The sequence below is a fragment of the Paenibacillus sp. strain BS8-2 genome, assembly GCF_054483835.1.
This window is the reverse complement of record NZ_CM137010.1, coordinates 995,001-1,050,503: the sequence shown is the minus strand read 5'-3', so window position 1 is coordinate 1,050,503 and position 55,503 is coordinate 995,001. Positions and strand designations below refer to the sequence as shown.

The following is a 55,503-nucleotide window of genomic DNA, read 5'->3' as shown; positions in this document are numbered from 1 at the left end:
AACGATGGAAGTGCTGGTGACGAGCGTATTGCAGACATCAGCGGGAAGAATGATTTTTGCCAAGCCGAAGCTGTTGGAAAAAGCGTTGTAACAAGGTATGATAGTATGCAAGGCGCAAAGCCTTGTTGTACATAACGCTTAAGGCAGGTTGAAGGCATGGCGGAGAAGTGGGGCGTTGTCGTTGTAGCGGCCGGTCGCGGTACGCGCATGGGAACGAAAGAAAGCAAGCAATACTTGCGGCTTGCGGACAAGCCGATTCTGGTCCATACGCTGGAGCTGTTCCAGCGGATGGACCTTATTCGCGAGATTGCGCTTGTCGTAGGCAGCGAGGATATCGATAGATGCCGCGACTGGGTAAGCGAGCACGGGCTGACCAAGGTGGCGCATGTGCTCGAAGGCGGAGCGGAGCGCCAGCATTCTGTGCTGCGTGGACTGCGTTCATTGTCTGAGCATGAATGGGTAATGGTCCATGATGGCGTGAGGCCGTTGGTCAGCGAGTCGGCGGTCGAGGCATGCTGCGAAGCTGCGCTTGCTGTTGGAGCATCCGTGCTTGCTGTGCCCGTCAAGGATACAATCAAGCAGGTAGACGGCGAAGGGATCATCGTTGCGACGCCCGACCGCCGTAGCTTGTGGGCAATCCAGACACCGCAGGCATTCCGGCGGGAGCTCTTGCTGGAGGCGCATGAGCGCGCGCAATCGGACGGATTCCTTGGCACGGACGACGCGATGGTCGTGGAGAGGTTAGGGCATCCCGTTAAGGTGGCCGAAGGAGAATATACGAATATCAAAATAACGACGCCCGAGGACCTGCCGTATGCGGAATTTCTGCTGGCTCAGCGTGGCGGCTTGGATAGCAGACATCTGTCTGGCGAATCGAAGTCTGCCGGCTCCGGGTTATCGCATAGGGGAGAGATTAGATGATACGGGTAGGGCAAGGATTCGACGTGCATCAATTAGTAGAAGGAAGACCGTGTATTATCGGGGGCGTTACGATTCCTTACGAGAAGGGCTTGCTGGGACACTCCGATGCGGATGTACTGCTGCATGCGATTAGCGACGCGATATTAGGTGCGCTAGGGCTTGGCGACATCGGCAAACATTTTCCGGATACGGATGAAGCGTACAAGGATGCGGACAGCGTAGTGCTGCTCGAGCGGGTATGGCAGCTGGCCACCGAGCGAGGCTACAAGCTGGGTAATATTGATTCAACAATCATCGCCCAGCGTCCGAAGATGCTGCCTTACATTCCGCAGATGGCCGAAGTCATCGCGCGTGTGCTTCAGGCGGAGGTTTCGCAGGTAAACGTGAAGGCGACAACGACAGAGCAGCTAGGTTTCGCTGGACGCGGCGAAGGGATTGCGGCGCAATCGGTCGTATGTTTGGTAGCGGTATAGGACGAGCCTAACGCTCGGCGTTCAATGGAAATTAATTATATTTGTTGCGAGGGAGTGGCATCATGACAACAGAAGTTCGCGTGCGCTATGCGCCGTCACCGACGGGGCATCTGCATATCGGCAATGCAAGAACGGCCTTATTCAACTATTTATTCGCAAGAAACTTAGGCGGCAAATTTATTATCCGGATTGAGGACACGGACATTAAGCGTAACGTGGCCGGCGGTGAGGAAAATCAGCTAACGTATCTGAAGTGGCTCGGTATCGATTGGGACGAGAGCATTGACGTAGGCGGAGGTTATGGTCCTTACCGTCAGACGGAGCGTCTCGATATTTACAGGGAATATTGGCAGGGTCTCCTGGACCGCGGACAGGCATATCGCTGCTATTGCACAGAAGAAGAGCTTGAGCAGGAGCGCGAGGAGCAGCAGGCTCGCGGCGAGACGCCTCGTTACTCGGGACGCCATCGCAATCTGACTGCTGAGCAGCAAGCGGCTTTTGAAGCTGAGGGCCGCGTAGCGAGCATTCGATTCCGTGTGCCTGAGGGCGCGTCGTATACGTTTGACGACATGGTCAAGGGATCGATCACGTTCGACACGGCGGAGATGGGTGACTTCGTTATCGTCAAGAAGGATGGCATCCCAACTTACAACTTCGCGGTCGTGCTCGACGATCATTTGATGAAGATCAGCCATGTGCTGCGCGGAGAAGATCATATCTCCAATACGCCGCGTCAGCTCATGATCTATGAGGCTTTCGGCTGGGAGCCGCCGGTTTTTGCGCATATGACCTTGATCGTGAACGAAAATCGCAAGAAGCTAAGCAAGCGCGATGAGTCGATTATTCAATTTATCGAGCAATATGACGGGCTTGGCTATTTGCCAGAGGCGATGTTCAACTTTATCTCGCTGCTTGGCTGGTCGCCGGAAGGCGAACAAGAGATGTTCACGCGCGAGGAGCTGGTGAATGTCTTTAATGCGGAGCGTCTGAGCAAGAGTCCGGCCGTGTTCGACACACAGAAGCTGAGCTGGATGAATAATGAATATATGAAGAAAGCGGATCTGAATCGCGTAGTGGACTTGTGTCTGCCGCATCTGCAGAAGGCGGGCTGCATTCCGGATACGCTGGATGGCGCTGGACGCGAATGGGTGACGGCGCTTGTTGCGCTGCATCAAGATAAGCTGCGTTATGCAGCTGACATCGTAGAGGTGACGGAGCTCTTCTTCCGTGAAGGTGTGGCGGATGAGGAGGAGGCGGCGACAGTGCTGTCCGAAGAGCAAGTGCCGACCGTATTGTCTGCTTTCTTGCAGCTTGTGGAGAACGATGCGGCTCCGTTATCGGCAGATGGAATTAAAGACATGATTAAGAGTGTGCAGAAGGAAACAGGTCATAAAGGAAAAGCGTTGTTTATGCCGATTCGCGCTGCGCTTACGGGACAAACGCATGGTCCTGACCTGAACCAATCCATCGTGCTGCTAGGTAAGCCCAAAGTGTTGGCGCGTTTACGCGAGCGGCTCGCGGTTCAATAACTTTACTTGCACTTTCCTGCCGATTCGGTATACTATGACTATTATCAATCATATTTATCGGCCATGAACAGGAAAAGTACGTTATATCGTGGATTCGCAGAGAGGGCAACCGTCATTCGAATTCGTCGGCAGCATTGAGTTTGTTGCGTGCGGATTAGGAGAGTCGGCTGTAAGTTGCCTAGTCCGCCAGAACGGAACATGCACCTGGGAGCCTTGCTCCGAGCTGACGCTATCCTCGTATGTATACAGGAGTAGGGCGGGCAGTGTAGGCGGCAACGTATTGTCCTCGTTACGGGCATTGAGATGAATGAACAGCCATTCGTGTATGGTGCATGTTCGTTCAGGCAGAGTGGGACCGCGATATTGACGCCTCTGCAGCATAATATGCTGCAGAGGTTTTTTGATTTTTATAAGAGCTGGTTCGCCGTATGCGCGATTCAGGGTCTTTTGCATAATGACATGAGAGAGAAAGCTTATGCCGGGCAGTTGGGCGCAGTCAGTCATCCCGTCAGTATAACACCGCTGCCGCGTGCAGGTTAGTTGGAAGGGGAGAGGTCCGTTATGTTTCGCCATATTCGTTCGGATATTCAGACGGTATTCGAGAATGATCCTGCAGCTCACAGCAGGTTTGAGGTTGTTTTCACATATTCCGGTGTGCACGCCATTTGGGCGCATCGGGTAGCCCACTGGCTATATCGGAGAAATTGGCTCACAACTGCGCGAGTCATTTCGCAAGTCAGCCGATTCTTTACGGGCATTGAGATTCACCCAGGCGCGAAGATCGGCAACCGACTCTTTATCGACCATGGCATGGGCGTCGTCATAGGGGAAACCTGCGAAATCGGGGATAACGTTGTGATCTATCAAGGCGTCACGCTTGGCGGCACGGGGAAGGAAAAAGGGAAGAGGCATCCGACGGTAGGGAACAATGTGGTCATTGGCTCCGGCGCCAAAGTATTGGGATCGTTCAAGGTGGGCGATAATTCCAATATAGGATCTAATGCGGTCGTGCTGCGCGAGGTGCCTGACAATTGTACAGTCGTTGGCAATCCAGGGCGCGTCGTCAAACGTAACGGTGAGCGGGTTGGCGATCGTCTGGATCATACACAACTGCCTGACCCGGTTATTGAGATGTTCAGAGCGATGCAGAACGAATTGAATCATCTGCGAACCGAGCTTGAACAGTGCAAGGAATTACAAGAAGGGGGAAAGAGTAAAGTATGACAGTCTCTATATACAATACACTGACGAGGACCAAGGATTCGTTCACTCCGCAAGAGGCGGGCAAGGTGAAGATGTACGTGTGCGGACCGACGGTTTATGACTATATCCATATTGGCAATGCGAGACCGGTTATTTTCTTCGACGTTGTTCGTCGTTACTTGGAGGATGCCGGTTATGATGTCAATTATGTTAGTAATTTCACGGATGTGGACGACAAGCTCATTCGAAAAGCGGAGCAGCTCGGAACGGATGTGCCGGCAGTAGCGGAGAAATTCATCGAGGCATTCTACGCGGATATTGACTCGCTCGGCGTGCGCAAGGCGACGCGTAACCCGCGTGTAATGGATCATATCCCGGAAATTATCGCTTTTATCGATGAGTTGGTTGCCAAAGATTATGCCTACCCGAGTGAAGGAGATGTGTACTTCCGCACCTCCAAGTTCGAGGAATACGGCAAGCTGTCGCATCAGAAGATCGATGAGCTGCAATTCGGTATCCGTGTCGAGATTGGCGATCGCAAGGAGGATCAGGGCGACTTTGTGCTCTGGAAAGGAGCCAAGCCGGGAGAGATCAAGTGGGATAGTCCATGGGGGCCGGGCCGTCCGGGCTGGCATATCGAATGCTCCGCAATGGCTCGCAAATATTTGGGGGATACGCTCGACATTCACGGAGGCGGCCAAGACTTGCAGTTCCCACATCACGAATGCGAAGTGGCGCAATCGGAGTCATTAACGGGCAAATCGTTCGCGAACTACTGGATGCATAATGGCTATATTCACATTAATAATGAGAAGATGTCCAAGTCGCTAGGCAACGGTATTACGGTTAATGAGCTCGTCAAACGAGTGAAGCCGGAGGTTATTCGTTACTTTATGTTGTCTACACATTATCGCAGCCCGCTCAACTTCAGTGATGAAACGATCGCGCAGGCAACGGGTGGCGTAGAGCGTATCACAAACAGCTATGCTAATCTCAAGCATCGTCTTGCCGCCGAAGGGATGATCGGCACGGTCGATAATCAATTGCGCCAGACTCTTGCCAAGATTACAGACCAATTCACCGCCAAGATGGGCGACGATTTTAACACGCCGGATGCGATTACGGCTTGGTTCGAGCTGGTGACCGAAACCAATCTCTACATGGTGCGCAGGGATGCTAATGCATCCGGGCTGCAGGCGTTGCTCGCGTTGATGGAAAGGTTCGACAACGTGCTTGGATTGCTTCCTCGCGCTGCAGCATCCGATCCATTGGCAGAAGAAGTTGAAGCCCTGATCGTTGAACGTACAGAAGCACGCAAGGCGAAGAACTGGGCGCGTGCCGATGAAATTCGGGATCGACTGAACGAAATGGATATCGTGCTGGAAGATACGCCGCAAGGTATTAGATGGCGGCGCAAATGACGGACAGACGCGAAGATATACATGATCAAGAAGAACTGAGCGATGTGCGGGAAACAGCGGCAGTTGCTGATGTGGAGCGGGCGGCTCCGCTGTCCCGCAATCCGCTTGCCTTGCACACGCCGGACAAGAAAACGGGATTAATGAACCCGGTCGTGCTAGCCTATATGGGCGATGCGGTGTTCGAGCTGCTGGTGCGACAATATCTGATCTCGCTTCCCAACAACAAATCGCATCATCTGCATAGCGAAGCAACAAAACGAGTATCAGCCAAGGCGCAACGATTGTTGCTGGAACGGCTTCAGCCGCTTCTGACCGAAGAGGAAGCCGACATCGCTCGTCGGGGGCGCAATACGAAGTCGGGAGCGCCTCCGAAGAATGCGAACCCTGCCGACTACCGCCAAGCGACGGCGCTAGAATGCCTCTTTGGATATTTGTATTTCGAAGGACGCATGGAGCGAATCGGCGAGCTGATGCGCGTCGCCTTGGAACCAGTGACAGGTAAGAATGAAGGAGGGCAACCATGACTGAACAAGTGGGGCAAGAAGAAGAGATTATTGCCGGTAAACATCCCGTATTAGAAGCGCTTCGCTCAGGACGCGAGATTAATAAAATCTGGATCGCCGAAGGATCGCAAAAGAGTATGACGGCTCCGATAACGGCGGAAGCCAAGAAGCTTGGCATTGTCGTGCAATTCGTCGACAAACGCAAGCTGGACGCGATGGCGGCTGGCGTCGCGCATCAAGGCGTCATTGCGCAGGCAGCGGCGTTCGACTACGTGGAAGTGGAGGACATTTTGGCCATTGCACAGGAGCGGGGAGAAATACCGTTTATCCTTGTGCTCGACGAGATCGAGGATCCGCATAATTTAGGTTCGATTCTGCGGACGTCCGAATGCACCGGCGTGCACGGCGTCATTATTCCGAAACGGCGCTCCGCCAGCTTGACAGCGACCGTACTCAAAACGTCGGCGGGGGCAGCGGAGCATGTCGCTGTCGCGCGTGTGACCAATCTCGCGCAAACGATCGAGAAGCTGAAAGAATCGGGCGTATGGGTGGCGGGAACGGATGTTTCGGCCGCACAGGATGTGTACAAGTCCAAATTCGATATGCCTTTGGCCATTGTTATTGGCAATGAGAGCAAAGGCATGGGGCGGTTGATTAAGGAAAAATGTGATTTTCTCGTGAAACTTCCGATGCTCGGCAAGCTAAACTCGCTTAACGCCTCGGTTGCCGCAGGGGTGCTGATGTACGAGGTTGTCAGGCAGAGACGGAGCGTGTAGCGATGAATCGGCCGAATGATGTGCTCCTCGTCGACGGCTATAACATGATAGGAGCGTGGCCGGTTCTGGAGAAGCTGAAGGAAGCGGATCTGGAGGATGCACGGGACAAGCTCCTGGATATGCTGGCCGACTATCAGGGGTTCTCAGGCATGCAAGTCTACGTCGTCTTTGATGCGCATCAAGTACCTGGACTGGGCGCAACGTACAAGCAGCATAAGCTCACTGTCGTGTACACGAAGGAGAAGGAGACGGCGGATGAGTGCATCGAACGATTATGCAGCGAGCTTATGATCCGAAGACGAAGCATCTATGTGGCGACTTCGGATCTGGTCGAGCAGCATGTCGCTTTCGGCAAGGGCGCGCTCCGCTTGTCGGCGCGCGAGCTGCTGATCGACATCAACCAGAACCGTAAGCTTATCGAGCAGAACATCCGTGAACGTGAGCAGAAGCCAATACGCCGCAATTCGGTCGATGAGAACGTAAGCCTGGATGTGTGGAGTAAGCTTGAACGTCTTCGACGCGGAGAGAAGGAATAGATCCAATAGCAGGATCCTTTTTGAAGGGATTTATTCTAATTTTTCCCTATTGGAATGCTGCCTGCTTTCGTGTCATAAAGTTACAAATTTACTAGAAATACGATAACTTTCGAAGGTCCGTTCTGTTGACGGTGTAAGGTTACATAATGTATACTGACTCTATATTTCTAGCTAAAGAATCTAGCGCGGTGTACGCCTTGCAGGCCGGAGGGATAGTGTGGGTTACGACCTCAAAGAATGGAGTACGCTCGAATATGAAAGCAGTACGGACGAGGATATCGTAGAAGCTGTCCGTAACGGCGACAGCATGGCGCTGGAATATTTGATCAATAAATATAAGAACTTCGTACGCGCGAAGGCTCGTTCATACTTCTTGATCGGAGCTGACCGCGAGGACATCGTCCAAGAAGGGATGATCGGCTTGTATAAGGCGATCCGGGACTTCAAGGGCGACAAGTTAGCGAGCTTTAAGGCATTTGCCGAGCTTTGTATTACTAGGCAGATTATTACCGCAATCAAGACGGCTACTAGACAGAAGCATATTCCCCTCAATTCCTACGTTTCACTGGACAAGCCAATCTATGACGAGGATTCCGACCGAACCCTGCTGGATGTCATATGCGGCACCCGCGTATCCGATCCTGAAGAGTTGATTATTAATCAGGAAGAATTTATCGGTCTGGAAGACAAGATGGCTGAGATACTCAGTGATCTGGAGCGCAAGGTATTGATGTTGTATCTGGACGGGCGATCTTATCAGGAAATCGCTGTTGATCTGGATCGTCATGTGAAATCCATTGATAACGCCTTACAACGAGTAAAGCGCAAGCTGGAGAAGTATTTGGAGATTCGAGATTTCGGCGGTCTTTAGCCCCTCTTGCTACATTTGTGACGACTATAGGTTCATCATGGGTGATGCTTGGAAGGATCATCCGGACAATGGATTGTCTTTACCGTCTGAATTCATATTCAGTGGGTAAAGACAGTCCATTGGTTTATGTCCGAATAAATGGGCTATACTTGTCGTAGGAAGTTCATGAGTTGATAGAATTCAGAGGGCGATGCCAATATTTCGCAGGGATGATTGCGGACGTGATGCGTTGACACGGAATATGCCATGTGATAAAGTGTTTAGGTAGGCCTGAGAACGGGTTTTTTTTGTTTGGCCTAGGTAATGAGCGTGGAATCAATAAACTTTACCATAGAGTTTCGCGATTCGTATTTTTTAGCAGTTCGGGAGGTGTAATTCAATGCGGGTAATCATCACGTTGGCATGCACAAACTGCAAACAAAGAAACTATGCGACAACCAAGAACAAGCGTAATCACCCCGACCGCATCGAGTTGAAGAAGTTTTGCAAGTTCTGTAACGAGCAGACTCCTCATCGCGAGACGAGATAGTCCATTGGAGGTGTAACCGTGACATTTTTGGCCAAACTGAAGCAAGGCTTTGGGACGACGTTTAGTTTTTTTGCCGACAGCTGGGCGGAACTGAAGAAGGTTCGCTGGCCAAGTCGTAAGGAGTTGACGAGCTATTCCATCGTCGTCCTGCTGACAGTTGTCGCTGTGACGATTTACTTCTGGCTTCTTGACATCGGAATCTCTGAATTGGTTCAACTCATTGTCTAATAAGGGACCAAAGGTGGATTTGTGATGGAAAAAAGATGGTATGTCGTACACACTTACTCCGGTTATGAGAACAAAGTGAAAGCCAACTTGGAGCGCCGGGTTGAATCGATGGGCATGGAAGATAAGATCTTCCGCGTTCTCGTTCCTATGGAAGATGAAGTGGTAGAGAAGGACGGTAAGAAAAAGACCGTTCAGCGTAAAGTCTACCCTGGATACGTTCTTGTGGAAATGGTTCAAACCGACGATTCGTGGTACGTTGTTCGTAATACACCGGGCGTAACAGGATTTGTAGGCTCGACGGGATCGGGTTCCAAGCCGACTCCTCTATTGCCTGATGAAGTGGAGCAGATTCTGAAACACATGGGCATGGAAGAGCCGAAGCCGAAGATCGAATTCGATCTCAAGGAAACGGTACGCGTCAAGGTTGGTCCTTTCGCAGACTTTGTCGGATCGGTAGAAGAGATTCTGCTCGATAAAGCGAAGCTTAAGGTTCACGTCAACATGTTTGGCAGGGAAACCCCTCTTGAGTTGGATTACACTCAAGTGGAGAAGATTTAATATCCGGTTTCCAGAGCAAGCGCGCATTCGCACGTTTGTAAATCAGGGCAAGGAGGTGTGAATCATGGCAAAAAAGGTCATCAAGATGGTCAAACTGCAAGTTCCTGCAGGTAAAGCGAATCCAGCTCCTCCAATTGGTCCAGCACTGGGTCAAGCGGGCGTCAACATCATGGCGTTCTGTAAAGAGTTCAATGCGCGTACTGCGGATCAAGCAGGTCTGATTATTCCAGTCGTGATCACGGTATTCGAGGACCGTTCCTTCACATTCGAAACAAAGACTCCGCCGGCAGCAGTATTGCTCCGCGTAGCAGCTGGTATCGAGAAGGGTTCTGGCGAACCGAACAAGAAAAAAGTAGCAACTGTGAAACGCGATAAAGTTCGCGAGATCGCAGAATCCAAAATGCAGGACCTGAACGCAGCTTCCGTTGAGGCAGCAATGCGTATGGTTGAAGGTACTGCTCGCAGCATGGGTATCACTATCGCTGACTAATGACCGTATCGTCCATCGGGGCGAGAACGTCTAGATGTCTTCGTGACATCGCGCTTAGCGAAGCTTAGGCTTCGCGAGGTGGGAGGATCAGTCCTAGGAGGCTGTTCCGTTATAACCACAAAGGAGGACAATTTCAATGGCTAAACACGGTAAGAAATATGTAGAAGCAGCAAAGCTGATCAATAGCGAAGCCACTTATGAACCGGCTGAAGCGATCGAGCTTGTCAAGAAAGCAGCGACAGCTAAATTCGACGAATCCGTTGAAGTAGCAGTTCGTCTGGGTGTAGACCCGCGTAAACAAGACCAAGCGGTACGCGGCGTAGTCGTACTTCCGCATGGCACAGGTAAAACAAAACGCGTTCTCGTTTTCGCAAAAGGCGAAAAAGTGAAAGAAGCGGAAGCTGCTGGCGCTGACTTCGTTGGCGACGCAGACATGATCAACAAAATCCAACAAGGCTGGTTCGATTTCGACGTTTGCGTAGCAACGCCGGACATGATGGCTGAAGTTGGTAAACTCGGTCGTATCCTGGGCGGTAAAGGTCTAATGCCTAACCCGAAAGCAGGTACCGTAACATTTGATGTTGCGAAAGCCGTTCAAGAAATCAAAGCAGGTAAGATTGAGTACCGTCTGGACAAAGCGGGTCAAATCCACGCTCCAATCGGCAAAGTATCGTTCGACGCTGAGAAGCTGAACGAGAACATGAAAGCTCTGATCGATGCTCTGGTACGCGCTAAACCAGCTGCTGCCAAAGGTATCTACCTGAAAAACATCGCTGTTTCCTCCACAATGGGCCCTGGCGCTCGTGTTTCGACTGCTAGCTACCGCTAAGTCGAAGGGAAACAACACTAAATTCGAACACGCATACCGTAGACAGTAGGTGCCCATAAGGGCTTAATTCCCTACCGAGGTGTTATGATAATACGTTTATGAGGTTACGGCTTGTCCGTAAGTACTTAATAACGACATCATGGCCTTCGCTTTGTCTGCGAAGGCCTTTCTCATGCACCCATGGAGAAGGAATCGAACGTATTCACGGCATGTATAAAATTAACGGGAGGTGTACAGTTTGGCTAACGCAAAGATCATCCAAGAGAAACAAGAAGCGGTTGCGGTTATCGCGTCGAAGCTCACTTCGAGCTCCAGCACGGTTATCGCTGACTATCGCGGATTGAACGTTGCGCAAGTAACTGAACTGCGTAAGCAACTTCGCGAAGCGGGCGTTGACTTCCAAGTTCTGAAAAACTCGCTCGTTCGCCGTGCTACGGAAGGTACTGACCTGACGTCGCTGAACGACATTCTTACAGGACCTACAGCAGTAGCTTTCAGCGGCGATGACGCTGTTGCTCCAGCTAAGATTCTGAACGACTTCGCTAAGAAGAACGATGCCTTGAAATTGAAAGGCGGCGTTGTAGAAGGTAAAGTTGTTGGCGCTGACGAAATTAAGGCGCTTGCAGAGCTTCCATCCCGCGATGGCTTGCTCTCCATGCTCCTCAGCGTGCTTCAAGCCCCAATGCGCAACTTCGCGCTTGCGGTTAAAGCAGTTGGAGAGAAACAAGAAGCTAGCGCATAAACTAAGCTTTCATAGCAATCACTGGTTTATCGGTTCATTAGAACGGATAGCCGGCTAAAGCATCAAACCAAAAAAACTAAACCATTCGGAGGTATATACCATGTCTAACGAGCAAATTTTGGAAGCCATCAAAGGTATGACTGTTCTTGAACTGAACGATCTTGTAAAAGCAATTGAAGAAGAATTCGGCGTAACAGCTGCAGCTCCAGTTGCAGTAGTAGCTGGCGGCGCTGTTGAAGCGGCTGCACAAACAGAATTCGACGTAATTTTGACAAGCGCTGGCGCTTCCAAAATCAACGTAATCAAAGTTGTTCGCGAAATCACAGGTCTTGGCCTGAAAGAAGCGAAAGAACTGGTTGACAGCGCTCCTAAAGCAATCAAAGAAAAAGTTGGCGAAGAAGAAGCTAACGGCGTGAAAGCTAAGCTTGAAGAAGCTGGCGCTTCCGTAGAAGTTAAGTAATATCTCTTTCAGATAACTTGCAGCAGGATCGTTGCTTAAGGCAGCCTCCGCTGACGAACCCCTTGATACCGTAAGGTAACAAGGGGTTCCTTGTATGTTAACGGCTAATGCGTATAAGGAGGCGACGGAATATGTCGAATCATTATTATTCCAAGACACCGGAGGTCAAGCATAATCGCCAAATTGTAGAGACGCTCCTAAGAGGTCGACAATTGAAATTTATGACGGATGCAGGCGTGTTCTCGAAAGCGAGTGTCGATTTTGGGAGCAAGGTGTTGATCGAGGCAATGGAACTGCGAGTGGATGACCGTGTTCTGGACGTAGGCTGCGGTTATGGGCCGATTGGGCTCAGTGCAGCGTCACTTGCATCGCAGGGGATGGTCACGATGATTGATATTAATGGAAGAGCGATTGAGCTCGCCAAAGAAAATGCCGCACTTAATGGCATCAGTAATGTGAAGATTATGCAAAGCGATCTTTATGAGTCAGTCACAGATGAAGAATATGACGTTATTCTGACAAATCCGCCTATACGGGCGGGCAAAGCGGTCGTTCATCAGATATTCGAAGAAGGACATACGCTGCTCAAGAAGGGCGGCAGTATGTGGGTCGTCATTCAGAAGAAACAAGGCGCTCCCTCTGCATTAGAGAAGTTGGAGCAAGTCTATGAAGAAGTGGTAGAAGTGACAAAAGACAAGGGATATCGTATATTCCGAGCCAAAAAATAGAAATAACTGATAATACGTAAATTGTCAATCTTTTTTTGCTTAAAATGATGGAAATGAATTGACTTGACAATTTCAATATGGTAATATTATAAAATGTCAGCATAAAATTGCTCGTAAACTCTTTAGTTAACTAAAATGTCAAGTGTGATTTTTCATCAGTAAATGCATACTTTTGGGGCATTTGACGTATAATGTTTACATTTTGGGCAAAATTACTTGATATGAGACCTGCGCGGCGATCCGCGTCAGGACAACTGCCGGAAACATGCTCTTTTTTCGAACCTATTCGATAAGGGCTTTTCTTTATTTATCTGTATAGGCGGCTGCCGCCGCCCAGAGGTAACGCAGTGAGTATCGATGCTGTGAGACAGACACGAGGGGTGAGGTTAAGTTGGCAGGACAACTTGTTCAGTATGGTCGGCGTGCTAGAAGAAGCTACGCTAGGATCAGCGAGGTGCTGGAAGTCCCGAACCTGATTGAAATCCAACAAAAATCGTATGAGAAGTTTTTGGATAGCGATCTAATTGAGCTATTCCAGGACATTTCTCCGATTTCGGACTTTACGGGCAATCTTTCACTGGAGTTTATCGACTATAACTTAGGCGAGCCGAAGTATTCGGTGGATGAGTCGAAGGAACGCGATGTAACGTACGCGGCTCCACTACGCGTGAAGGTAAGGCTGTTCAATAAGGAAACGGGCGAGGTTAAGGAACAGGAAGTATTCATGGGTGATTTCCCGCTTATGACCGAGACCGGCACATTTATTATTAACGGCGCAGAACGTGTTATCGTTAGCCAATTGGTTCGTTCCCCGAGTGTGTACTTCAGCACGAAGGTAGATAAGAACGGTAAGAAGACGTACACGGCAACGGTTATTCCGAACCGTGGCGCTTGGCTGGAGCTTGAAACAGATGCCAAGGACATCATCTACGTTCGTATCGACCGGACCCGGAAAATTCCGGTAACGGTGCTTTTGCGTGCGCTTGGGTTCGGCACTGACGCCGAGATTCTGGATCTGCTCGGACATGACGAGTATATCCGCAACACGTTGGACAAAGATAGCACGGATTCGACAGAGAAAGCGTTGATAGAGATCTATGAGCGTCTTCGTCCGGGCGAGCCTCCTACTTTGGACAACGCGAAGAGCTTGCTTGTAGCACGATTCTTCGATCCAAAACGATATGACCTGGCTAACGTAGGCCGTTACAAAATAAACAAGAAGCTTCATATCAAGAACCGTTTGTTCAATCAGCGTCTTGCCGAGAATCTCGTTGATCCGTCTACGGGCGAAATCATCGCAGAATCGGGACAAATGATTGACCGCCGTCTTCTGGACGAGATTCTCGAGAAGCTTGAGACGAACGTAGGCTTCAAGACTTACCATGTAGCTAACGGCGTTCTAGATGCGGATAGTATTCCACTCCAAGCGATCAGCGTATTCTCTCCGCTCGATGAGAATAAAGTCATCAAGGTTATCGCGAACGGTATTATTGATAAATCCGTCAAGCATATTACGCCTGCGGATATTATCTCTTCGATCAACTATTTCATTAACCTGCTGCACGGCGTAGGCAGCACGGACGATATTGACCATCTGGGCAACCGTCGTCTACGTTCCGTAGGCGAGCTTCTGCAGAACCAATTCCGTATCGGTCTATCCCGTATGGAACGTGTAGTGCGCGAGCGGATGTCGATTCAAGATGCGAATGCGATCACGCCTCAAGCGCTGATCAACATTCGTCCTGTTATCGCATCGATCAAGGAGTTCTTTGGTTCGTCCCAATTGTCTCAGTTCATGGACCAAACGAATCCACTTGCGGAGCTAACGCATAAGCGTCGTCTGTCCGCACTCGGACCAGGCGGTCTGACGCGTGAGCGTGCAGGCTTCGAAGTCCGTGACGTCCATCACTCCCACTATGGGCGGATGTGTCCGATCGAGACGCCAGAGGGACCGAACATCGGTCTGATCAACTCCTTGTCCACTTTTGCCCGCATTAACGAATACGGCTTTATTGAAGCGCCGTACCGTTGGGTAGATCCGAAGACGGGAGTAGTTACGGAACAAATCGCTTATCTGACGGCAGATGAAGAGGACAATTATGTCATCGCGCAAGCGAACGCTTCGTTGACCGCCGATAGCCAATTTGCCGAGAAACAAACAATTGTCCGTTACAATAAACAAGCAGATAACATCCTGACAATGCCAAGTGATCGCGTCGACTACATGGACGTATCGCCGAAGCAAGTCGTATCGGTTGCGACTGCACTCATTCCGTTCCTAGAGAATGATGACTCCAACCGTGCGCTCATGGGATCTAACATGCAACGTCAAGCAGTACCGCTTCTAATTCCGAAAGCTCCGTTCGTCGGAACGGGCATGGAACACAAGGCCGCTAAGGACTCTGGCGTATGTATCGTATCCAAGTATGACGGTGTTATCGAACGCGCTTCGGCCAATGAAATTTGGCTGCGCCGAGTAGAGATGATCGACGGGAAGCCAGTTAATGGCGACTTGGTTAAGCATAAGCTTCATAAGTTCATGCGTTCCAACCAAGGTACGTGCATTAACCAACGTCCGCTGGTTCGCAAGGGCGATATCATCAAGAAAGGTGATATCATGGCAGATGGTCCTTCCACAGAGATGGGCGAACTTGCGCTTGGACGTAACGTAGTCGTTGCGTTTATGACGTGGGAAGGCTACAACTACGAGGATGCTATCTTGCTAAGCGAGAAGCTGGTTAAGGAAGATGTGTACACTTCGATTCATATCGAAGAATACGAATCCGAAGCTCGTGATACGAAGCTGGGACCAGAAGAGATTACACGCGATATCCCGAATGTCGGCGAAGAAGCACTTCGTAATCTCGATGAGCGTGGTATTATCCGTGTCGGCGCTGAGATTGGCGCAGGTGACATTCTTGTCGGTAAAGTAACGCCTAAGGGTGTTACGGAACTGACAGCTGAAGAGAGATTGCTCCATGCAATCTTCGGCGAGAAGGCACGTGAAGTGCGTGATACATCGCTCCGCGTACCACACGGTACTGACGGTATCGTTGTAGACGTGAAGGTCTTCACGCGTGAGAATGGTGATGAACTGCCTCCAGGCGTTAATCAACTCGTTCGTGCGTATATCGCTCAGAAACGTAAAATCTCTGAAGGTGACAAAATGGCTGGACGTCACGGTAACAAGGGCGTTATCGCACGTATCATGCCAGAAGAGGATATGCCATTCCTGCCGGACGGAACGCCTGTTGAAGTCGTTCTTAACCCGCTTGGCGTACCTTCCCGTATGAACATCGGTCAGGCACTCGAAGTCCACCTTGGCATGGCTTGCAAACATCTAGGTATCCATGCTGCTACTCCTGTATTCGACGGCGCTCGTGAGAACGACGTATTCGATACAATGGAAGAGGCTGGCATGCAGCGTAACGGAAAGACCGTTCTGTACGATGGTCGTACAGGCGAATCGTTCGAACGCGAAGTTACAGTTGGCGTCATGTACATGATTAAGCTTGCTCACATGGTCGACGACAAAATCCACGCCCGTTCTACGGGTCCATACTCACTCGTTACACAACAGCCGCTGGGTGGTAAAGCTCAGTTCGGCGGACAACGTTTCGGTGAGATGGAGGTTTGGGCACTCGAGGCTTATGGAGCCGCATATACACTACAAGAAATTCTTACTGTCAAATCCGATGACGTGGTCGGCCGTGTGAAAACATACGAATCGATCGTCAAGGGCGAGAACGTTCCAGAGCCAGGCGTTCCGGAGTCGTTCAAAGTTTTGATCAAAGAGCTTCAAAGCTTGGGCATGGACGTCAAGATCTTGTCCGAGAACGAAGAAGAGATCGAAATGAAAGAGATGGACGACGAGGAAGAGGCTGCTGGTGATAAGCTGAACCTCAACATGGAAGGCTCTGAAGTAGGAGCCGAATAAGCTTTATGGATGTGGTACACGGGACTGAGCTTCAATGCGGGTCCGCCTGCAGGCGGAACGTATTGAAGTTCAATCTCTGAATAGACACCGTCATACATGACGAAGGAGGGTTGCTCCTTGTTGGACGTGAACAATTTCGAGTATATGAAAATTGGTCTGGCTTCGCCGGATAAAATTCGCTCGTGGTCCCGCGGAGAAGTAAAGAAGCCGGAAACCATTAACTACAGAACGCTCAAGCCCGAGAAGGAAGGTCTCTTCTGCGAGAAGATTTTCGGACCAACCAAGGACTGGGAATGCCATTGCGGCAAATACAAGCGCGTACGCTATAAAGGTGTCGTCTGTGATCGTTGCGGCGTTGAAGTAACGCGTGCAAAGGTGCGTCGCGAACGGATGGGTCATATCGAACTGGCTGCTCCTGTATCCCATATCTGGTACTTCAAAGGTATTCCTAGCCGCATGGGTCTTGCTCTCGATATGTCCCCTCGTTCTCTTGAGGAAATTATCTACTTTGCATCCTATGTTGTGACGGATCCCGGTGATACGCCGCTTGAGAAAAAACAACTCTTGTCCGAGAAGGAATACCGCAGCTACCGTGAGAAATACGGCTACGGCTTCCATGCTGGAATGGGCGCCGAAGCGGTGAAGAAGCTGCTTCAAGATATCGATGTTGAGCGCGAGCTGGAGCAGCTTAAAGAAGAGCTGCGCACAGCACAAGGTCAACGCCGTAATCGTGCGATCAAACGTCTCGAGGTTATCGAGGCATTCCGTAATTCCGGCAACCTGCCCGATTGGATGATTCTAGACGTCCTGCCAGTTATCCCGCCGGAGCTTCGTCCGATGGTACAGCTGGATGGCGGACGTTTCGCTACATCCGACTTAAACGATCTGTATCGCCGCGTAATTAATCGTAATAACCGATTAAAGCGTCTGCTTGATCTTGGAGCGCCTGATATCATCGTTCAGAATGAGAAACGTATGCTGCAGGAGGCGGTTGACGCTTTGATCGACAACGGTCGCCGTGGTCGCCCAGTAACGGGCCCAGGCAACCGTCCGCTCAAATCCCTCAGCCATATGCTGAAGGGTAAACAAGGCCGTTTCCGTCAGAACTTGCTCGGCAAACGGGTTGACTACTCCGGTCGTTCCGTTATCGTAGTAGGTCCTAACCTTAAGATGTTCCAGTGCGGTCTTCCTAAGGAGATGGCGCTTGAGCTGTTCAAGCCGTTTGTCATGAAAGAACTTGTGAACAAAGGTTTGGCGCATAACATCAAGAGTGCGAAACGTAAAGTAGAACGTGTCAGCCCTGAAGTATGGGATGTCCTCGAAGAAGTCATTAAAGAACATCCGGTTCTCTTGAACCGTGCCCCGACGCTGCATAGACTCGGTATCCAAGCTTTCGAACCGATTCTTGTTGAAGGACGCGCGATCAAGCTGCATCCGCTCGTATGTACGGCCTACAACGCCGACTTCGACGGTGACCAAATGGCCGTTCACGTTCCATTGTCCGCGGAAGCGCAAGCGGAAGCACGCCTGCTCATGCTGGCGTCCGGCAACATCCTTAACCCTAAGGACGGTAAACCGGTTGTAACACCTTCCCAGGATATGGTTCTCGGCAGTTACTATCTGACGATGGACAACAAGGATGCCAAAGGCTCCGGTTCTGTGTTCGCTACGGTTAACGAAGCGATTTCCGCATACCAACGCGGTATCGTATCGTTACACGCACGTATTTTCATTCCGGTGAAAGTACTGAAGAAAAAGAACTTCACGGCAAAGCAGCAAGCATCCCTGATGGCTACGACCGTCGGTAAAGTCATCTTTAACGAAATCTTCCCTGAAGATTTCCCGTATATCAACGAAGCGACGAAAGTTAACCTTCTGCAAGGAACGCCGGATAAGTACTTCGTGTACGAAAAAGGCGCGGATCTGTCGAAGTTCGTTAACGATGAAGCTATTGCGGGAGGCGTAGGCAAGGATTACCTTGGTACGATCATCGCTGAATGCTTCCGTCAATACCATACGACGCTTACTGCGGTTATACTTGACCGTATCAAGCAGCTCGGTTTCACTTATTCCACCAAAGCGGGTATTACGATCGGCGTAACCGACGTTATTATTCCGAAGGAAAAAGCGGAGATCATGAAAGCATCTGACGAGAAGGTCGCAACCGTTATGAATCAGTACCGTCGCGGTCTGATCACGAACGAGGAGCGTTATGACCGGATCATCAGCATTTGGAGCAAATGTAAGGACGAGATTACAGAAGTCCTTATGAAATCCATGGATCGTTACAATAACATCATGCTTATGGTTGACTCCAAAGCACGGGGTAACAAATCGCAAATTACACAGCTTGGCGGCATGCGTGGTCTGATGGCGAACCCGTCCGGCCGTATCATCGAATTGCCAATCAAATCGAACTTCCGTGAAGGCCTGACAGTCCTCGAGTACTTCATCTCGACGCATGGTGCGCGTAAAGGTCTTGCCGATACAGCACTTCGTACAGCTGACTCGGGTTACCTGACTCGTCGTCTGGTCGACGTAGCACAAGACGTTATCGTTCGCGAAGACGATTGCGGCACGGATAAAGGCTTTACCGTTAGCAAAATTCAAGACGGTAAGGAAGTTATTGAGGATCTATACGACCGTATCGAAGGCCGTTATGCTTTCGAAACGGTGCGTAATCCGAAGACTGGCGAAGTAATCGTTAACCGCAGCGAGTTGATCGACTCCGGCAAAGCCGACGCGATTATTGATGCGGGTGTAGAGAAACTTCAAATTCGTTCCGTACTGAGCTGCCGCGCCCGTCATGGCGTCTGCAAAATTTGTTACGGTCGTAACCTGGCAACTGGCAAGCACGTTGAGATCGGTGAAGCGGTAGGCATTATCGCGGCGCAATCGATCGGCGAGCCGGGAACGCAGCTTACAATGCGTACATTCCATACCGGCGGCGTTGCCGGCGATGACATTACGCAAGGTCTACCGCGTATCCAGGAGCTATTCGAGGCGCGTAATCCGAAAGGTCAAGCGATCATCTCCGAGCTAGACGGCGTTATCAAGGAGATCCGTGAGGCGAAGGATCGTCGTGAAATCGAGGTTCAAGGCGAAGCTGAGACGAAGATTTATGCCGTAACTTACGGTTCACGTATTCGTGTAATCGAAGGACAGCAAATCGAGGCTGGCGACGAGTTGACGGACGGTTCGATCGATCCGAAGGATATGCTTCGTATTAAAGGTATCCGTGGCGTGCAGAACTACATTCTGCAAGAAGTACAACGCGTATATCGTAACCAAGGCGTTGAGATCAATGATAAACACGTCGAGGTTATGATCAAACAAATGCTTCGCAAAATCCGTATTGTCGATGCTGGAGGTACAACGTTGCTTCCAGGCGCATTCGTCGACATTCACGAATACGAAGCAGCTAACCGCGAAGCAATCTTCTCCGACAATGAGCCTGCGGTTGCGAAGCCTGTGCTTCTCGGTATTACCAAGGCGTCCCTTGAGACGGATTCGTTCTTGTCCGCTGCATCGTTCCAGGAGACAACTCGTGTCCTGACAGACGCAGCTATCAAAGGCAAGGTCGACCAATTGCTTGGTCTGAAGGAGAATGTTATTATCGGTAAGCTGATCCCGGCTGGTACGGGTATGCAGCGCTACCGTAACATTCGTTTCGCTGGGCTTGAGGACGAACTTATCGAAGGCGCAGAGCTGGAAGATGCTACTGAGGCTGTTGTAGTCGAATAATAACGTAGTCGCCGCACACGCAGCGACATCGATTGAGACGATACATTTCCTTTGAGGGGATGTATCGTCTCTTTTTAATGGAAGGATTAAAATTTGGCGTATTTCAATGAATTTTCACAACCTTTAATCTCCTGCAAGTGTTTATAGAGAGAAGAAAACAAATAAAGGGGATGGATCTGTGCCGAACAAACAAAATATCGATAATCTGCTTCATGCAATTCGAGAAAGGTTCGGCATCGAAAACGTCGACTCAGAAGTTGAGGCAGAGTTGAGTGGCATACGCTTAGAACTTGAGAAGTTGGCGAGAAAATCGGTAACTATTCAGTCTTATATTAGTTGAGTTCACATCAATTTCGTGAATGTAACCAGTTGGTGTAAACTAATTAATTGTAAAAACGTAAAAACGACAAGATCTACCATGAATCTTGCTTGACATGCGTATAGCCTAAGTGATAATATATCGAAGTGTGCCTGAGACCTAAGGTTATGGAATCCTTTCGTTTCATTATGAACCGCCTGGGTCTGTGGGCTTAAAATTTGGGTGATATGTCTACCATAATAAAGACATGATTTAGGGGAAGGGGGTGGCAACATGCCAACTATTAACCAGCTCGTTCGTAAAGGACGTCAAGCGAAAGTCGTTAAATCGAAATCGCCAGCCTTGCAAAGAGGTTTCAACGCATTGAAACGTGAAGCAACTGAGATCAGTGCTCCACAAAAACGCGGTGTGTGCACTCGTGTAGGTACAATGACTCCGAAAAAACCGAACTCCGCGCTTCGTAAATACGCGCGTGTACGTTTGACTAACCGTGTTGAGGTTACAGCGTACATTCCAGGTATCGGTCATAACCTTCAAGAGCACAGCGTTGTTTTGATCCGTGGCGGTCGTGTAAAAGACCTTCCGGGTGTACGTTACCATATCGTTCGCGGCGCATTGGATACTGCGGGTGTTAACAACCGTAACCAATCCCGTTCCAAATACGGTACGAAACGTCCTAAAGTTAAGAAATAAGTATAACCCAACCGGGTTAATACCATGCTAGTACAAGCCACTATTAGAAGAAAGGGGGACTTTACATGCCACGCAAAGGTCCTGTAACAAAACGCGATGTGCTTCCAGATCCGGTTTACCACAGCAAACTGGTAACTCGTCTGATCAACCGTATCATGATCGACGGTAAGAGAGGCACTGCACAAACACTGTTATACGATGCCTTCAAACTGATTCAAGAGCGTTCCGGTAAAGATCCAATGGAAGTGTTCGAAGCAGCTTTGAAAAACATCATGCCGGTACTTGAGGTTAAGGCTCGCCGTGTAGGCGGCGCTAACTACCAAGTGCCAATCGAGGTTAAACCAGAACGCCGTACGGCTCTTGGTCTTCGTTGGCTCGTGAACTACTCGCGTAACCGCGGTGAGAAAACGATGACAGAACGTCTGGCTGCTGAAATTCTGGATGCTTCCAATAACACTGGTGCATCTGTTAAGAAGCGTGAAGACACGCACAAAATGGCTGAAGCAAACAAAGCGTTTGCTCACTACCGTTGGTAGGATAACCATTAACGAGAGGAGACATATGTATGTCAAGAGAGTTCTCCTTACAAAATACGCGTAATATCGGGATCATGGCGCATATTGATGCTGGTAAAACGACTACTACTGAGCGTATCCTGTTCTTCACAGGACGAGTTCACAAAATCGGTGAGGTGCACGAAGGTGCAGCTACGATGGACTGGATGGAGCAAGAGCAAGAGCGTGGTATCACGATTACGTCTGCCGCTACAACTGCTCAGTGGAATGGTCACCGTATCAATATCATCGACACCCCAGGTCACGTTGACTTCACAGTTGAAGTTGAACGTTCCCTACGCGTATTGGATGGAGCTGTTGGAGTATTCAGTGCTAAGGAAGGCGTTGAGCCACAGTCTGAGACTGTATGGCGTCAAGCTGACCGTTACAACGTACCGCGTATTGCTTACATTAACAAAATGGACATCATCGGTGCCGATTTCCTTAATGTAATCAAAGATATGCGTGAGCGTCTTCAAGCAAATGCAGTAGCGATTCAAATTCCGATCGGCGCAGAGTCTGACTTTGTCGGCGTAATCGATATCGTTGAACGCAAAGCATACAAGTACAAAGACGATACAGGCAAAGACCCAATCGAAGTTGAAATTCCTGCGGAGTACGCTGATCAACTAGAAGAACTTCGCAACGAATTGGTCGAGAAGGTTGCCGAGCTGGATGAAGAATTAACAATGAAATATCTGGAAGGTGAAGAACTCACTGTTCCAGAAATTAAAGCAGCACTCCGTAAAGGTGTTTGCGAAGTTAAAATCTTCCCGGTTATCGTTGGTTCGTCTTACCGTAACAAAGGTGTTCAATTGATGTTGGATGCGGTTGTTGACTATCTTCCATCTCCTCTTGATGTACCAGCTATTAAAGGTACTCTTGAAGACGGCGAAGAAGGTTCAAGACCATCTTCCGACACGGAGCCATTCTCCGCATTGGCTTTCAAAATCATGACGGACCCTTACGTTGGTAGATTGACGTTCTTCCGTGTGTACTCTGGTATACTGAAATCCGGTTCGTATGTTCTTAACTCAACTAAGGGCAAACGTGAGCGTATTGGACGTATTCTACAGATGCATGCGAACTCTCGCCAAGAGATTTCCGAAGTGTACGCAGGCGACATCGCCGCTGCTGTTGGTCTTAAGGATACAACTACAGGTGATACACTTTGCGAAGAGAAGAACATCATCATTCTTGAATCCATGAACTTCCCAGAGCCAGTTATCTCGGTTGCGATCGAACCAAAAACGAAAGCTGACCAAGATAAACTTGGTATCGCGATTTCTAAGCTTGCTGAAGAAGATCCTACTTTCCGCGCTCGTACAGACGAAGAAACGAACCAGACAATCATTTCTGGTATGGGTGAGCTTCACCTTGAGATTCTCGTTGACCGTATGTTCCGTGAATTCAAAGTTGAGACAAACGTTGGTGCACCTCAGGTTGCTTACCGTGAAACGTTCCGTCAAGCTGCGAAGGTTGAAGGTAAGTTCGTTCGTCAATCCGGTGGTAAAGGTCAATTCGGACATTGTTGGGTTGAATTCTCGCCACTTGAGCCAGGATCAGGCTTCGTATTCGAAAACAAAACGGTTGGTGGATCGATTCCTCGTGAATTTATCGCTCCAATCCAAGCTGGTATCGAAGAGTCGATGAAGAACGGCGTAGTTGCTGGCTTCCCGCTCGTTGATGTTAAAGCTGTCGTTGTTGACGGATCCTACCATGATGTTGACTCCTCGGAGATGGCGTTCAAAATTGCAGGATCGATGGCGCTTAAAGCTGCTAAAGATAAATGTAAGCCAGTTCTTCTTGAGCCAATCATGAAAGTTGAAGTTACTGTTCCTGAAGAGTACATGGGCGACGTTATGGGTATGCTTAACTCCCGTCGTGGTCGTATCGAAGGTATGGATTCGCGTGCAGGCGCACAAATCATCCGTTCCAAGGTACCTCTCTCCGAGATGTTTGGTTATTCCACAACGCTACGTTCCGGTACACAAGGACGCGGTGTGTTCTCCATGGAACTTTCTCACTACGAAGAAGTTCCGAAATCGATCTCTGAAGAGATCATCGCTAAGCACAAAGGTTCTGCTGAATAAGCAAATCACATTGTGATAAGCGCAATAAATATGTGTTTGGCCGAGTTCAGGTGTGAATTCATTCTAAACATCGGCCCACCAATAAAAAATATTAAGTAATATTGAGGAGGATTCAGTTCAATGGCTAAGGCGAAATTTGAACGTAATAAACCGCATGTTAACATCGGTACAATCGGTCACGTCGACCACGGTAAAACAACTCTTACAGCTGCAATCACAACTGTACTTTCCAAAAAATACGGCGGTGTAGCTACAGCTTTTGACCAAATCGACAAAGCTCCAGAAGAGCGCGAGCGCGGTATCACGATCTCGACAGCTCACGTTGAGTATGAGACTCCTAACCGTCACTACGCTCACGTTGACTGCCCAGGTCACGCCGACTACGTTAAAAACATGATCACTGGTGCTGCGCAAATGGACGGAGCAATCCTGGTTGTTTCCGCTACTGACGGCCCAATGCCACAAACTCGTGAGCACATCTTGCTGTCCAAGCAAGTTGGCGTTCCATACATCGTAGTATTCCTGAACAAATGCGACATGGTTGAAGACGAAGAGCTTCTTGAGCTAGTTGAAATGGAAGTTCGCGATCTTCTTTCCGAGTATGAGTTCCCAGGCGATGATACTCCAATCATCCGTGGTTCCGCTCGTGAAGCTCTTCAAAACCCTGAAGGCGACTGGGCTGGCAAAATTATCGAATTGTTCGACCAAATCGATACTTTCATCCCAACTCCAGAGCGCGACACAGCTAAGCCTTTCCTTATGCCTGTCGAGGACGTATTCACAATCACTGGCCGTGGTACAGTTGCTACAGGTCGCGTAGAGCGTGGCGTTATCAAAGTTGGCGACGAGATCGAAATTATCGGTCTTCAAGAAGAATCCCGTAAATCCGTAGTAACAGGCGTTGAGATGTTCCGTAAATTGCTTGATTCCGCTCAAGCTGGCGACAACGTTGGCGCATTGCTTCGTGGTGTAGACCGCAGCAACATCGAGCGTGGTCAAGTATTGGCTAAGCCAGGTTCGGTTAAGCCACACACGAACTTCACAGCTCAAATCTACGTTCTGACAAAAGAAGAGGGTGGCCGTCATAAGCCATTCTTCACTGGCTACCGTCCACAGTTCTACTTCCGTACAACTGACGTAACGGGTATCATCAACCTGCCAGAAGGCACTGAGATGGTTATGCCTGGCGACAACATCACGGTTACAGTTGAACTGATCGCTCCAATCGCGGTTGAAGAAGGAACTCGCTTCTCCATCCGTGAAGGCGGCCGTACTGTAGGCGCTGGCGCTGTAGCAACGATCCAAAAATAATGCCATGCGGCGCTAGCGCCGCATGCATGAAGAACTCCCGCTTTGCGGGGGTTCTTTTTTTGATTCTAATGAACGCGCTGCTCCGCCAAGGACACCGATAACTGTTTCACCTCGATTGTAATAGATAATGATTAACTAATATTTTGACATTGACGCAAAACTAATCCGCATTTATGATAAATGTTATTGAATAAATTATTCATACAATAAATTAATTAGCGAATAACATCGTTTGCATACACACTTTAACGTGTGGAAGCGATAAAGCTTTTAAGTGAGTGTGAATAATTGTTAAAAAATAACATATAAAGCGAGGGGTTCAAAATGAAAAAAAGATTCTGGTTAGGTGTAGGATTAGCTTCTTTGATGATGATTTCGACTGCATGTGGTAATAATGGTGGAAAGACAAGCGGGAGCAACGGGGACACGAATGGCGGAGATGAGGCAAAGGTATACAACATCGCTGTTTCCCAAGTGGTAGAGCATCCTTCTTTGGACGCTACACGAGAAGGATTCTTGAAAGCATTCGAAGATGCTGGCATGGAAGTGGAATTGGATTACAACAATGCTCAGGGAGATCCGAATAACTTCAAAGCGATCGCCGAGAAAATTGCTTCTAGCAATGCAGATCTTGCTCTTGGTATTGCTACACCAACAAGCCAAGCGCTTGTTGAGGATATTACTGACATTCCTGTTCTATTTGCAGCGGTTACGGATCCTGTTGATGCAGGACTTGTTCCACAATTACAAGCACCAGGCGCAAATGTAACAGGTGGTTCGGATATGAACCCGGAATCTATCACAAAGCTGATGGATTTTATTGCCAAAGAATTCCCGAACGTAAAGAAAGTCGGAACAGTTATTAATGAATCCGAAGATAATTCCGTTATTATGAGCAAGATTGCAGCAGAAGCGCTTGCTAAACATGGTATTGAATATGTGAAAGCGCCAGTTGCGAACAGCTCTGAAGTTCAACAAGCTGCACAATCATTAGTAGGCCGTGTTGATGCTATCTATGTGGCATTGGACAATACAGCTGTTGAGGGATTGGATTCGATTATTGATGTTGCAAACGAAAACGATATTCCGTTATTCTCTGCTGATCGTGATACAGTAGTGAGAGGTGCTTTCGCTACGATTGGCTTCGAATACTTCGATCATGGCTATGAAGTTGGTCAATTGGCTGTAGAAATTTTGAAGAACGGTAAGAATGCAGGCGACCTGGATGTATTGACGCCGCAAAAGCTGGACTTCGTATTGAATATTAGTGCAGCGAAAGAACAGGGTGTTGAAGTAACGGATGCGATGAAAGCATACGTTGAAGATCAAGCAAATATTCTGGAATAACCGGCTAGGAGGCGGCATACATGCTCACTTCCCTAATGGGTGCAGTAGAAAGTGGTTTGTTATATGCACTAATGGCTCTGGGTGTATATATTACGTTTAGAATTTTAGACTTTCCTGACCTAACGGTTGACGGGAGCTTTACAACTGGTGGGGCAATCGCAACTGTATTGACGATCGGAGGAGCATCGCCATGGCTTGCGCTTATTGGTGCATTCATTGGCGGAGGTCTTGCGGGTCTCTGTACGGGGTTGCTGCATACAAAAGGGAAAATTAATGGTTTATTGGCTGGTATCATCATGATGATCGCGTTATATTCGATCAATTTGAGGATACTCGGTAAACCGAACGTTTCTCTACGGAATGCAGATAATATCTTTAATGGCGTTGAACCTATTCTGATTGGAATCATAATGGTTATTGTAATCAAGTTCGGTCTAGATGCCTTCTTCAAGACGAACATGGGCATGAGCTTGCGTGGCACAGGCGATAATAGCCGAATGATCCGGAGCTTCGGTGCTAACACCGATACAACGACTATTATTGGTGTATCGTTGTCGAATGCTTTGGTTGCGGGTTCTGGCGCGTTAATTGCTTTCTCGCAGAATGCTGCTAACGCTACGATGGGTGTAGGTATTATTGTTGCAGGATTAGCTTCGGTTATTATCGGAGAAGCGATCTTTGGTGCGAAGACGATTGTCCGTGCAACGTTTGCGATTATTATGGGTGCGATTATCTATCGAGTTATTTATGCTATCGCGTTGCGGATCGAATGGTTGGATGCTTCCGATATGAAGCTAATTACTTCAATTATCATTATTGGGGCACTTGTTGTTCCTACAATCCGCAATTCGATCAAAGGGAAGTCAAACGCTAAGCGACGCTCCGAGCAAGTGATTGCATCTCTTCGAGAAGCAGGCGGAGGTGAACGGTAATGCTGAAGGTAGAAGGAGTATCCAAATTATTTAATCCAGGAACGGTTGATGAGAAGATTGCATTGTTGGATGCTAATTTACACCTAAAGCCTGGAGACTTCGTAACGGTTATCGGAAGTAACGGTGCAGGCAAGTCTACGCTAATGAACTTGATTTCTGGAGTCATGAAACCTGATTTGGGGAATATCTATATTGACGGCAATATGATTAGCGGACTTCCTGAGCACAAGCGGAGTAAATGGATTGGACGTGTCTTTCAGGATCCGCTTGCGGGCACAGCTCCACGTATGACAATTGAGGAAAATATGGCGATTGCATATTTGCGAGGGAAGTCGCGAGGCTTCTCGTTAGGCGTAACCAAGAAGACGAGACTGATATTCCGTGAGGAGCTTGTAAAGCTCGGCATTGGCCTAGAGAACCGGATGGGTGCGAAGGTAGGTCTCTTATCAGGCGGAGAGCGTCAGGCGCTTAGCTTGCTGATGGCGACGTTTACGAGACCACAAATCTTGTTGCTCGATGAACACACGGCAGCGCTTGATCCGGCACGTGCGGAGCTTGTAACAGGACTAACGGAATCCATCGTTCGCAACTTGAACTTGACTACCCTTATGGTCACTCATAACATGGAACAAGCTATACGACTTGGCAATCGGTTGATCATGATGGACAAAGGCAAGATTATTTTGCAAGTGGATGAGGATCGTAAGAAGGAGCTTACAGTTGAAAGGCTGCTCGGCGAGTTTGAGCAAATTAGCGGTAAGAAGATGGCGGACGATCGAGTCGTTCTGGGATAGTAGCAGCTTAAGAAGAATGCTTAATTGATAAGGGATCGTATATCCTTGTCAATTGAGCATTTTTCTTGTTCTGAATGATCAATGCTATGTTTCTTATTCATAACAAAGCTGTACAGGCCTGGACCTGATCATTTCTTGAGTTATATAGAAGAAATCAGATAAAGTTTGGTTTAGGCATCATTTGGATGTGGATCAAAAGTGCATGAAGACCAAAGTGAAGTGCCAATAAAGCCTTTAGTGATGCGGGATTCAGCAATTTCAATAAATATTCGAGAGAAAGAATGTTTTAGTTGCAATCGCCCGCCCAATCCGATATAATATTGACTGTTGGTCTGACGTTGCGTTGATGTGAGAGGTTGCCGACACACCCGGCTCCTTTGCCATGGAGCTTGTGGCGGGTTATTCTCACGGAGTATGTCCGATTAAAAAATTGGGCGAAAGAAGGAGGGACTTATATGGCAAAGCAAAAGATTCGTATCCGCTTGAAAGCATACGATCACAGAATTCTTGATCAATCCGCAGAGAAAATCGTGGAAACTGCAAAACGTTCCGGTGCAGGCGTATCCGGGCCGATTCCGTTGCCAACGGAAAAGCAAATCATCACTATTCTTCGTGCGGTTCACAAGTACAAGGATTCCCGTGAGCAATTCGAGATGCGCACACACAAGCGTTTGATCGATATTGTGAATCCAACACCGCAAACCGTTGATGCGTTGATGCGTTTGGATCTGCCGTCCGGTGTAGATATCGAAATTAAGCTTTAATATGCACAAACATCCGTATATACGATCATAGAGAGGAAATGAGGTGTCAACATGAAAGGTATCTTAGGTAAAAAACTTGGAATGACTCAAGTATTTACAGCTGACGGCAATGTAGTTCCAGTAACGGTAATCGAAGCTGGTCCAAACGTTGTTCTTCAGAAGAAGACAGTCGAAACTGACGGATATGAGTCCGTACAGCTTGGTTTCGCTGATAAGAAAGAAAAAAGATCCAACAAACCGGAAATCGGTCACGCTAAGAAAGCTGGATCGACTCCTAAGCGCTACGTTCGCGAAATTCGCGGAATCAATCTTGGTGAATATGAAGTTGGCCAGGAAGTGAAAGCTGACTTGTTCGCGGAGGGCGAATTTGTTGACGTAACAGGTATTTCTAAAGGTAAAGGCTTTGCCGGCGTTATCAAACGTTGGGGACAAAGCACGGGTCCTATGTCCCACGGTTCCCGTTACCACCGCGGTCCAGGTTCGATGGGTTCCATCCAAGCGAACCGCGTACCAAAGGGCAAACGCCTACCAGGTCACATGGGTCACGAGACAATCACGATCCAGAAGCTTGAAGTTATCCGTGTAGATGCGGAACGCAACGTAATCCTCGTTAAAGGCTCCATTCCAGGACCTAAAAACGGATTCGTTAAAGTCAAACAAACGGTTAAGAACTAATCGTTCTTAAAAAGAAAGGAGGAACACGAAATGCCTAAAGTAACAGTATTCAATGTGAGCGGTTCGCAAGTAGGCGAATTGGAACTGGCAGAGAACGTATTCGGTATCGAGCCTAATACTCACGTTATGCATAGTGCAGTCGTTCTACAGCAAGCTGCTGAACGTCAAGGCACGCACAAGACTAAAGGTCGCTCCGAAGTACGCGGCGGCGGTCGCAAACCTTGGAAGCAAAAGGGCACAGGACGCGCGCGTCAAGGCTCCATTCGCTCCCCGCAATGGGTTGGCGGCGGTACGGTCTTCGGACCAACACCACGCACTTACGGCTTCAAATTGCCTAAGAAAGTTCGTCGTCTTGCGATTAAATCCGCATTGTCTTCTAAAGTGATCGCGAACAACATTATTGTTCTGGATCAACTGACATTCGCGGCTCCTAAGACGAAAGAATTCAAGAGCATTCTGAACAACCTGAAAGCTGATCGTAAGGCTTTGGTTGTAACAGCTAACTATGAGGACAATGTAGCGTTGTCCGCACGTAATATTCCTGGTGTGAAATTCGTTGCAGCTGACGGCATCAATGTTCGCGACGTACTTGTTTATGACAAGCTGATCATCACTAAGGAAGCAGTAGAGAAAGTACAGGAGGTGCTTGCGTAATGAAAAATCCACGCGATATTATCAAGCGCCCGGTTATAACGGAACGTACGAGCGATTTCATGGCTGTTAAACGTTATGTGTTTGAAGTAGACCTTCGCGCGAACAAAACCGAAATCAAACAAGCTATTGAGCAAATCTTTAACGTAAAAGTAACCAGCGTTAACACAATGCGTGTTGCTGGTAAGCCGAAGCGTTATGGCAAACATAGCGGTTACAGACCTGACTGGAAAAAAGCAATCGTTCAGCTTAGCGCTGACAGCAAAGAACTTGAGTTCTTTGAAACGTCTGTTTAGAAAAGGAGGGAATACAAGTGCCAATCAAAAAGTACAAACCGACCTCTCCAGCTCGTCGTGCGATGTCCGTATCCACATTCGAGGAAATCACGACAAGCACACCGGAGAAATCGTTGCTTGCACCGCTCTTCAAAAAAGCTGGTCGTAACAACCAAGGTAAAATTACGGTTCGCCACCATGGCGGCGGACACAAACGTAAATATCGTATCATTGATTTCAAACGTACTAAAGACGGTATCGTAGGTAACGTTGCGACGATCGAATACGATCCGAACCGTACCTCGAACATTGCTCTGATCCACTACGTTGACGGTGCGAAAGCATACATTATCGCTCCTAAGGGCCTTAAAGTAGGCGATCAAATCGTTTCTGGACCTGATTCCGATATCAAAATCGGCAACACGTTGCCGCTTAAAAATATCCCTGTCGGTACAATTATCCACAACATTGAGCTGAAGCCAGGTAAAGGCGGCCAATTGGTTCGCGCAGCTGGTACTGAAGCGCAATTGCTTGGTAAGGAAGAAGATTATGTCTCCATCCGTCTGAGCTCCGGCGAAGTTCGCCGTATCCTGAGCACTTGCCGCGCTACAATTGGTTCTGTAGGCAACGAAGATCACGAACTCGTGAAAATCGGTAAAGCCGGTCGTAACCGTTGGCTCGGCAAACGTCCTGAAGTCCGCGGCGTAGTAATGAACCCGAACGATCACCCACACGGTGGTGGTGAAGGCCGTGCTCCAATCGGACGTAAGTCGCCGTTGTCCCCATGGGGCAAACCGACATTGGGCTACAAAACACGCAAGAAAAAGAAAGCATCGAGCCAATACATTGTTCGTCGTCGCACGAAATAATAGTTGCTTGATACAATCCGCGTGATGGAGTCATCACGCCAGTGCTTATGCGAAGGGAGGATTCTACATGGGTCGCAGTTTGAAGAAAGGTCCATTCATCGACGGACATCTGCTTAAGAAAGTCGAGGATCTGAACGAAACAAACAAAAAGGTCGTAATCAAAACATGGTCCCGCCGTTCGACGATTTTCCCACAATTCATCGGGCACACAATCGCGGTATACGATGGACGTAAACACGTGCCAGTATACGTGACTGAAGACATGGTAGGACACAAGTTCGGTGAGTTTGCACCGACTCGTACTTACAAAGGTCATGCGAACGACGACAAGAAAACGGGCAGACGTTAAGTTGCCCTTTAACATCTTTTAAAGAACGAGAGGAGGTTCCCACATGCCAGAAGCTAAAGCGCACGTTAATTTCGTACGTATCGCTCCTCGTAAAGCGCAGCTCGTAGCGGACTTGATCCGTGGCAAGAAGGTTGGCGAAGCGATTGCGATTCTGCGTCACACGCCGAAAGCCGCTTCCCCGATTATCGAGAAACTGCTTAACTCTGCAATTGCTAACGCTGAGCACAACTACCAAATGGACGTGAACAACTTGGTTGTAACGCAAGTATTTGCAAACCAAGGTCCAACAATGAAACGTTTCCGCCCTCGCGCGATGGGTCGCGCAAGCCGGATTAACAAAAGAACCAGCCACATCACCTTGGTGGTATCTGAAAAATAAGGAGGGATAACGTGTGGGTCAAAAGGTAAATCCAGTCGGTCTTCGTGTCGGGATCATCCGTGATTGGGAATCCAAATGGTACGCAGGCAAAGACTTTGGCGATCTTCTTCTAGAAGACGTGAAAATCCGTGAGTACTTGAAGAACAAGCTGAAAGACGCAGCAGTATCCCACATCGAAATCGAGCGCGCGGCTAACCGCGTGAACGTAACGATCCAAACCGCTAAACCAGGTATGGTAATCGGTAAGGGCGGTTCCGAAGTTGAGAACCTTCGTACGGAGCTCGGAAAGATTTCGAAGGGCAAAAAAGTACACATTAACATCTCTGAAATTAAACAAGCCGATCTGGACGCTATCTTGGTAGCAGAAAGCATCGCACAACAACTTGAGCGTCGCGTATCTTTCCGCCGTGCATTGAAACAAGCAATTCAACGTTCCATGCGCGCCGGTGCCAAAGGGATTAAAACCGCTGTTAGCGGACGTCTCGGTGGCGCAGAGATCGCACGTAGTGAAGGCTACAGCGAAGGTACGGTTCCGCTTCATACGCTTCGTGCTGATATTGACTATGGCACAGCTGAAGCACATACGACTTACGGCCGCATCGGCGTAAAAGTATGGATCTATCGTGGCGAAGTCCTTCCTACGAAGAAGAAAGCTCCCCTGGAAGGAGGCAACTAATCATGTTGGTACCAAAACGTGTAAAACACCGTAAGCAACAACGCGGTAGCATGAAAGGTCGCGCTAAAGGCGGCACTACTGTTGCTTTCGGCGAATACGGTCTACAAGCGCTTGAACCATCTTGGATCACGAACCGTCAAATCGAAGCGGCTCGTATCGCAATGACTCGTTACATCAAGCGTGGCGGTAAAGTATGGATTAAGATCTTCCCTGACAAACCGATCACTCAAAAGCCTCTCGAAGTGCGTATGGGTAGCGGTAAAGGTAACGTTGAGAAATGGGTATCCGTTGTTAAGCCGGGCAAAATCATGTTCGAGCTGGCTGGCGTACCTGAAGAAGTAGCTCGTGAAGCAATGCGCCTTGCGGCTCACAAACTGCCTGTAAAAACGAAGTTCGTGAAACGCGAAGAAGTGGGTGGTGAAGCAAATGAAGGCTAGTGAATTTCGCAACCTAACCTCTGTTGAGATTGAACAACAAATCGCTGGTTTCAAAGAAGAGTTGTTCAACCTTCGTTTCCAATTGGCTACTGGCCAACTGGACAACCCGACTCGCATTCGTGACGTGCGTAAGGAAATAGCTCGTGCTAAAACCGTTTTGCGTGAAAGAGAACTCGGAATCAGCAGCTAATATTAAACCTTGCACAATATAACGATCACGGATGAAGGAAGGAGGCAAAACATGAGCGAACGCAATGCCCGCAAAGTTCAAATTGGCAAAGTGGTAAGCGACAAAATGGACAAAACAATCGTGGTGGCTGTAGAAACTTACAAAAAACATGATTTGTACCATAAACGCATTAAATATACGAAAAAATATAAAGCCCATGACGAAAACAACACTGCGAAAATCGGCGATACCGTTAAAATCATGGAGACTCGTCCACTATCCAAAGACAAGCGCTTCAGATTGGTTGAGATTGTCGAAGTAGCGATTGTTCTTTAATGAGCGATTAGTGCCCGTATGAATGCCGAAAGGAGGACGTAATCCATGATTCAACCATTTACACGTTTGCGTGTTGCCGACAACTCCGGCGCTAAAGAACTGATGTGTATCCGCGTACTGGGCGGTACTGGCCGTCGCGTAGGTCATATCGGCGATCTGATTGTTTGCTCCGTCAAACAAGCAACGCCAGGCGGCGTTGTCAAAAAAGGTGATGTAGTTAAGGCGGTTATCGTTCGTACGAAACGTTCGGTACGTCGTAAAGACGGTTCCTACATTGCATTCGACGAGAATGCTGCAGTAATCGTTAAAGAAGATAAGAGCCCGCGCGGCACACGTATCTTCGGACCAGTTGCCCGTGAGCTTCGCGATAAGGACTTCATGAAGATCGTATCGCTTGCACCGGAAGTAATCTAATCAAGAACGACAAGATAAAGCCTGATAGCTTAGCGAGCAGGAGGTGTAACAAATGCCAAGACTGAAAAAAGTATTGGAATCCCACAACAATAAACTGCATGTCAAAAAGGACGATACGGTCATCGTAATTACCGGTAAAGATAAAGGTAAGAAGGGCCGCGTCATCGCAGCTTATCCTCGTGAGAACCGCGTACTGATTGAGGGAGTTAACATGGTGAAGAAGCATTCGCGTCCTTCCCAAGCAAACCCGCAAGGCGGTATCATCGAGCAGGAAGCTCCAATCCACGTATCGAACGTCATGCACGTGGATCCGAAGAGCGGCGGCGTAACCCGTATCGGTTACAAAGTGCTCGACAACGGCAAGAAAGTCCGGATCGCCAAAAAATCCGGAGCACAGATCGACTAATCGTTATGGTAAGAAAGGAGGTCCATGAACAATGACAGCAAGACTGAAAGGTCGCTTTCTTAATGAAATCACTCCTGCCTTGATGCAGAAGTTCAACTATACTTCGGTAATGCAAGTTCCGAAGATTGAGAAGGTTGTAATCAACATGGGTGTTGGCGAAGCAGTATCCAACTCCAAAATTCTAGATGTTGCTGTAGAAGAGCTACGCATCATCTCCGGTCAAAAACCGGTTGTCACTCGTGCTAAAAAATCTATCGCGGGCTTCAAGCTTCGTGAGAACATGCCAATCGGCGTTAAAGTTACACTGCGCGGTGAGCGCATGTACCACTTCCTCGACAAGCTGTTCAACATTTCCCTTCCGCGTGTACGTGACTTCCGCGGTGTATCGACTAAAGCATTCGACGGACGTGGAAACTACACGCTGGGCCTTAAGGAACAGCTGATCTTCCCTGAGATCGAGTATGATAAAGTTGATAAAGTACGCGGTATGGATATCGTCATCGTCACGACGGCAAAAACGGACGAAGAATCTCGTGAGCTGCTGACCCAAATGGGCATGCCGTTCACGAAGTAATCCACTTGTAGGAGGTGTAATACCCAGTGGCAAAAACTTCGATGAAAGTGAAGCAACAACGCACACCGAAATTCAAAGTGCGCGCTTATACGCGCTGTGAGCGTTGCGGCCGTCCGCACTCTGTTTTGCAAAAGTTCCAAATTTGCCGGATTTGTTTCCGCGAGTTAGCATACAAGGGCCAGATTCCTGGCGTTAAAAAAGCAAGCTGGTAATCAAGCCTAGTTCGGGAAGGAGGTTCACATAAATGGTTATGTCTGATCCGATTGCAGATATGTTGACGCGCATTCGCAATGCGAACGTTGTTCGTCACGAAACAGTGGAAATGCCAGCTTCGAAAGTGAAGAAGCAAATCGCTGAGATCTTGAAGCGCGAGGGCTTTATCCGCGATGCTGAATATATCGAAGACAACAAACAAGGGATTATCCGTATTTTCTTGAAATACGGCCCGAACCAAGAGCGCGTCATCACTGGCCTGAAACGTATTTCGAAGCCAGGTCTGCGCGTATACACGCAAGCAACTGAGGTTCCTCGCGTGCTTGGCGGACTGGGAATCGCGATTATTTCCACGTCCAAAGGCGTTATGACAGACAAAGAAGCTCGCCAGGTTAAATCCGGCGGCGAAGTCGTCTGCTACGTTTGGTAATCAATAAGTCAGAAAGACAGGAGGTGTAACAATGTCCCGTATTGGTCGCAAACCAATTGCTGTCCCAGCTGGTGTAACAATCAACTTGGACAACACAGTTATTACTGTAAAAGGACCGAAAGGCACGCTTACTCGTGACATCCACAAGGATATGAAAGTCAATGTGGCTGAAACCGAGATCGTGATCGAACGTCCTTCCGACAATAAATTGCATCGTTCCCTGCACGGAACGACTCGCAGCATTATCGCAAACATGGTGACAGGTGTTACTGACGGCTTCTCAAGAAACTTGGAGCTCGTAGGCGTAGGTTACCGTGCTAGCAAATCCGGAGATAAAATCGTGCTTAACGTTGGTTACTCCCACCCGGTTGAAATTGCTCCCGAGAGCAACATCGAGTTCGAGGTTCCAGCTAACACGAAAATTACTGTTCGCGGTATCGACAAAGAGCGCGTAGGCGCTGTTGCCGCTCAAATCCGTTCCGTACGTGAACCTGAGCCGTATAAAGGCAAAGGTATCAAATACGAAGGCGAGCGCATCATCCGCAAAGAAGGTAAAGCTGGTAAGAAGAAATAATAAGGAACGTGCGACGTTCCTTACAATAGCTTCATAGGGCAAAAAGAAAGGAGTGAAACAGGCATGATTACGAAAGGCGACAAAAATAAGGCTCGTCTGAAAAGACACCTTCGTGTTCGCAAGAAAATCAACGGTACGGCTGCACGTCCGCGTCTGTCCGTTTTCCGTTCCGCTAAGCATATGTATGCACAGCTGATCGACGACGTTGCAGGCGTAACGCTAGCATCGGCATCGACAAAGGATAAAGAGTTGACTGAAGCAATCGGCAACGGCGGTAACGTCGAAGCTGCAGCTAAAGTTGGCGAGCTGATCGCAAAACGCGCTCAAGCTCAAGGCGTAACTGAGGTTGTATTCGACCGCGGAGGTTACTTGTATCACGGCAGAATTTCTGCATTGGCTACAGCAGCTCGCGAAGCTGGCCTGAATTTCTAATCACTCAATAAGGAGGTAAAACGACTTGCGTGTAGATCCTAATACGTTAGAACTTACTGAAAAAGTAGTTCATATCAACCGTGTTGCAAAAGTTGTAAAAGGCGGACGCCGTTTCAGCTTTAGCGCACTTGTAGTAGTTGGCGACGGCAAAGGCTACGTGGGCGCGGGAATCGGTAAAGCAGGCGAAGTACCAGATGCGATTCGCAAAGGTATTGAAGATGCTAAGAAAAACCTGATTCACGTTCCACTCGTAGGAACTACGATTCCTCACCTTGTGCTTGGTCACTTCGGAGCTGGCGAAGTTCTGCTGAAACCTGCTTCCGAGGGTACTGGTGTTATCGCTGGCGGTCCAGTTCGTGCAGTTCTTGAGCTGGCTGGCGTAGGCGACATTTTAACGAAATCTCTTGGTTCTTCGAACTCCCTGAACATGGTTAACGCGACGCTTGAAGGTCTTTCCCGTTTGAAACGTGCGGAAGATGTTGCAAAGCTGCGTGGAAAAACAGTCGAAGAGCTGCTAGGTTAAGGAGGGAAATAAGATGGCAAAATTGCAAATCACCCTCGTTCGCAGTTTGATCGGCCGCAACGAGAAACAACGTGCAACGGTCGAAGCACTTGGCCTTCGCAAAATTCGTCAATCGGTCGTTCATGACGACAGTGCGGCAGTCCGCGGTATGGTTAACGCGGTTAACCATTTGGTTAAAGTCGAAGAAGTCTAACATAAAGCAACCGTATTACACGAAATAAACAAGGAGGTGCACGAACGATGAAATTGCATGATCTAGCACCAGCACCGGGCTCGACTCAAGCGCCAAAGCGCAAAGGTCGCGGTATCGGTTCCGGTAACGGTAAGACGGCAGGTAAAGGTCATAAAGGTCAAAACGCTCGTTCCGGCGGCGGTGTACGTCCTGGATTCGAGGGTGGCCAAAATCCTTTGTACCGTCGCGTTCCGAAGCGCGGTTTCAATAATCCATTCCGTAAGGAATATGCGATTATTAACATTGAAGATCTGAACAGCTTTGCTGCAGGGACAGAAATTACTCCAGCGTTTCTTGTTGAGCAAGGGGTTATCAGTAACCCGTTGGCAGGAATCAAAGTCTTGGGTAACGGCGAATTGAAAGTAGAGCTCACTGTTAAAGCAAACAAGTTCTCTCAATCTGCGGTAGAGAAAATCCAGGCTGCCGGCGGTAAAACCGAGGTGATCTAATTGTTCACGACCGTGTCCAACATCTGGAAAGTTGCGGATCTGAGAACTAGGATCCTATTTACACTTTTCATTCTTTTCATTTACCGGATTGGCTCTTTCATTCCAGTTCCGGGAGTAGACAAAACCGTATTCGAGAACATGGATTCGCAAGGCGCTGACTTGTTCGGCCTGCTTAACACGTTCTCGGGCGGTGCGCTCTTCCAATTCTCCATCTTCGCGATTGGTATTACACCATACATCACTGCATCGATTATCGTGCAGCTGTTGTCCATGGACGTAATTCCTAAATTCGCGGAATGGGCGAAGGAAGGCGAAAACGGGAAGCGTAAGCTAGCCCAAATTACGCGTTATGGTACAATCATTTTAGGTTTGGTACAAGGCTTCGCGACAGCGATCGGCTTTAACCGCTCTTTCGGCCTCGAAATGATCCCTAACGCAACCTTCGTAGACTATTTGGTCATTGCGATCATCCTGACAGCTGGTACAGCTTTCTTGATGTGGCTCGGTGAGCAAATTACGGAGAGAGGTATCGGCAACGGTATTTCGATCTTGATCTTCGCTGCAATCGTAGCTGGTATCCCTGGCCACGTTCGCACACTGTACCAAGATCAATTCGTTGGTGCTGAAGATCAATTGTTCTTCAATATCCTGAAGATGGTGCTGATCGTACTCGTTATTATAGCGATCATCGTCGGCGTTATCTTCATCCAGCAAGGTATCCGGAAGATCCCTGTTCAATACGCTAAACGTGTTGTTGGGCGCAAGATGTACGGTGGACAATCGACTCACATTCCAATGAAGGTAAACGGCGCAGGCGTCATCCCGGTTATCTTCGCGGTATCCCTGATCATGTTCCCTGTAACGATTGCGAACTTCTGGGCCACGCAGCCTTGGGCAGACTGGATTATCAACAATATGAACTATGACCGTCCTCTCGGAATGGTATTGTACGTATTGCTGATCATCGGTTTCACCTTCTTCTACACCTTCGTGCAGATTAATCCGGTTCAGATGGCTGATCAGATGAAGAAGAATGGCGGTTACATCCCGGGCATCCGTCCTGGCAAACCGACATCCGCTTACCTGACTCGCGTAATGTCGCGGATTACACTCACGGGTGCGCTCTTCCTGGCCTTGATCTCTGTGTTCCCTGTGTTGTTCGGTTCACTTGCGGGATTGCCAAGGTCAGTACAGCTTGGTGGCACTTCGCTCCTCATCGTTGTCGGCGTTGCGCTTGATACGATGAAGCAGATCGAAAGCCAATTGATCAAACGTCATTACAAAGGGTTTATCAATAAATAACAGTAGGTTCGACAGCGGGCTGCCGCGCTTCCTAATTGGTGCGGTGCGGTACCCGAACGAACCTTCCTGCGTTTAAAGCGAGGAACACGGTAATGAACATTTTATTCATGGGCCCTCCGGGAGCCGGCAAGGGAACGCAAGCAGAGCGGATCGTAGAAGAATTCGGCATTCCGCACATTTCGACGGGCGACGCTTTCCGTCTTGCTATGAAGCAAGGGACGCCGCTTGGTTTGAAAGCGAAGGAATATGTAGATCAAGGTCTACTTGTTCCAGATGAAATTACGAACGGCATCGTGAAAGAGCGTCTAGCTCAAGACGATTGCCAGAAGGGTTTCCTTCTGGATGGCTTTCCCCGTACATTGCAACAAGCCGAAACGCTTGATGTTATGTTGACGGAGCTTGGCCGCAGCGTCGATCATGTCGTGAACTTGAAGGTTGACCGCGGATTGCTGCTTGCACGTTTGACGGGCAGACGCATCTGCAAATCTTGCGGATCGACTTACCATGTACTATTCAATCCACCTAAGGTCGAAGGTATCTGCGACAAAGACGGTGGAGAGTTGTATCAACGTTCTGATGATACAGCAGAGAAAGTGGGCACACGCCTTGACGAATACACGTCCAAGACGGCTCCGCTTCTTGATTACTACAGCGGTAAGGGTCTACTACGCGAAGTCGATGGCGAGAAGGATATCGACGTAGTAACGAACGATATCGTTTCCTGCCTGAAAGGTACGTTGTAATGATTATTTGCAAATCCGAATCGGAGCTGCGATTAATGAGGGAAGCCGGACGGATTGTTGCGGAAACGCATCGCTTGATGGCGGCGGCAGTTAAGCCGGGTATCACTACAGGTGAGCTCGATCGAATTGCTGAAGGGTATATTCGTAGCCAGAATGCCGTTCCTTCCTTTAAAGGTTACAATGGGTTTCCTTCCAGCATCTGCGCTTCTGTCAATGACGAATTGGTGCACGGATTCCCTGGATCTCGCAAGTTGAACGAGGGCGATATTATAAGCATCGATATCGGGGCACAGTACGAAGGATATCATGGCGATTCCGCCTGGACCTATGCGGTCGGGAATGTGACGCCTGTAGTTCAGAGACTGCTTGATGTTTCGGAAGAATCGCTTTATGCGGGTCTTGCGCTCGTCAAACCGGATATCAGGCTTTATACGATATCGCACGCCATCCAGAAGGTTATTGAAGCAGCAGGTTTCTCAGTTGTGCGGGAATACGTAGGGCACGGAATCGGCGCGGAATTGCATGAAGAACCGCAAATACCGAACTATGGTATACCGGACAGAGGGCCGCGGCTGAAGCCGGGTATGGTGCTTGCCATCGAGCCGATGGTCAATATCGGAGAACGATATGTACGCACGCTCGAAGACGATTGGACAGTCGTAACGCAAGACGGTTCCTGGTGCGCTCACTTTGAGCACACGGTTGCCGTCACGGAGGACGGCTTTGAAATATTGACCAAATTGCCGCAGCAGACCGAGGTGTAAGATGGATGCTCGTCCCCAAGTTGGTCAGTTCGTCAAAGTGCTTCGAGGCAAGGACGAGGAAAGCTACGCCGTTATAATTTCGATCATCGACGATAAATTCGTTATGATTGCAGATGGTGATAAGCGTAGATTCGACCAGCCCAAGAAAAAGAACGTTCTGCATCTGATGTTACAACCTGCCTTAAGTCATGAGGTAATAAGCAGCTTGCAAGAAACAGGCAGAGTGACGAATGCCAAATTACGTTACGCAATTCAGAAGTACGCGCATGCGAAAGGAGAATGACGGTGGCGAAGGAAGACGTCATTGAGGTCGAAGGTACGGTTATAGAGCCGTTGCCAAATGCGATGTTCAAGGTGGAGCTGGAGAACGGTCATCAAATTCTCGCACATGTATCCGGCAAGCTTAGAATGCACTTCATCCGCATTCTGACCGGAGACAAAGTGGTCATACAGTTATCGCCTTACGATTTATCGAGAGGGCGCATCACCTATCGGAAGTAACCGCTGTTAGCGGCAAGCTTTTCGAAAGATTCGGGAGGTAATCACAATGAAGGTTAGACCTTCGGTTAAGCCGATTTGCGAAAAATGCAAAGTCATTCGTCGTAAAGGCAACGTTATGGTGATTTGTGAAAATCCGAAACACAAACAAAAACAAGGATAAAAGGAGGGAACTATAGCCCATGGCACGTATAGCTGGTGTAGATATTCCGCGCGATAAGCGCGTTGAAATCGCCCTGACGTATATTTTCGGTATCGGCAAAACGACTTCGCAAAAAATCCTGGCTTCTACGGAAGTTAACCCAGACACTCGCGTTCGCGATCTGACTGAGGATGAGCTTGCTCGTTTGCGCGAAGCCATCGACAAGAGTGTTAAAGTAGAAGGCGACCTTCGTCGTGAAATCTCGCTTAACATTAAGCGTCTAACTGAGATCGGCTGCTACCGTGGTCTTCGTCACCGTCGCGGACTTCCTGTTCGTGGTCAACGTACGAAAACAAATGCGCGCACGCGTAAAGGTCCACGTCGTACTGTAGCGAACAAGAAGAAATAAGAAAGGAGGATAATGGACAATGGCTAAACCAAAAAAAGTCGTTCGCACAAAACGTCGCGATCGGAAAAACATTGACACAGGCGTGGCTCACATTCGTTCGACGTTCAACAACACGATCGTTACGATCACTGACCCGCACGGTAATGCAATCTCTTGGGCAAGCTCCGGTAACCTTGGTTTCAAGGGCTCCCGTAAGAGCACGCCGTTCGCAGCTCAAATGGCTGCTGAATCCGCTGCTAAAGCAGCAATGGAGCATGGCATGAGAACTGTCGAAGTTATGGTTAAAGGACCTGGCGCTGGCCGTGAAGCTGCGATTCGTTCGCTGCAGGCTGCTGGATTGGAAGTTAACCTCATTAAGGATGTAACCCCAGTTCCACATAACGGATGCCGTCCACCGAAACGTCGTCGCGTATAGCCCATTCCTTTGTGGTATCAAATGACTACAACTTGTGAATAATGGTTGTGAAGGTTTGGCATACTACATGATTAGGCACAATGAACGACTAGGTAACGGAGCGACGTTTGAAGGAGGGTACTATTAGTGATTGAGATCGAAAAGCCGAAAATCGAAACCGTAGAGCTGAATAACGAGGGCACATACGGACGTTTCGTGGTCGAGCCGCTGGAACGCGGATACGGCACGACGCTTGGAAATTCGCTTCGCCGAATTTTGTTGTCGTCTTTGCCTGGTGCAGCGGTAACGTCGGTACAAATCGACGGAGTCCTGCATGAGTTTTCTACGGTTCCCGGAGTGATTGAGGACGTAACGGAAATCATTCTGAACCTGAAAGGCCTGTCGCTTAAGATCCATTCCGACGAAGAGAAAGTGTTGGAGATCGATGCGGAAGGCGAAGGGAACGTAACAGCGGGCGATATTCGAGCTGATAGCGATGTCGAGATTTTAAGCCCTGATCTTCACATTGCGACCTTGGCCTCCGGAGCGCGGCTCCATATGCGGATTTTTGCTAATCGGGGACGCGGTTACGTGCAAGCGGACCGGAACAAGAGCGACGATCAACCGATTGGTGTCATTCCTGTCGATTCAATTTACACGCCCATTACTCGGGTTAATTACAGCGTAGAGAACACTCGCGTCGGTCAAGTCACGAACTATGACAAGCTGACGCTAGAAGTTTGGACGGACGGTAGTATTCGCCCTGAAGAGGCTGTAAGCCTCGGCGCTAAAATTCTTACCGAGCACTTGGACTTGTTCGTTGGATTAACGGATGAAGCCAAAGATGCTGAAATCATGGTTGAAAAGGAAGAGGACAAAAAAGAGAAAGTTCTAGAGATGACTATCGAAGAACTGGATCTGTCCGTACGTTCATATAACTGCTTGAAACGTGCAGGCATCAATACCGTTCAAGAGCTGATCACGAAATCCGAAGAGGATATGATGAAGGTTCGTAACCTTGGTCGCAAATCCTTGGAAGAAGTTCAAGAGAAGCTTGAAGAGCTTGGTCTTGGCTTGCGCATGGAAGAGTAGTATCGTAGTCTGACAGCAGAGTTAGACCACACAGCAAGGGAGGGGAAAACAAGATGGCATATCAAAAATTGGGACGTGACGCTAGCGCGCGGAAAGCATTGTTCCGCGACCTCGTTACAGATCTGTTCCTTTATGAGCGTATTCAAACGACTGAAGCTAAAGCGAAAGAAGTTCGTTCTATCGCTGAAAAGCTGATCACTAAAGCTAAAAAAGGTGATCTTCATGCTCGTCGTCAAGTTGCAGCTTATGTGCGTCGCGAAACCGTTAACGGTGAGCAAGACGCAATCCAAAAGCTGTTCTCCGAACTGGCTGCTCGTTATTCGGAGCGTCCAGGCGGTTACACGCGTATCCTTAAGCTCGGACCTCGTCGCGGTGACTCCGCGCCTATGGTTTACCTTGAGCTGGTAGACCGCGCGTAAGATGTCTTACAAGTTGAGACGGCTGTTGCCATTCATTGATGGCACAGCGCGTTTCGATCACAGATATAACAAGAAAGGGTGGACCCTTGAGGCCACCTTTTTTTAATTCTTAGAGAATATGTTTGTGTAGCGCTATGTGTAATGGATATAGAAGCGGAGTGAGTGACATTCGCAACATTGGCGTAAAAGTAAGTTATGACGGTAGCGGATTTAACGGATTCCAATCACAGCCGTACGGGAGAACCGTACAAGATGAAATAGAGAAGGCGATCCATCACCTTACGGGCGAGAACATCGTCATTATCGGATCCGGTCGGACGGATGCCGGCGTACACGCCATGGGGCAGGTCTTTAACTTCCGTACGTCTTCGAGCATTCCGACGGAACGCTGGGCAATCGCGCTTAATACAAGGCTCCCTAAGGACATTATTATCCTGGAGGCATGGGACGTTTCGTTCGATTTTCATTCGAGACGTTCGGCCAAAAGAAAGACTTATCGTTATTCTATCGATACGAACAAATTTCCTGATGTATTCTCTAGATCCTATCGCTTCCACCATCCGACGAAATTGAATGTTGCAGCGATGGAAGAAGGGTTAGCGTATCTTGTAGGCAGGCATGACTTTACTTCCTATACTTCTATTCACTCTACTAAGCCACATCATATCCGCACAATTTATGAAGCGTATTTCTTACAAGAACATGGTGTTTTGCACCTGTATATAACGGGAAACGGATTCTTATATAATATGGTGCGCGTTATTATGGGTACGTTATTGTGGGTTGGTCAAGGCAAGCTGAAGGCTGCAGACATGAAACGGATTCTGGAAGGCAAATCACGAACGCTAGCGGGTCCTACAGCTATGGCTCATGGGCTTATGCTAGTGGATGTGGAGTACAGCGATTGGAGCGCTCCAGAGCCGCTGGTGCAGATGGAGACGGAATTATTGGACGATGATGCGGAATAAGGAAGGTTCAGATAGGAGCAGATTAAAAAAGAAGACCAGCACTTGTTGCATGCTGGTCTGCGGGTAAGGTGTTGATCATTTGAGGATAACGTCGCCAGAGCCCGATTGAGCGATCAGCTCCAATTCTCCATCTCCGAATTTTCCGTTAATGTCTTTATCGCCGTTTTTTCCATCCTTCGTAAATCCGCTTTTGCCTAGGACGACATCACCGGAATCCGTTGAGAGTTGTACGGCAAGGGAAGCAGGTTCCTTGGATATTGAGATACTGATATCACCGCTAGATGCTTTGAGATTCGTATGATGGGTGAGATCGTCGGTATCGAGATGGATATCACCGGAGCTTACCTCACCTTTAAGTTCGCCAGTGCCATTCTCAAGCACAACATCGCCGCTATCGACGTCGAATTGGATAAATTCGGATTCATATTGATCCATCTCGATGTCACCACTGTTTGTCTCGAGATGAATGGAACCCGCAGTTATATCGTCCAGTTCAAGATCGCCGCTGTTGGTTTTGAGTTGAAGCTTGGAGAACGCTGTTACGGCCGATGTTTCGATGTCACCGGAATTTGTACGAAGATCAATAGAATCGAATGTTGCTGTATCCATTGTAACATCGCCGCTATTAACTTTTGCAGTGAGAGACTGCATAGTCTGATCAGGCAGTTCAACTGTCAATTTAACATTCGACCAGTTGAAGCCCAATCGGAAGGTATTGTCCCTCTTCAGCGTGAGTTTAAGCGTATCTCCGTCTTCTTCTGAGACTAACTGCAGATCCTTGGCAACTCCTTTAGCTGCACGGCCATGAAGTGTGACGACGATGTTATCGCCACTCCCACGGATGATGTTGACATCGAGACTACTCGATTCGATGGAGAAGTTGTTAATCTGATCCGCAGAGAACGTCCGTTCATCATGGATGGGCTGGGTAAGACCAGCGAAAAACTTGCTTAACGGATTGTTATCGTTATTCCAGAATAAGTACACGAGTGCGAATGCTCCGATTAGCACAAGCAATGTACCGAGTGCTTTGTTTGCTTGCATGGTACTACACGCCCCTAACGTAGGTGATGTTGTTCCGCTTGCGGATATGCTCGCTGCGGCTTGATTGCTTCTATTGTAGCAATTGGTGTGTCAGGTAGAAACAGCCTGCTGACTTAGGAACAGACTGGTCTTAGGTCTAGTGTGGGAGCGAAATCAATTATCACTTTTTATTTCGCCAAAGGCCCAAAACAGCTTGCACTTCATAATTGTTTATAGTAGAATATAACTTGTGCTTTCTTAGTGGCTCTCCCACAGCCCCGACTAAGAATGGCCACCAAATGTAAGGTTCAACCATGAATAACTAACCAACGGAAACGTTGTTATAAACCGATTATTGTACAGAATTAAGGAGGATCATCCATGCGTACCACCTATATGGCTAAGTCGAATGAAGTCGAACGTAAATGGTTCGTCATCGATGCGGAAGGCAAAACGCTCGGACGTCTGGCTAGCGAAGCTGCAAGCCTGATCCGCGGCAAACACAAACCGCAATTCACGCCTCACATCGACACTGGCGATTTCGTTGTTGTCATCAACGCTTCCAAGATCGTTCTGACAGGCAACAAAATGGCTAACAAAAACTACTACCGTCACTCCATGTACCAAGGTGGCTTGAAAGTCACTCCTGCACATGAGATGTTGAAAAACAAGCCAGAGCGTATGATTGAACTGGCTGTGCACGGCATGTTGCCTAAGAACCGTCTTGGCAACCAAATGAAGCTTAAGCTGAAAGTCTACGCAGGTGCGGAACACCCACATCAAGCCCAAAACCCTGAAGTCTACGAGCTTCGCGGCTAATAAAGAGGAGGACACGTTTCATGGCTCAAGTGCAATACTATGGAACCGGTCGTCGTAAACACTCTGTTGCACGTGTACGTCTCGTGCCGGGTGAAGGACGAATCATTGTTAATAAACGCGATCTGAACGAATATTTTGGTCTAGAAACACTTAAACTGATTGTTAAGCAGCCGCTTAACCTGACTGACACATTGTCCAAATACGATGTATTGGTTATCGCTAACGGCGGCGGCATGTCCGGCCAAGCTGGCGCAATCCGTCACGGCATCTCCCGCGCTCTGCTTAAAGCAGACCCTGAGTTCCGTCCGGCTCTGAAGCGTGCAGGCTTCCTGACACGTGATCCGCGTATGAAAGAACGTAAGAAATACGGTCTTAAAGCGGCTCGTCGCGCTCCACAATTCTCGAAACGTTAATCAACTCAAAGATGCCATCTTTGCTACACGCAGAGATGGCATTTTTTTTGTGAAATTATAACGCTATAGGCGCACGCATAAAAACTTTTCCTCATATTGGTGAAAAGAAGGATTGATCATTTGAGAATATAGTCGTATAATCAATTATACAGACTACTTTACTTGGAATTAAAGATGGAGGTTACGACCTATGAATTTGTTTGAGAAAGAAGCGCTTATTGCGCAAAAGGCTGTTGAACTCGAGAATGCATCGCCGGAAGATATTATCCGTTTCGCCGTCGAGACTTTCCCGAATATTACGTTCGCGTGCAGTTTCGGTGCCGAGGACGTTGTCCTGGTAGATATGCTTCAGAAGATTAGCCCTAAGACAGACATTTTCTACTTGGATACGGACTTCCACTTTAAAGAGACATACGAAACACGCGATCGGATGATTGAAGCTTATCCTGGCATCCCGTTCGTTGAGGTGAAGCCGCTGATCACACCGGAAGAGCAAGCTGAGCAATTCGGTGGAGAGCTGTGGAAAACGGATGCGAACAAATGCTGCGATATCCGTAAAGTACAGCCGCTTACTTCTATTTTGTCCAAATATGAAGCATGGATTACGGGCATCAGACGTGATCAAGCTCCTACGCGCGCGAACGCTAAGAAAATCGAATATGATGTCAAATTCGGTTTGGTGAAATTCAACCCAATCGCGAGCTGGACAACGGAGGATGTATGGAACTATATCCGCGACAATAACGTTGTATACAATCCGCTTCATGATCAACACTACCCAAGCATTGGCTGCGAATATTGCACGCGTAAAGTAATGCCGGGCGAAGATCCGCGTGCAGGACGTTGGTCGGGTCAAGAAAAAACAGAATGCGGACTTCATAAATAATTATCCACAACGATTTTGGGAGGCTTTCAACGAATATGAGTCAAATTGCTCCTCACGGCGGCGAATTAGTGAATCTTGTCGCATCTGGTGAACAACGTGAAGCTTTACTTGCAGAAGCTGCAAAGCTTAATAAGATCGAGTTAAATACTTGGGCGATCTCTGATCTTGATCTGATTGGTGTTGGCGCGTTTTCTCCGCTAAAAGGTTTCCTCAACGAGACAGATTATCAAACTGTTGTATCCGACATGCGATTGGCAGACGGCACAGTATGGAGTATCCCTATAACATTATCCGTAAGTGAAGCCAAGGCAGCTGAGCTAAAGGTTGGCGAAAGAGCGGCTCTGGTAGGCGAAGACGGCATCATTTATGGCGTTATCGACGTAGAGAGCATCTACACTGTGGATCAGAATGTTGAAGCGGTTAATATCTTCAAAACAGGCGATCTTGCTCATCCAGGTGTTCAGAAACTACTTGAGCGCTCGAATATCTATGTTGGCGGATCCATCACGGTATTGAACCGTCCACAGCCTGAGAAGTTCCAGGAGTTCTATTATGACCCGTCTGAGACACGTCGTCTGTTCGCCGAGAAGGGGTGGAAGACAGTAGTTGGTTTCCAGACGCGTAACCCGGTTCACCGCGCTCATGAATACATTCAGAAGACGGCTATGGAGATCGTAGATGCGCTGTTCCTGAATCCACTAGTCGGCGAGACGAAGTCGGATGATGTGCCTGCCAATGTACGGATGAAGAGCTATCTGGCGCTTCTGGAGAACTACTATCCGAAGGATCGTGTTCACCTTGGCGTATTCCCGGCAGCAATGCGTTATGCGGGACCTCGTGAAGCGATTTTCCACGCTATCGTTCGCAAGAACTATGGATGTACACATTTTATAGTAGGACGCGACCATGCAGGCGTAGGCGACTACTATGGCACATACGAAGCGCAGGATCTGCTTAAGACGATTCCTGCCGAGGACCTCGGCATAACTCCGTTGTACTTTGAGCATAGCTTCTATTGCACAACATGCGGCAACATGGCGACAACCAAAACTTGCCCGCATGGCAAAGAATCTCACCTGACGTTGTCTGGAACGAAGGTTCGTGCATTGCTACGTGACGGCGTATGTCCTCCTCCTGAGTTTTCTCGTCCAGAAGTGGCGAAAATTCTCATTGAGGGTATGTCAGAGCAGCCGGTTGGCTAATTGAATCAAATACAAATATGACATTTGGAAACGTCCGCTTTCTTCGGAAAGCGGGCGTTTTGTCGTTTGTGATATGGAATGAATTAAAAATGGAATGAATTAAAAATTACATGATCATTCGGTGGAGAATCAGCCTGCGCATCCATCTCAAAGCACATAAAATATCACCTCGTCCCATATACATCAATGAGCATGGACAGCCTGGTTCTTAATAGGTGTTGTCCGGGTGTGCATGTATAGAATGGAAGACGGGGTGATTTTTGGTGATACGTCGATTTCGTCGGCATTTTGTGATCTGGTTAACGCTGAAGGGTGCGCTGCGGATCACGGCGGCGGCCGCCGTGCTTATATTGACCGGACTGCTGCTTCGCGACAATTTGCCTTCGTCCAGTTCATGGTCGTATTGGACGCTGCCTTTATCCGGCAAAACAATTGCGATAGATGCAGGGCACGGAGGCGCGGACGGAGGAGCAGTGAGCAAAGATGGAGCGGTGGAGAAGGATCTTAACCTTGCGATTGCGTTAAATTTACGCGACTACCTTCAGCAAGCCGGAGCGATTGTCGTCATGACGAGGGAAGGCGACTACGATCTGGCTAGCGGGGATGCCAATGCTTATAGCAAACGTAAGACAGAGGACTTGAAGCGGAGAGTTGCGTTAATTAAAGAGAGTAATGCTGCCGCCTTTATTAGCATTCACATGAATAGTATTCCATCGGATAAGTGGTCCGGTGCCCAGACGTTCTACAACTCATCTGCCCACCCCGACAATCGCCTGCTGGCTGCGTTTATTCAGGATGAAATAAAACGAAATCTCACCAACACAACACGGATCGCAGCCGTCAAAAAGGATGTTTATCTGATGAAAGCATTAACTGAAATTCCTACGGCGCTAGTGGAGGTCGGATTTCTGTCTAATCCAGGTGAAGCGGCGCGACTTGCAGACGCGGAATATCAACGACAAGTGGCGGCCTCCATCTACCAGGGCGTACTGAGGTATGTATCGGGAGAGAAGCTGAGTGGCAGCACGTCGGACGAGATCAAGCTCCAGAACGGAGAGTAGGGGCTTGGGCTTGCAGCGGCGAGTTATAAGCATAAACGAGTAGTCAAAAGCCACATATAAGAAGCGATAAGCTTTAGTAATAGAACGAGAGAGCCGAAAGGGAGCCGTGTACAGTCATAGCGCTAAAGCAGCGGAAGGGATGCACCTATCGGCGCGACCTGCAGACTAGCTCGCAACCTGTGTTATAATGGGGGAGCAGGTTGAGAAGGAACGCTCCGCCAGACGGAGGGTTGCGATTTCGAACAAAGGTGGTAGTAAACGCATGTTAACACGTGAGCAAGCAATCGAAGCCATCGAGCATGTGATGGCTGAACAATATCCCGCGGAAGGCATCTCCTTCCGCGATGTCATGGTCCGGAACCGTCAAGTGTCGTTGACGGTTCTCGAAGCGAGCGCGGCGGCACAGCCCGCGCTCGAGGCCTCGCTGCGCGAGGCCTTGGCGCGCCTCGGCGCCGAAACCGTGCATTGCCGGTTTCGTAGCGCCGAGGGCGCGCCTGCGGCAACGCCGGGCGGGGACGCCCAGGCGCAGCCGCAGGCTGTACAGGCGCCGAGCGGCGGAGCCGGCGCCGAGAGCAGTGCGGCCCCGGTGCAAGGGCACGGGGCCGGGCTGGACAGCCCGCTGCTGGCTGCGGGCAGCGGGACCGAATTTATCGCCGTCGCGAGCGGCAAGGGCGGCGTCGGCAAGAGCACGGTGACCGTCAACTTGGCGGTCGCCTTGGCTCGTAAGGGCAAGCGCGTCGGTATTATCGACGCGGACATCTATGGCTTCAGCGTGCCCGATATGATGGGCATCGAGGAGCGCCCTCAGGTTGTGAACGATCGAGTAATTCCGATCGAACGTTTCGGAGTTAAAGTCATTTCCATGGGTTTCTTCGTCGAGGACAACAGCCCGATCGTATGGCGCGGTCCAATGCTGGGCAAGATGCTTCGCAACTTCTTCCTGGAAATCGAGTGGGGCGAGTTGGATTACTTGCTGCTGGATTTGCCGCCAGGTACCGGAGATGTGGCGCTTGATGTACATCAGATTATCCCGCAAAGCAAGGAAATCATCGTGACCACCCCTCATGCGACTGCTGCATTCGTAGCGGCTAGAGCAGGAGCGATGGCCATCAAGACAGAACACGAAATCATCGGAGTCGTGGAGAACATGTCCTATTACATGTCGAAGTCGGGAGACAAGGAATATGTATTTGGTCGCGGAGGCGGTGCGCGCCTTGCAGAGACGCTTCATTGCGATTTGCTGGCCCAAATTCCACTTGGTGCTCCGGATAACCATGTATCCGAACCTGATTTCTCCCCGTCGGTCTACAAGGCAGACAGCGAGACAGGGATGATGTATCTGGATCTTGCGGATAACGTGATCGAGCGTATCAAAGCATAATAAAACATAACAAGAGCCCGCAATGGCTTCCTAAGCTACGAAACGGCGTTATATACGCCGTTGTCGAACCGGAAGAGCCGCTTGCGGGCTCTTGCTCCTTCTTTTCAACTTTATTATTGATCGTCCTCGTTTTGCTGTTGCTCTTCTTCTCCTTGCTCTTCTTCTTCCATGCCTTGTTCCTCTTCCTGCTGGCCTTCTTCCTGCGATTTTTTTACCTTCTCATCCGGTTTGGTCTGCAGTTCTTCTTTCACCGCTGCTTTCATTAACTCCAATACTTCAAGACGGAATAGCGGGTTCTGCATCGATTCCTGCATGAGCGACATAACTTCTTTCCGATACTGCGAGCTCTTGAGAACCTCGAGAATCATTTTTTCCATCTCAGGGTTTTCGAATGTCTTCAATAGATCGGCTTGATATTGCGGATCCTTTAGCAACTCTTTATGAATCGATTTGTTCTCCTTGTTGACGGCTTTCGCAAATTCTCCAGCAAACCTTGTGTCGGTCATCAGCTTTTTAATCACTTTGTCGTAATCTGGGGAGCTGATCACATCCTTGACGGCTAGCCGTACTTCTTCCTGATCCTGCACCGATAGCAGCTTGGACTGTTGAGCGGTATAACCGGATCGCTGTTCTGAGGATTCTTGCAAGGCTTCTTGGGCATCCTCGGTTTTCAGAATATCGATGACCATGGACTTCATATCCTTATAGCTCATTTGCTGCTGACCGCCGCCGGATGATTCTGCGCCACAGCTCGCGAGTACGAACGTGAGTGCGAATATCGTCAAAAATAAGGACCACCTGATGCGCATTTGAGAATTCTCCCTCCTATGTCAATGCCCGTATGGACCATGGGTCCGCTTCGTGTTTGTTGAATCGTGTTTATTATGTGCAATGTTCACGGTTTTATCATGGAAGGACATTAGCTTTTTGTTGTGATCGTGGTAAAATAAATCCAAATCGTTTATTTTGGGGGATTACTCACGTGACATTGCGGAAATGGTTTTTCTTATTTTGGAGCACAATGGCGTTAGGTGCGGTCGTCTGTATCGTTGCCGGCGGGATTATGCTGCTTACAGATCAGGAATTCGGCTTTCTCGGGATGGAAGCAACCGGCTTCAACATCTTGATGATGGGCATCTCCGGCTTGATGATTGGTGCCTTTAGCCAAATGGGCTTTTTCGCCTACTTGACGCTTAATTATATTGCGCTTAGCGTCTTCCGCCGCAAATATTTGTGGCATGCGCTGCAAGGCTATACAACATTGTTTGCCGTATTTGGTCTTGGTTACGTATTATACGAAGAGAGAACAAATAATTGGTTTTTCTGGGTTCTGCCGCTTATTTTGTTCGTTGCGTCACTCTTGGTTTCTTGGTTTAAGGTTAAACAAACGAACAATAGCGCGTTTCTTCCTACGATGTTCCTTTTATATTTTGTTACTTTCGTCGAGGCTTGGCCGGCGCTGCAGGGCGCAACTAACGTCGCCGCGATTATCTTTATGATGATCCCGTTATTCGTCTGCAATGCATACCAAAATATAATGATGCATCGCCTGCTTGGCGCCAAAGAAGCCGACTCCGCGGTAGTGCCCGCGAAATCGGCCGGTTAAGGAAATATTTAATCTACTTGGAAGTCCGTTTATTCGCTTGCAGCGTTAAGTTGCTGAGCGGTGGCGGGCTTCTTTTGATCCAAGGAGTCGGAGGGAGTCGCCTGTACTGTATTTCCTTGTGCTTCGGTACCATTGATAAGCTGCGTAACGTTGGCGAACTCGTAGCCTTTTTCCCTCAATTGATCAATGATAACGGGCAACGCTTCGTGCGTTTGCAGTACGGTATCGCTGGCGTGAAGCAGAATAATATCGCCGGGATGCGTGCGATTCACGACACGATCAATGATTTTGTCCGTTCCGATGTTCATCCAGTCCATCGAATCGGTATCCCATTGAATGACTTTATATTGGAGCTCTTCGGCAATCCGGAGGACACGTTTGTCAAAATCTCCGTTAGGCAAGCGAATCAGATTCGGTTGTTTGCCGGTAATATCAGATAGAATGGTGTGTGCTGTAGCAATTTGTTTGCGAATTTCTTCATCGCTGAACTTGGTGTAGAAGTCGTGTTTGTGACCATGGCTGCCGATTTCGTAACCAGCGTCTTGAATTTTCTTCACGAGGTCGGGGTGAGACTGACTCCAAAGGGAGGAGAGGAAAAACGTTGCTTGTGTAATGTTTTTCTCCTTCAGCACCTCTAGGATAGGCTCGGCACGCTTGTCTCCCCAGCTGATGTCGAACGTAAGCGCGACGACCTTCTTGTCCGTCGGTACACTGTAGATGGCTGCAGGCTGTTGAGGGGCGAACACCGTAATGTTGTCGCGCTCTGCATAAATAATACCGATAGAAAACACGAGAGCGATCGCGATAAAAAAGTATTTCTTGAGCTTTCTGCCGTTCAGTACATAAAACATGTTCATAGGAAGGGGCTCTCCTCTCTTGGGTATGCCTCGGCATCCCGAGGCAAGGGCTTGACTAGCTCTACTAGTACAATCTATGCTCGTACACATCGGGGATATGCCAATATAGTTTTTTATGAATGCGAGGAGGGTCATGTCGATGTTCAAATGGCAAGCGATATGGGGAGACCTGAAGTCTACTGGGCGTTTTATTGGTATTGCGGCTGTCTTGTTTATTGCAGGTATTGTTGTAGGAGCAAGCAATCCGGCATTCCATTCCTTTTTGGACAGCCAACTGGCTGCGCTCGGACAGCTCGTCGACACTGTGGAGAAAGCGGAGAACAAGACGCTTGCGATGATTGTAGTTATTTTTTTGAATAACGCGATTAAATCCATCATGATCATTTTTTTGGGCGCTTTTTTTGGTGTTCTGCCGTTTATATTCCTTGTCGTCAATGGGATGGTTATTGGTTATCTGGTCGAAAGAGTGTCGCAGGCGCCTGATTCGATTTCCGTATTCGATTTGGTGGTCAAAGGTTTGCTGCCTCACGGCATAATCGAAATCCCGGCAATTATAGTGGCTTGCGCATATGGAATTAGGTTCGGTGTTCTCGTCCTGCGGTTGCTCGGGAACCTTTTGTTTGCTCGCAACAAGGTGAGAGGCATCGGTGATGAGTTTACTCATTTTATTATCAGAATTGTGCCGATCATCATTATATTGACCATTGCATTACTAATTGCTTCCGTTATTGAAAGTACTTTTACAGGTTGGTTGTTGTCGTTGTAATATTATTTCCAATATTTGAGCATAACAGTAAGGCGGTGTCGAAACGCATTGGCGACGACACTGCTTTTTTTGAATTATTCGGTAAGATAAGGTCTTCCTTATGAACCTGTAATTCTTAGGATGAAATGAGCTGTGGCGCCTAACGCCAGCAACAGCAGTTTCGCCACGTTACGTCTGATGACGGTCCAATCGCGCTACATACCCAAAGGAGGCCGCTTACGGTTATGCTCGGAATACTCTTCAACGACAAAGAATGCAAGGAACTCGACTATGTGCTGCGCAAGGAATTAGACGAAATGCTGTTGGATCTTAACGACTCTAGGTTAGATGGCGACATCAAACAAGCGATCGCCCGCAGGTATAAAATTATATTCAGAATGTATGCTCGGATCGCTTCGCCAAAGGAACTG

General features: G+C 48.7%; 72 protein-coding genes and 1 other annotated feature (2 of these 73 running past the window's edge). Of the genes, 69 read left to right on the top strand and 3 right to left on the bottom strand.

The annotated features are described in order from the left end of the window. The 60 genes from ACX1C1_RS04640 to truA form a co-directional block, all read left to right on the top strand. On the top strand, positions 1-91 hold the 3' portion of the coding sequence (locus ACX1C1_RS04640) for a PIN domain-containing protein (RefSeq protein ID WP_458955969.1). 1,007 nt of this gene lie to the left of the window's left edge; only the last 91 of its 1,098 coding nucleotides appear in the window; the start codon falls outside the window, past its left edge; its stop codon occupies positions 89-91. Between the two features lie 65 nt (positions 92-156). Further along, on the top strand, positions 157-921 hold the full coding sequence (gene ispD, locus ACX1C1_RS04635; protein WP_458955968.1) for a 2-C-methyl-D-erythritol 4-phosphate cytidylyltransferase: 765 nt from the start codon (positions 157-159) through the stop codon (positions 919-921). Then, entirely contained in the window at positions 918-1,394 is a 477-nt protein-coding gene (gene ispF / locus ACX1C1_RS04630; protein WP_458955967.1) for a 2-C-methyl-D-erythritol 2,4-cyclodiphosphate synthase, read from the top strand. Before ispD ends, ispF begins: the two co-directional genes overlap by 4 nt. Before the next feature lie 62 nt (positions 1,395-1,456). Further along, positions 1,457-2,923, top strand: coding sequence for a glutamate--tRNA ligase (gltX, locus tag ACX1C1_RS04625; protein WP_458955966.1), 1,467 nt, complete (start codon positions 1,457-1,459; stop codon positions 2,921-2,923). Positions 2,924-3,226: 303 nt separating this feature from the next. Next, on the top strand, positions 3,227-3,463 hold the full coding sequence (locus ACX1C1_RS04620; protein WP_458955965.1) for a hypothetical protein: 237 nt from the start codon (positions 3,227-3,229) through the stop codon (positions 3,461-3,463). 21 nt (positions 3,464-3,484) lie between these two features. Next, entirely contained in the window at positions 3,485-4,147 is a 663-nt protein-coding gene (gene cysE / locus ACX1C1_RS04615) for a serine O-acetyltransferase (protein ID WP_458955964.1), read from the top strand. Further along, on the top strand, positions 4,144-5,547 hold the full coding sequence (gene cysS / locus ACX1C1_RS04610; protein WP_458955963.1) for a cysteine--tRNA ligase: 1,404 nt from the start codon (positions 4,144-4,146) through the stop codon (positions 5,545-5,547). The genes cysE and cysS overlap by 4 nt, the downstream gene beginning before the upstream one ends. After that, positions 5,544-6,071, top strand: coding sequence for a Mini-ribonuclease 3 (locus tag ACX1C1_RS04605; RefSeq protein WP_458955962.1), 528 nt, complete (start codon positions 5,544-5,546; stop codon positions 6,069-6,071). Before cysS ends, ACX1C1_RS04605 begins: the two co-directional genes overlap by 4 nt. After that, positions 6,068-6,826, top strand: a complete 759-nt coding sequence (gene rlmB, locus ACX1C1_RS04600; protein WP_458955961.1) for a 23S rRNA (guanosine(2251)-2'-O)-methyltransferase RlmB — start codon at positions 6,068-6,070, stop codon at positions 6,824-6,826. Before ACX1C1_RS04605 ends, rlmB begins: the two co-directional genes overlap by 4 nt. A 2-nt stretch (positions 6,827-6,828) precedes the next feature. Beyond that, complete coding sequence (locus tag ACX1C1_RS04595; RefSeq protein WP_458955960.1) at positions 6,829-7,362, top strand: NYN domain-containing protein; 534 nt, start codon at positions 6,829-6,831, stop codon at positions 7,360-7,362. A 217-nt stretch (positions 7,363-7,579) separates the two neighbouring features. Continuing rightward, positions 7,580-8,233: an RNA polymerase sporulation sigma factor SigH gene (sigH, locus tag ACX1C1_RS04590; protein ID WP_458955959.1), complete on the top strand. Its 654-nt coding sequence runs from the start codon at positions 7,580-7,582 to the stop codon at positions 8,231-8,233. Between the two features lie 379 nt (positions 8,234-8,612). Beyond that, positions 8,613-8,762 (top strand): 50S ribosomal protein L33, encoded by a 150-nt coding sequence (rpmG, locus tag ACX1C1_RS04585; RefSeq protein ID WP_082967189.1) that lies wholly within the window; start codon positions 8,613-8,615, stop codon positions 8,760-8,762. Between the two features lie 18 nt (positions 8,763-8,780). Next, a complete protein-coding gene (gene secE / locus ACX1C1_RS04580) occupies positions 8,781-8,990 on the top strand; it encodes a preprotein translocase subunit SecE (protein WP_087570293.1) in 210 nt (69 codons plus the stop codon). A 24-nt stretch (positions 8,991-9,014) separates the two neighbouring features. After that, positions 9,015-9,548, top strand: a complete 534-nt coding sequence (nusG, locus tag ACX1C1_RS04575; protein ID WP_458955958.1) for a transcription termination/antitermination protein NusG — start codon at positions 9,015-9,017, stop codon at positions 9,546-9,548. A 64-nt stretch (positions 9,549-9,612) separates the two neighbouring features. After that, positions 9,613-10,038, top strand: a complete 426-nt coding sequence (gene rplK, locus ACX1C1_RS04570) for a 50S ribosomal protein L11 (protein ID WP_120114510.1) — start codon at positions 9,613-9,615, stop codon at positions 10,036-10,038. Positions 10,039-10,174: 136 nt separating this feature from the next. Continuing rightward, the gene (gene rplA, locus ACX1C1_RS04565) at positions 10,175-10,867 is read left to right on the top strand and encodes a 50S ribosomal protein L1 (RefSeq protein ID WP_458955957.1); all 693 of its coding nucleotides are present in this window, start codon (positions 10,175-10,177) and stop codon (positions 10,865-10,867) included. 18 nt (positions 10,868-10,885) lie between these two features. After that, positions 10,886-11,048: a sequence feature (ribosomal protein L10 leader region), on the top strand. A 57-nt stretch (positions 11,049-11,105) separates the two neighbouring features. Continuing rightward, positions 11,106-11,609, top strand: a complete 504-nt coding sequence (gene rplJ, locus ACX1C1_RS04560; protein ID WP_458955956.1) for a 50S ribosomal protein L10 — start codon at positions 11,106-11,108, stop codon at positions 11,607-11,609. 100 nt (positions 11,610-11,709) lie between these two features. Beyond that, the gene (gene rplL / locus ACX1C1_RS04555; protein ID WP_458955955.1) at positions 11,710-12,069 is read left to right on the top strand and encodes a 50S ribosomal protein L7/L12; all 360 of its coding nucleotides are present in this window, start codon (positions 11,710-11,712) and stop codon (positions 12,067-12,069) included. Between the two features lie 131 nt (positions 12,070-12,200). Further along, a complete protein-coding gene (locus tag ACX1C1_RS04550; RefSeq protein WP_458955954.1) occupies positions 12,201-12,797 on the top strand; it encodes a class I SAM-dependent methyltransferase in 597 nt (198 codons plus the stop codon). 391 nt (positions 12,798-13,188) lie between these two features. After that, the gene (gene rpoB, locus ACX1C1_RS04545) at positions 13,189-16,734 is read left to right on the top strand and encodes a DNA-directed RNA polymerase subunit beta (RefSeq protein ID WP_458955953.1); all 3,546 of its coding nucleotides are present in this window, start codon (positions 13,189-13,191) and stop codon (positions 16,732-16,734) included. Positions 16,735-16,851: 117 nt separating this feature from the next. Beyond that, positions 16,852-20,478: a DNA-directed RNA polymerase subunit beta' gene (gene rpoC, locus ACX1C1_RS04540; protein WP_458955952.1), complete on the top strand. Its 3,627-nt coding sequence runs from the start codon at positions 16,852-16,854 to the stop codon at positions 20,476-20,478. Between the two features lie 592 nt (positions 20,479-21,070). After that, positions 21,071-21,490: a 30S ribosomal protein S12 gene (gene rpsL, locus ACX1C1_RS04535; RefSeq protein ID WP_458955951.1), complete on the top strand. Its 420-nt coding sequence runs from the start codon at positions 21,071-21,073 to the stop codon at positions 21,488-21,490. Between the two features lie 65 nt (positions 21,491-21,555). Continuing rightward, entirely contained in the window at positions 21,556-22,026 is a 471-nt protein-coding gene (gene rpsG / locus ACX1C1_RS04530; protein WP_458955950.1) for a 30S ribosomal protein S7, read from the top strand. Between the two features lie 29 nt (positions 22,027-22,055). Continuing rightward, positions 22,056-24,137: an elongation factor G gene (gene fusA, locus ACX1C1_RS04525; protein ID WP_458955949.1), complete on the top strand. Its 2,082-nt coding sequence runs from the start codon at positions 22,056-22,058 to the stop codon at positions 24,135-24,137. 120 nt (positions 24,138-24,257) lie between these two features. Further along, the gene (tuf, locus tag ACX1C1_RS04520) at positions 24,258-25,448 is read left to right on the top strand and encodes an elongation factor Tu (protein WP_458955947.1); all 1,191 of its coding nucleotides are present in this window, start codon (positions 24,258-24,260) and stop codon (positions 25,446-25,448) included. Between the two features lie 324 nt (positions 25,449-25,772). Next, on the top strand, positions 25,773-26,795 hold the full coding sequence (locus ACX1C1_RS04515; protein WP_458955946.1) for an ABC transporter substrate-binding protein: 1,023 nt from the start codon (positions 25,773-25,775) through the stop codon (positions 26,793-26,795). A gap of 20 nt (positions 26,796-26,815) precedes the next feature. Continuing rightward, complete coding sequence (locus ACX1C1_RS04510) at positions 26,816-27,727, top strand: ABC transporter permease (protein WP_458955945.1); 912 nt, start codon at positions 26,816-26,818, stop codon at positions 27,725-27,727. Then, positions 27,727-28,521 carry an ABC transporter ATP-binding protein gene (locus ACX1C1_RS04505; RefSeq protein WP_458955944.1) on the top strand — a complete coding sequence of 265 codons (795 nt, stop codon included), beginning with the start codon at positions 27,727-27,729 and terminating at the stop codon, positions 28,519-28,521. Before ACX1C1_RS04510 ends, ACX1C1_RS04505 begins: the two co-directional genes overlap by 1 nt. A 455-nt stretch (positions 28,522-28,976) precedes the next feature. Then, entirely contained in the window at positions 28,977-29,285 is a 309-nt protein-coding gene (gene rpsJ / locus ACX1C1_RS04500; RefSeq protein WP_005544556.1) for a 30S ribosomal protein S10, read from the top strand. 51 nt (positions 29,286-29,336) lie between these two features. Continuing rightward, positions 29,337-29,960, top strand: a complete 624-nt coding sequence (gene rplC, locus ACX1C1_RS04495; protein ID WP_458955943.1) for a 50S ribosomal protein L3 — start codon at positions 29,337-29,339, stop codon at positions 29,958-29,960. Positions 29,961-29,990: 30 nt separating this feature from the next. After that, positions 29,991-30,614: a 50S ribosomal protein L4 gene (gene rplD, locus ACX1C1_RS04490; RefSeq protein WP_458955942.1), complete on the top strand. Its 624-nt coding sequence runs from the start codon at positions 29,991-29,993 to the stop codon at positions 30,612-30,614. Then, entirely contained in the window at positions 30,614-30,907 is a 294-nt protein-coding gene (rplW, locus tag ACX1C1_RS04485) for a 50S ribosomal protein L23 (protein ID WP_458955941.1), read from the top strand. Before rplD ends, rplW begins: the two co-directional genes overlap by 1 nt. Before the next feature lie 17 nt (positions 30,908-30,924). Continuing rightward, a complete protein-coding gene (gene rplB, locus ACX1C1_RS04480) occupies positions 30,925-31,755 on the top strand; it encodes a 50S ribosomal protein L2 (RefSeq protein WP_458955940.1) in 831 nt (276 codons plus the stop codon). 67 nt (positions 31,756-31,822) lie between these two features. Then, positions 31,823-32,104, top strand: coding sequence for a 30S ribosomal protein S19 (gene rpsS / locus ACX1C1_RS04475; protein WP_308098082.1), 282 nt, complete (start codon positions 31,823-31,825; stop codon positions 32,102-32,104). 43 nt (positions 32,105-32,147) lie between these two features. Next, the gene (rplV, locus tag ACX1C1_RS04470) at positions 32,148-32,483 is read left to right on the top strand and encodes a 50S ribosomal protein L22 (protein ID WP_458955939.1); all 336 of its coding nucleotides are present in this window, start codon (positions 32,148-32,150) and stop codon (positions 32,481-32,483) included. 13 nt (positions 32,484-32,496) lie between these two features. Further along, complete coding sequence (gene rpsC / locus ACX1C1_RS04465; protein WP_458955938.1) at positions 32,497-33,159, top strand: 30S ribosomal protein S3; 663 nt, start codon at positions 32,497-32,499, stop codon at positions 33,157-33,159. A 2-nt stretch (positions 33,160-33,161) separates the two neighbouring features. After that, a complete protein-coding gene (gene rplP, locus ACX1C1_RS04460) occupies positions 33,162-33,596 on the top strand; it encodes a 50S ribosomal protein L16 (protein ID WP_458955937.1) in 435 nt (144 codons plus the stop codon). Then, the gene (gene rpmC / locus ACX1C1_RS04455; RefSeq protein WP_119803804.1) at positions 33,586-33,786 is read left to right on the top strand and encodes a 50S ribosomal protein L29; all 201 of its coding nucleotides are present in this window, start codon (positions 33,586-33,588) and stop codon (positions 33,784-33,786) included. The genes rplP and rpmC overlap by 11 nt, the downstream gene beginning before the upstream one ends. 51 nt (positions 33,787-33,837) lie before the next feature. After that, a complete protein-coding gene (rpsQ, locus tag ACX1C1_RS04450; protein WP_458955936.1) occupies positions 33,838-34,101 on the top strand; it encodes a 30S ribosomal protein S17 in 264 nt (87 codons plus the stop codon). A gap of 45 nt (positions 34,102-34,146) precedes the next feature. Next, on the top strand, positions 34,147-34,515 hold the full coding sequence (rplN, locus tag ACX1C1_RS04445) for a 50S ribosomal protein L14 (protein ID WP_087570318.1): 369 nt from the start codon (positions 34,147-34,149) through the stop codon (positions 34,513-34,515). A 52-nt stretch (positions 34,516-34,567) separates the two neighbouring features. Continuing rightward, positions 34,568-34,921, top strand: coding sequence for a 50S ribosomal protein L24 (rplX, locus tag ACX1C1_RS04440; RefSeq protein WP_087570319.1), 354 nt, complete (start codon positions 34,568-34,570; stop codon positions 34,919-34,921). A gap of 31 nt (positions 34,922-34,952) precedes the next feature. Continuing rightward, a complete protein-coding gene (rplE, locus tag ACX1C1_RS04435; RefSeq protein WP_087570320.1) occupies positions 34,953-35,495 on the top strand; it encodes a 50S ribosomal protein L5 in 543 nt (180 codons plus the stop codon). Positions 35,496-35,521: 26 nt separating this feature from the next. Continuing rightward, positions 35,522-35,707 (top strand): type Z 30S ribosomal protein S14, encoded by a 186-nt coding sequence (locus ACX1C1_RS04430; RefSeq protein ID WP_458955935.1) that lies wholly within the window; start codon positions 35,522-35,524, stop codon positions 35,705-35,707. A 32-nt stretch (positions 35,708-35,739) separates the two neighbouring features. After that, entirely contained in the window at positions 35,740-36,138 is a 399-nt protein-coding gene (rpsH, locus tag ACX1C1_RS04425; RefSeq protein WP_087570321.1) for a 30S ribosomal protein S8, read from the top strand. A gap of 31 nt (positions 36,139-36,169) precedes the next feature. Then, a complete protein-coding gene (gene rplF / locus ACX1C1_RS04420; protein ID WP_458955934.1) occupies positions 36,170-36,712 on the top strand; it encodes a 50S ribosomal protein L6 in 543 nt (180 codons plus the stop codon). Positions 36,713-36,775: 63 nt separating this feature from the next. Next, on the top strand, positions 36,776-37,144 hold the full coding sequence (gene rplR / locus ACX1C1_RS04415) for a 50S ribosomal protein L18 (protein WP_458955933.1): 369 nt from the start codon (positions 36,776-36,778) through the stop codon (positions 37,142-37,144). Between the two features lie 25 nt (positions 37,145-37,169). Continuing rightward, positions 37,170-37,667 (top strand): 30S ribosomal protein S5, encoded by a 498-nt coding sequence (gene rpsE / locus ACX1C1_RS04410; RefSeq protein WP_068679339.1) that lies wholly within the window; start codon positions 37,170-37,172, stop codon positions 37,665-37,667. Between the two features lie 13 nt (positions 37,668-37,680). Next, entirely contained in the window at positions 37,681-37,860 is a 180-nt protein-coding gene (rpmD, locus tag ACX1C1_RS04405; protein ID WP_458955932.1) for a 50S ribosomal protein L30, read from the top strand. Positions 37,861-37,907: 47 nt separating this feature from the next. Further along, positions 37,908-38,348: a 50S ribosomal protein L15 gene (gene rplO / locus ACX1C1_RS04400; protein WP_458955931.1), complete on the top strand. Its 441-nt coding sequence runs from the start codon at positions 37,908-37,910 to the stop codon at positions 38,346-38,348. Continuing rightward, positions 38,349-39,650 carry a preprotein translocase subunit SecY gene (gene secY / locus ACX1C1_RS04395; protein WP_458955930.1) on the top strand — a complete coding sequence of 434 codons (1,302 nt, stop codon included), beginning with the start codon at positions 38,349-38,351 and terminating at the stop codon, positions 39,648-39,650. A gap of 92 nt (positions 39,651-39,742) precedes the next feature. After that, positions 39,743-40,393 (top strand): adenylate kinase, encoded by a 651-nt coding sequence (locus ACX1C1_RS04390; RefSeq protein WP_458955929.1) that lies wholly within the window; start codon positions 39,743-39,745, stop codon positions 40,391-40,393. Further along, positions 40,393-41,157, top strand: coding sequence for a type I methionyl aminopeptidase (gene map / locus ACX1C1_RS04385; RefSeq protein ID WP_458955928.1), 765 nt, complete (start codon positions 40,393-40,395; stop codon positions 41,155-41,157). The genes ACX1C1_RS04390 and map overlap by 1 nt, the downstream gene beginning before the upstream one ends. 1 nt (position 41,158) lies before the next feature. After that, positions 41,159-41,440, top strand: a complete 282-nt coding sequence (locus ACX1C1_RS04380) for a hypothetical protein (RefSeq protein WP_458955927.1) — start codon at positions 41,159-41,161, stop codon at positions 41,438-41,440. A 2-nt stretch (positions 41,441-41,442) separates the two neighbouring features. Further along, positions 41,443-41,658 carry a translation initiation factor IF-1 gene (gene infA / locus ACX1C1_RS04375; RefSeq protein WP_015847200.1) on the top strand — a complete coding sequence of 72 codons (216 nt, stop codon included), beginning with the start codon at positions 41,443-41,445 and terminating at the stop codon, positions 41,656-41,658. Between the two features lie 46 nt (positions 41,659-41,704). Next, positions 41,705-41,818, top strand: a complete 114-nt coding sequence (gene rpmJ / locus ACX1C1_RS04370) for a 50S ribosomal protein L36 (protein WP_003333770.1) — start codon at positions 41,705-41,707, stop codon at positions 41,816-41,818. 19 nt (positions 41,819-41,837) lie between these two features. Continuing rightward, positions 41,838-42,206, top strand: a complete 369-nt coding sequence (rpsM, locus tag ACX1C1_RS04365) for a 30S ribosomal protein S13 (RefSeq protein ID WP_187103427.1) — start codon at positions 41,838-41,840, stop codon at positions 42,204-42,206. Between the two features lie 19 nt (positions 42,207-42,225). Then, positions 42,226-42,621 carry a 30S ribosomal protein S11 gene (gene rpsK, locus ACX1C1_RS04360; protein WP_028609630.1) on the top strand — a complete coding sequence of 132 codons (396 nt, stop codon included), beginning with the start codon at positions 42,226-42,228 and terminating at the stop codon, positions 42,619-42,621. A 126-nt stretch (positions 42,622-42,747) separates the two neighbouring features. Further along, positions 42,748-43,692 carry a DNA-directed RNA polymerase subunit alpha gene (locus ACX1C1_RS04355; protein ID WP_087570331.1) on the top strand — a complete coding sequence of 315 codons (945 nt, stop codon included), beginning with the start codon at positions 42,748-42,750 and terminating at the stop codon, positions 43,690-43,692. A gap of 53 nt (positions 43,693-43,745) precedes the next feature. Beyond that, positions 43,746-44,111 (top strand): 50S ribosomal protein L17, encoded by a 366-nt coding sequence (gene rplQ, locus ACX1C1_RS04350; protein WP_458955925.1) that lies wholly within the window; start codon positions 43,746-43,748, stop codon positions 44,109-44,111. A 167-nt stretch (positions 44,112-44,278) separates the two neighbouring features. Next, a complete protein-coding gene (gene truA / locus ACX1C1_RS04345) occupies positions 44,279-45,079 on the top strand; it encodes a tRNA pseudouridine(38-40) synthase TruA (RefSeq protein ID WP_458957593.1) in 801 nt (266 codons plus the stop codon). A gap of 75 nt (positions 45,080-45,154) precedes the next feature. On the opposite strand, the gene ACX1C1_RS04340 is transcribed toward truA, so the two are convergent. Next, a complete protein-coding gene (locus ACX1C1_RS04340) occupies positions 45,155-46,123 on the bottom strand; it encodes a DUF4097 family beta strand repeat-containing protein (protein ID WP_458955924.1) in 969 nt (322 codons plus the stop codon). Between the two features lie 360 nt (positions 46,124-46,483). Between ACX1C1_RS04340 and rplM the strand changes: the two genes are divergently transcribed. From rplM to ACX1C1_RS04310, 6 genes are all read left to right on the top strand, one after another. Continuing rightward, positions 46,484-46,921 (top strand): 50S ribosomal protein L13, encoded by a 438-nt coding sequence (gene rplM, locus ACX1C1_RS04335; RefSeq protein WP_458955923.1) that lies wholly within the window; start codon positions 46,484-46,486, stop codon positions 46,919-46,921. A gap of 20 nt (positions 46,922-46,941) precedes the next feature. Further along, positions 46,942-47,334, top strand: coding sequence for a 30S ribosomal protein S9 (gene rpsI / locus ACX1C1_RS04330; protein WP_028609625.1), 393 nt, complete (start codon positions 46,942-46,944; stop codon positions 47,332-47,334). Positions 47,335-47,524: 190 nt separating this feature from the next. Further along, positions 47,525-48,220, top strand: a complete 696-nt coding sequence (locus ACX1C1_RS04325) for a phosphoadenylyl-sulfate reductase (protein WP_458955922.1) — start codon at positions 47,525-47,527, stop codon at positions 48,218-48,220. Positions 48,221-48,255: 35 nt separating this feature from the next. Then, a complete protein-coding gene (gene sat / locus ACX1C1_RS04320; protein WP_458955921.1) occupies positions 48,256-49,422 on the top strand; it encodes a sulfate adenylyltransferase in 1,167 nt (388 codons plus the stop codon). Positions 49,423-49,688: 266 nt separating this feature from the next. Further along, positions 49,689-50,483, top strand: coding sequence for an N-acetylmuramoyl-L-alanine amidase CwlD (gene cwlD, locus ACX1C1_RS04315; protein WP_458957592.1), 795 nt, complete (start codon positions 49,689-49,691; stop codon positions 50,481-50,483). A 262-nt stretch (positions 50,484-50,745) separates the two neighbouring features. Then, positions 50,746-51,864, top strand: a complete 1,119-nt coding sequence (locus tag ACX1C1_RS04310) for a P-loop NTPase (RefSeq protein WP_458955920.1) — start codon at positions 50,746-50,748, stop codon at positions 51,862-51,864. A 113-nt stretch (positions 51,865-51,977) separates the two neighbouring features. Here ACX1C1_RS04310 and gerD read toward each other — a convergent pair whose 3' ends face one another. Beyond that, on the bottom strand, positions 51,978-52,673 hold the full coding sequence (gene gerD, locus ACX1C1_RS04305; protein WP_458955919.1) for a spore germination lipoprotein GerD: 696 nt from the start codon (positions 52,671-52,673) through the stop codon (positions 51,978-51,980). A 173-nt stretch (positions 52,674-52,846) separates the two neighbouring features. Here gerD and ACX1C1_RS04300 point away from each other — a divergent pair, with 173 nt between their 5' ends. Beyond that, entirely contained in the window at positions 52,847-53,470 is a 624-nt protein-coding gene (locus ACX1C1_RS04300; protein WP_458955918.1) for a KinB-signaling pathway activation protein, read from the top strand. 29 nt (positions 53,471-53,499) lie between these two features. Here the strand turns inward: ACX1C1_RS04300 and pdaB are convergent, their stop codons facing one another. Further along, positions 53,500-54,327: a polysaccharide deacetylase family sporulation protein PdaB gene (gene pdaB / locus ACX1C1_RS04295; protein ID WP_458955917.1), complete on the bottom strand. Its 828-nt coding sequence runs from the start codon at positions 54,325-54,327 to the stop codon at positions 53,500-53,502. Positions 54,328-54,466: 139 nt separating this feature from the next. On the opposite strand from pdaB, the gene ACX1C1_RS04290 reads away from it, so the two are divergent. Together ACX1C1_RS04290 and ACX1C1_RS04285 are read left to right on the top strand one after the other, a co-directional pair. Continuing rightward, the gene (locus tag ACX1C1_RS04290) at positions 54,467-55,093 is read left to right on the top strand and encodes a stage II sporulation protein M (protein WP_458955916.1); all 627 of its coding nucleotides are present in this window, start codon (positions 54,467-54,469) and stop codon (positions 55,091-55,093) included. A 224-nt stretch (positions 55,094-55,317) separates the two neighbouring features. Then, on the top strand, positions 55,318-55,503 hold the 5' portion of the coding sequence (locus ACX1C1_RS04285) for a hypothetical protein (RefSeq protein WP_458955915.1). The gene runs 39 nt beyond the window's last position; the window shows 186 of its 225 coding nt (coding positions 1-186); it begins with the start codon at positions 55,318-55,320; its stop codon lies beyond the right edge, outside the window.

Bases quoted from the DNA above. Each gene is read 5' to 3' on its own strand.
- cysE (WP_458955964.1), top strand. From the start codon at position 3,485: ATGTTTCGCCATATTCGTTCGGATATTCAGACGGTATTCGAGAATGAT.
- rplX (WP_087570319.1), top strand. From the start codon at position 34,568: ATGCCAAGACTGAAAAAAGTATTGGAATCCCACAACAATAAACTGCAT.
- rplN (WP_087570318.1), top strand. From the start codon at position 34,147: ATGATTCAACCATTTACACGTTTGCGTGTTGCCGACAACTCCGGCGCT.
- rplF (WP_458955934.1), top strand. From the start codon at position 36,170: ATGTCCCGTATTGGTCGCAAACCAATTGCTGTCCCAGCTGGTGTAACA.
- ACX1C1_RS04310 (WP_458955920.1), top strand. From the start codon at position 50,746: ATGTTAACACGTGAGCAAGCAATCGAAGCCATCGAGCATGTGATGGCT.
- rplM (WP_458955923.1), top strand. From the start codon at position 46,484: ATGCGTACCACCTATATGGCTAAGTCGAATGAAGTCGAACGTAAATGG.
- ACX1C1_RS04390 (WP_458955929.1), top strand. From the start codon at position 39,743: ATGAACATTTTATTCATGGGCCCTCCGGGAGCCGGCAAGGGAACGCAA.
- ACX1C1_RS04605 (WP_458955962.1), top strand. From the start codon at position 5,544: ATGACGGACAGACGCGAAGATATACATGATCAAGAAGAACTGAGCGAT.
- ACX1C1_RS04550 (WP_458955954.1), top strand. From the start codon at position 12,201: ATGTCGAATCATTATTATTCCAAGACACCGGAGGTCAAGCATAATCGC.
- rpmG (WP_082967189.1), top strand. From the start codon at position 8,613: ATGCGGGTAATCATCACGTTGGCATGCACAAACTGCAAACAAAGAAAC.
- rpsH (WP_087570321.1), top strand. From the start codon at position 35,740: ATGGTTATGTCTGATCCGATTGCAGATATGTTGACGCGCATTCGCAAT.
- tuf (WP_458955947.1), top strand. From the start codon at position 24,258: ATGGCTAAGGCGAAATTTGAACGTAATAAACCGCATGTTAACATCGGT.
- rpmC (WP_119803804.1), top strand. From the start codon at position 33,586: ATGAAGGCTAGTGAATTTCGCAACCTAACCTCTGTTGAGATTGAACAA.
- rpsL (WP_458955951.1), top strand. From the start codon at position 21,071: ATGCCAACTATTAACCAGCTCGTTCGTAAAGGACGTCAAGCGAAAGTC.
- pdaB (WP_458955917.1), bottom strand. From the start codon at position 54,327: ATGAACATGTTTTATGTACTGAACGGCAGAAAGCTCAAGAAATACTTT.
- ispF (WP_458955967.1), top strand. From the start codon at position 918: ATGATACGGGTAGGGCAAGGATTCGACGTGCATCAATTAGTAGAAGGA.
- rplL (WP_458955955.1), top strand. From the start codon at position 11,710: ATGTCTAACGAGCAAATTTTGGAAGCCATCAAAGGTATGACTGTTCTT.
- ACX1C1_RS04290 (WP_458955916.1), top strand. From the start codon at position 54,467: ATGTTCAAATGGCAAGCGATATGGGGAGACCTGAAGTCTACTGGGCGT.
- ACX1C1_RS04340 (WP_458955924.1), bottom strand. From the start codon at position 46,123: ATGCAAGCAAACAAAGCACTCGGTACATTGCTTGTGCTAATCGGAGCA.
- ispD (WP_458955968.1), top strand. From the start codon at position 157: ATGGCGGAGAAGTGGGGCGTTGTCGTTGTAGCGGCCGGTCGCGGTACG.
- rpmJ (WP_003333770.1), top strand. From the start codon at position 41,705: ATGAAGGTTAGACCTTCGGTTAAGCCGATTTGCGAAAAATGCAAAGTC.
- rplD (WP_458955942.1), top strand. From the start codon at position 29,991: ATGCCTAAAGTAACAGTATTCAATGTGAGCGGTTCGCAAGTAGGCGAA.
- rplQ (WP_458955925.1), top strand. From the start codon at position 43,746: ATGGCATATCAAAAATTGGGACGTGACGCTAGCGCGCGGAAAGCATTG.
- rplP (WP_458955937.1), top strand. From the start codon at position 33,162: ATGTTGGTACCAAAACGTGTAAAACACCGTAAGCAACAACGCGGTAGC.
- gerD (WP_458955919.1), bottom strand. From the start codon at position 52,673: ATGCGCATCAGGTGGTCCTTATTTTTGACGATATTCGCACTCACGTTC.
- ACX1C1_RS04510 (WP_458955945.1), top strand. From the start codon at position 26,816: ATGCTCACTTCCCTAATGGGTGCAGTAGAAAGTGGTTTGTTATATGCA.
- cysS (WP_458955963.1), top strand. From the start codon at position 4,144: ATGACAGTCTCTATATACAATACACTGACGAGGACCAAGGATTCGTTC.
- rpmD (WP_458955932.1), top strand. From the start codon at position 37,681: ATGGCAAAATTGCAAATCACCCTCGTTCGCAGTTTGATCGGCCGCAAC.
- ACX1C1_RS04595 (WP_458955960.1), top strand. From the start codon at position 6,829: ATGAATCGGCCGAATGATGTGCTCCTCGTCGACGGCTATAACATGATA.
- ACX1C1_RS04505 (WP_458955944.1), top strand. From the start codon at position 27,727: ATGCTGAAGGTAGAAGGAGTATCCAAATTATTTAATCCAGGAACGGTT.
- ACX1C1_RS04515 (WP_458955946.1), top strand. From the start codon at position 25,773: ATGAAAAAAAGATTCTGGTTAGGTGTAGGATTAGCTTCTTTGATGATG.
- rpsS (WP_308098082.1), top strand. From the start codon at position 31,823: ATGGGTCGCAGTTTGAAGAAAGGTCCATTCATCGACGGACATCTGCTT.
- rpsQ (WP_458955936.1), top strand. From the start codon at position 33,838: ATGAGCGAACGCAATGCCCGCAAAGTTCAAATTGGCAAAGTGGTAAGC.
- ACX1C1_RS04325 (WP_458955922.1), top strand. From the start codon at position 47,525: ATGAATTTGTTTGAGAAAGAAGCGCTTATTGCGCAAAAGGCTGTTGAA.
- ACX1C1_RS04620 (WP_458955965.1), top strand. From the start codon at position 3,227: ATGAATGAACAGCCATTCGTGTATGGTGCATGTTCGTTCAGGCAGAGT.
- rplK (WP_120114510.1), top strand. From the start codon at position 9,613: ATGGCAAAAAAGGTCATCAAGATGGTCAAACTGCAAGTTCCTGCAGGT.
- rplV (WP_458955939.1), top strand. From the start codon at position 32,148: ATGCCAGAAGCTAAAGCGCACGTTAATTTCGTACGTATCGCTCCTCGT.
- rplC (WP_458955943.1), top strand. From the start codon at position 29,337: ATGAAAGGTATCTTAGGTAAAAAACTTGGAATGACTCAAGTATTTACA.
- sat (WP_458955921.1), top strand. From the start codon at position 48,256: ATGAGTCAAATTGCTCCTCACGGCGGCGAATTAGTGAATCTTGTCGCA.
- rplA (WP_458955957.1), top strand. From the start codon at position 10,175: ATGGCTAAACACGGTAAGAAATATGTAGAAGCAGCAAAGCTGATCAAT.
- gltX (WP_458955966.1), top strand. From the start codon at position 1,457: ATGACAACAGAAGTTCGCGTGCGCTATGCGCCGTCACCGACGGGGCAT.
- rpsG (WP_458955950.1), top strand. From the start codon at position 21,556: ATGCCACGCAAAGGTCCTGTAACAAAACGCGATGTGCTTCCAGATCCG.
- rpsI (WP_028609625.1), top strand. From the start codon at position 46,942: ATGGCTCAAGTGCAATACTATGGAACCGGTCGTCGTAAACACTCTGTT.
- nusG (WP_458955958.1), top strand. From the start codon at position 9,015: ATGGAAAAAAGATGGTATGTCGTACACACTTACTCCGGTTATGAGAAC.
- rpsJ (WP_005544556.1), top strand. From the start codon at position 28,977: ATGGCAAAGCAAAAGATTCGTATCCGCTTGAAAGCATACGATCACAGA.
- rplW (WP_458955941.1), top strand. From the start codon at position 30,614: ATGAAAAATCCACGCGATATTATCAAGCGCCCGGTTATAACGGAACGT.
- fusA (WP_458955949.1), top strand. From the start codon at position 22,056: ATGTCAAGAGAGTTCTCCTTACAAAATACGCGTAATATCGGGATCATG.
- rplO (WP_458955931.1), top strand. From the start codon at position 37,908: ATGAAATTGCATGATCTAGCACCAGCACCGGGCTCGACTCAAGCGCCA.
- rlmB (WP_458955961.1), top strand. From the start codon at position 6,068: ATGACTGAACAAGTGGGGCAAGAAGAAGAGATTATTGCCGGTAAACAT.
- ACX1C1_RS04380 (WP_458955927.1), top strand. From the start codon at position 41,159: ATGGATGCTCGTCCCCAAGTTGGTCAGTTCGTCAAAGTGCTTCGAGGC.
- rpsM (WP_187103427.1), top strand. From the start codon at position 41,838: ATGGCACGTATAGCTGGTGTAGATATTCCGCGCGATAAGCGCGTTGAA.
- rpsK (WP_028609630.1), top strand. From the start codon at position 42,226: ATGGCTAAACCAAAAAAAGTCGTTCGCACAAAACGTCGCGATCGGAAA.
- rplE (WP_087570320.1), top strand. From the start codon at position 34,953: ATGACAGCAAGACTGAAAGGTCGCTTTCTTAATGAAATCACTCCTGCC.
- rplR (WP_458955933.1), top strand. From the start codon at position 36,776: ATGATTACGAAAGGCGACAAAAATAAGGCTCGTCTGAAAAGACACCTT.
- map (WP_458955928.1), top strand. From the start codon at position 40,393: ATGATTATTTGCAAATCCGAATCGGAGCTGCGATTAATGAGGGAAGCC.